At 69.5% G+C, this 57671-nt stretch carries 51 protein-coding genes (2 of these 51 running past the window's edge); 31 read left to right on the forward strand and 20 right to left on the reverse strand.

The features are described 5' to 3' along the window. The 9 genes from P3102_RS13680 to P3102_RS13720 all read left to right on the forward strand — a co-directional run. On the forward strand, positions 1-73 hold the 3' portion of the coding sequence (locus P3102_RS13680) for a type II toxin-antitoxin system prevent-host-death family antitoxin (RefSeq protein WP_276369453.1). Its footprint begins 194 nt before the window's first position; only the last 73 of its 267 coding nucleotides appear in the window; its start codon lies beyond the left edge, outside the window; its stop codon occupies positions 71-73. Beyond that, positions 63-479, forward strand: coding sequence for a type II toxin-antitoxin system VapC family toxin (locus P3102_RS13685; protein ID WP_276369454.1), 417 nt, complete (start codon positions 63-65; stop codon positions 477-479). The genes P3102_RS13680 and P3102_RS13685 overlap by 11 nt, the downstream gene beginning before the upstream one ends. Positions 480-788: 309 nt before the next feature. Beyond that, positions 789-1661 carry a hypothetical protein gene (locus tag P3102_RS13690; RefSeq protein WP_276369455.1) on the forward strand — a complete coding sequence of 291 codons (873 nt, stop codon included), beginning with the start codon at positions 789-791 and terminating at the stop codon, positions 1659-1661. A gap of 39 nt (positions 1662-1700) precedes the next feature. Further along, positions 1701-2888 (forward strand): winged helix DNA-binding domain-containing protein, encoded by a 1188-nt coding sequence (locus tag P3102_RS13695; protein WP_276369456.1) that lies wholly within the window; start codon positions 1701-1703, stop codon positions 2886-2888. 178 nt (positions 2889-3066) lie between these two features. Then, positions 3067-4071 (forward strand): type I glyceraldehyde-3-phosphate dehydrogenase, encoded by a 1005-nt coding sequence (gap, locus tag P3102_RS13700; RefSeq protein WP_276369457.1) that lies wholly within the window; start codon positions 3067-3069, stop codon positions 4069-4071. Between the two features lie 9 nt (positions 4072-4080). After that, positions 4081-5289 (forward strand): phosphoglycerate kinase, encoded by a 1209-nt coding sequence (locus tag P3102_RS13705; RefSeq protein WP_276371158.1) that lies wholly within the window; start codon positions 4081-4083, stop codon positions 5287-5289. Beyond that, a complete protein-coding gene (gene tpiA, locus P3102_RS13710) occupies positions 5289-6074 on the forward strand; it encodes a triose-phosphate isomerase (protein ID WP_276369458.1) in 786 nt (261 codons plus the stop codon). Before P3102_RS13705 ends, tpiA begins: the two co-directional genes overlap by 1 nt. Positions 6075-6229: 155 nt before the next feature. After that, complete coding sequence (gene secG / locus P3102_RS13715) at positions 6230-6460, forward strand: preprotein translocase subunit SecG (RefSeq protein WP_016333144.1); 231 nt, start codon at positions 6230-6232, stop codon at positions 6458-6460. Between the two features lie 65 nt (positions 6461-6525). After that, entirely contained in the window at positions 6526-6867 is a 342-nt protein-coding gene (locus P3102_RS13720; RefSeq protein ID WP_034311760.1) for an RNA polymerase-binding protein RbpA, read from the forward strand. 186 nt (positions 6868-7053) lie between these two features. Here P3102_RS13720 and P3102_RS13725 read toward each other — a convergent pair whose 3' ends face one another. The 7 genes from P3102_RS13725 to tkt form a co-directional block, all read right to left on the reverse strand. Then, positions 7054-8256, reverse strand: a complete 1203-nt coding sequence (locus P3102_RS13725; protein ID WP_276369459.1) for a histidine kinase — start codon at positions 8254-8256, stop codon at positions 7054-7056. A 498-nt stretch (positions 8257-8754) separates the two neighbouring features. Next, a complete protein-coding gene (gene pgl / locus P3102_RS13730) occupies positions 8755-9510 on the reverse strand; it encodes a 6-phosphogluconolactonase (protein WP_276369460.1) in 756 nt (251 codons plus the stop codon). After that, positions 9507-10520, reverse strand: a complete 1014-nt coding sequence (gene opcA / locus P3102_RS13735) for a glucose-6-phosphate dehydrogenase assembly protein OpcA (protein WP_276369461.1) — start codon at positions 10518-10520, stop codon at positions 9507-9509. The genes pgl and opcA overlap by 4 nt, the downstream gene beginning before the upstream one ends. Next, entirely contained in the window at positions 10517-12046 is a 1530-nt protein-coding gene (gene zwf / locus P3102_RS13740) for a glucose-6-phosphate dehydrogenase (RefSeq protein WP_276369462.1), read from the reverse strand. Before zwf ends, opcA begins: the two co-directional genes overlap by 4 nt. Continuing rightward, positions 12043-13662, reverse strand: a complete 1620-nt coding sequence (locus tag P3102_RS13745) for a glucose-6-phosphate isomerase (RefSeq protein ID WP_276369463.1) — start codon at positions 13660-13662, stop codon at positions 12043-12045. Before P3102_RS13745 ends, zwf begins: the two co-directional genes overlap by 4 nt. 9 nt (positions 13663-13671) lie before the next feature. After that, on the reverse strand, positions 13672-14784 hold the full coding sequence (gene tal / locus P3102_RS13750; protein WP_276369464.1) for a transaldolase: 1113 nt from the start codon (positions 14782-14784) through the stop codon (positions 13672-13674). Positions 14785-14855: 71 nt separating this feature from the next. Beyond that, positions 14856-16958, reverse strand: a complete 2103-nt coding sequence (gene tkt, locus P3102_RS13755) for a transketolase (protein ID WP_276369465.1) — start codon at positions 16956-16958, stop codon at positions 14856-14858. A gap of 300 nt (positions 16959-17258) precedes the next feature. Here tkt and P3102_RS13760 point away from each other — a divergent pair, with 300 nt between their 5' ends. From P3102_RS13760 to P3102_RS13770, 3 genes are all read left to right on the forward strand, one after another. Further along, on the forward strand, positions 17259-18272 hold the full coding sequence (locus tag P3102_RS13760) for a heme o synthase (RefSeq protein WP_276369466.1): 1014 nt from the start codon (positions 17259-17261) through the stop codon (positions 18270-18272). Between the two features lie 382 nt (positions 18273-18654). Continuing rightward, positions 18655-20910, forward strand: coding sequence for a UvrD-helicase domain-containing protein (locus P3102_RS13765; RefSeq protein WP_276371159.1), 2256 nt, complete (start codon positions 18655-18657; stop codon positions 20908-20910). Between the two features lie 10 nt (positions 20911-20920). After that, on the forward strand, positions 20921-21493 hold the full coding sequence (locus tag P3102_RS13770) for an FKBP-type peptidyl-prolyl cis-trans isomerase (RefSeq protein ID WP_276369467.1): 573 nt from the start codon (positions 20921-20923) through the stop codon (positions 21491-21493). Between the two features lie 139 nt (positions 21494-21632). Here P3102_RS13770 and P3102_RS13775 read toward each other — a convergent pair whose 3' ends face one another. Then, positions 21633-22169 (reverse strand): GNAT family N-acetyltransferase, encoded by a 537-nt coding sequence (locus P3102_RS13775; protein WP_276369468.1) that lies wholly within the window; start codon positions 22167-22169, stop codon positions 21633-21635. Next, positions 22166-23137, reverse strand: a complete 972-nt coding sequence (locus P3102_RS13780; protein ID WP_276369469.1) for a quinone oxidoreductase — start codon at positions 23135-23137, stop codon at positions 22166-22168. Before P3102_RS13780 ends, P3102_RS13775 begins: the two co-directional genes overlap by 4 nt. 95 nt (positions 23138-23232) lie before the next feature. Here P3102_RS13780 and P3102_RS13785 point away from each other — a divergent pair, with 95 nt between their 5' ends. Continuing rightward, positions 23233-23541: a hypothetical protein gene (locus P3102_RS13785; RefSeq protein WP_276369470.1), complete on the forward strand. Its 309-nt coding sequence runs from the start codon at positions 23233-23235 to the stop codon at positions 23539-23541. Then, positions 23538-24404 carry a hypothetical protein gene (locus P3102_RS13790; protein ID WP_276369471.1) on the forward strand — a complete coding sequence of 289 codons (867 nt, stop codon included), beginning with the start codon at positions 23538-23540 and terminating at the stop codon, positions 24402-24404. Before P3102_RS13785 ends, P3102_RS13790 begins: the two co-directional genes overlap by 4 nt. Positions 24405-24484: 80 nt before the next feature. Here the strand turns inward: P3102_RS13790 and P3102_RS13795 are convergent, their stop codons facing one another. The 5 genes from P3102_RS13795 to mptB all read right to left on the reverse strand — a co-directional run bounded on the left by P3102_RS13795 (position 24485) and on the right by mptB (position 29920). Next, positions 24485-25432 carry an acyl-CoA desaturase gene (locus tag P3102_RS13795; protein WP_276369472.1) on the reverse strand — a complete coding sequence of 316 codons (948 nt, stop codon included), beginning with the start codon at positions 25430-25432 and terminating at the stop codon, positions 24485-24487. A 115-nt stretch (positions 25433-25547) separates the two neighbouring features. Continuing rightward, complete coding sequence (locus P3102_RS13800) at positions 25548-26516, reverse strand: COX15/CtaA family protein (protein ID WP_276369473.1); 969 nt, start codon at positions 26514-26516, stop codon at positions 25548-25550. 65 nt (positions 26517-26581) lie between these two features. After that, positions 26582-27391 carry an ABC transporter permease gene (locus tag P3102_RS13805; RefSeq protein WP_276369475.1) on the reverse strand — a complete coding sequence of 270 codons (810 nt, stop codon included), beginning with the start codon at positions 27389-27391 and terminating at the stop codon, positions 26582-26584. Beyond that, positions 27388-28314 (reverse strand): ABC transporter ATP-binding protein, encoded by a 927-nt coding sequence (locus P3102_RS13810; protein ID WP_276369476.1) that lies wholly within the window; start codon positions 28312-28314, stop codon positions 27388-27390. Before P3102_RS13810 ends, P3102_RS13805 begins: the two co-directional genes overlap by 4 nt. Before the next feature lie 19 nt (positions 28315-28333). Further along, positions 28334-29920, reverse strand: a complete 1587-nt coding sequence (gene mptB, locus P3102_RS13815) for a polyprenol phosphomannose-dependent alpha 1,6 mannosyltransferase MptB (protein WP_276371161.1) — start codon at positions 29918-29920, stop codon at positions 28334-28336. A gap of 285 nt (positions 29921-30205) precedes the next feature. Between mptB and P3102_RS13820 the strand changes: the two genes are divergently transcribed. The 8 genes from P3102_RS13820 (at position 30206) to P3102_RS13855 (ending at position 37239) form a co-directional block, all read left to right on the forward strand. After that, entirely contained in the window at positions 30206-30967 is a 762-nt protein-coding gene (locus P3102_RS13820) for a winged helix-turn-helix transcriptional regulator (protein ID WP_276371163.1), read from the forward strand. Further along, on the forward strand, positions 30964-32412 hold the full coding sequence (sufB, locus tag P3102_RS13825; protein WP_276369478.1) for a Fe-S cluster assembly protein SufB: 1449 nt from the start codon (positions 30964-30966) through the stop codon (positions 32410-32412). The genes P3102_RS13820 and sufB overlap by 4 nt, the downstream gene beginning before the upstream one ends. Positions 32413-32414: 2 nt before the next feature. Next, the gene (gene sufD / locus P3102_RS13830) at positions 32415-33587 is read left to right on the forward strand and encodes a Fe-S cluster assembly protein SufD (RefSeq protein ID WP_276369480.1); all 1173 of its coding nucleotides are present in this window, start codon (positions 32415-32417) and stop codon (positions 33585-33587) included. Between the two features lie 35 nt (positions 33588-33622). Further along, positions 33623-34393 (forward strand): Fe-S cluster assembly ATPase SufC, encoded by a 771-nt coding sequence (gene sufC, locus P3102_RS13835; protein ID WP_276369482.1) that lies wholly within the window; start codon positions 33623-33625, stop codon positions 34391-34393. Between the two features lie 39 nt (positions 34394-34432). After that, positions 34433-35761 carry a cysteine desulfurase gene (locus P3102_RS13840; protein ID WP_276369484.1) on the forward strand — a complete coding sequence of 443 codons (1329 nt, stop codon included), beginning with the start codon at positions 34433-34435 and terminating at the stop codon, positions 35759-35761. Position 35762: 1 nt separating this feature from the next. Next, complete coding sequence (sufU, locus tag P3102_RS13845; protein ID WP_276369486.1) at positions 35763-36212, forward strand: Fe-S cluster assembly sulfur transfer protein SufU; 450 nt, start codon at positions 35763-35765, stop codon at positions 36210-36212. After that, positions 36209-36616 carry a metal-sulfur cluster assembly factor gene (locus P3102_RS13850; RefSeq protein ID WP_276369488.1) on the forward strand — a complete coding sequence of 136 codons (408 nt, stop codon included), beginning with the start codon at positions 36209-36211 and terminating at the stop codon, positions 36614-36616. Before sufU ends, P3102_RS13850 begins: the two co-directional genes overlap by 4 nt. 293 nt (positions 36617-36909) lie before the next feature. Further along, positions 36910-37239, forward strand: a complete 330-nt coding sequence (locus P3102_RS13855; RefSeq protein ID WP_276369490.1) for a YnfA family protein — start codon at positions 36910-36912, stop codon at positions 37237-37239. 34 nt (positions 37240-37273) lie between these two features. On the opposite strand, the gene P3102_RS13860 is transcribed toward P3102_RS13855, so the two are convergent. Both P3102_RS13860 and P3102_RS13865 read right to left on the reverse strand, forming a co-directional pair. Next, the gene (locus P3102_RS13860) at positions 37274-39238 is read right to left on the reverse strand and encodes an AarF/UbiB family protein (protein WP_276369491.1); all 1965 of its coding nucleotides are present in this window, start codon (positions 39236-39238) and stop codon (positions 37274-37276) included. A gap of 13 nt (positions 39239-39251) precedes the next feature. After that, a complete protein-coding gene (locus P3102_RS13865; protein ID WP_276369493.1) occupies positions 39252-40469 on the reverse strand; it encodes an MFS transporter in 1218 nt (405 codons plus the stop codon). 89 nt (positions 40470-40558) lie between these two features. Between P3102_RS13865 and P3102_RS13870 the strand changes: the two genes are divergently transcribed. The 3 genes from P3102_RS13870 to P3102_RS13880 are packed head-to-tail and all read left to right on the forward strand — an operon-like array spanning position 40559 to position 43017. After that, positions 40559-41128, forward strand: a complete 570-nt coding sequence (locus P3102_RS13870; RefSeq protein ID WP_276369494.1) for a TetR/AcrR family transcriptional regulator — start codon at positions 40559-40561, stop codon at positions 41126-41128. Positions 41129-41137: 9 nt separating this feature from the next. Next, positions 41138-42367: a histidine kinase gene (locus tag P3102_RS13875; protein WP_276369496.1), complete on the forward strand. Its 1230-nt coding sequence runs from the start codon at positions 41138-41140 to the stop codon at positions 42365-42367. Further along, entirely contained in the window at positions 42364-43017 is a 654-nt protein-coding gene (locus P3102_RS13880; protein WP_276371164.1) for a response regulator transcription factor, read from the forward strand. Before P3102_RS13875 ends, P3102_RS13880 begins: the two co-directional genes overlap by 4 nt. Positions 43018-43227: 210 nt before the next feature. Here P3102_RS13880 and P3102_RS13885 read toward each other — a convergent pair whose 3' ends face one another. After that, positions 43228-44910 carry a GGDEF domain-containing protein gene (locus tag P3102_RS13885; protein WP_276369498.1) on the reverse strand — a complete coding sequence of 561 codons (1683 nt, stop codon included), beginning with the start codon at positions 44908-44910 and terminating at the stop codon, positions 43228-43230. A 72-nt stretch (positions 44911-44982) separates the two neighbouring features. After that, positions 44983-46110 (reverse strand): lycopene cyclase family protein, encoded by a 1128-nt coding sequence (locus P3102_RS13890; RefSeq protein WP_276369500.1) that lies wholly within the window; start codon positions 46108-46110, stop codon positions 44983-44985. A gap of 41 nt (positions 46111-46151) precedes the next feature. On the opposite strand from P3102_RS13890, the gene dgt reads away from it, so the two are divergent. From dgt to P3102_RS13915, 5 genes are all read left to right on the forward strand, one after another. Further along, positions 46152-47714 carry a dGTP triphosphohydrolase gene (gene dgt, locus P3102_RS13895; RefSeq protein ID WP_276369502.1) on the forward strand — a complete coding sequence of 521 codons (1563 nt, stop codon included), beginning with the start codon at positions 46152-46154 and terminating at the stop codon, positions 47712-47714. Positions 47715-47927: 213 nt separating this feature from the next. Then, complete coding sequence (locus tag P3102_RS13900; protein ID WP_276371166.1) at positions 47928-50807, forward strand: S8 family serine peptidase; 2880 nt, start codon at positions 47928-47930, stop codon at positions 50805-50807. 241 nt (positions 50808-51048) lie between these two features. After that, entirely contained in the window at positions 51049-51717 is a 669-nt protein-coding gene (locus P3102_RS13905; RefSeq protein WP_276369504.1) for an acVLRF1 family peptidyl-tRNA hydrolase, read from the forward strand. 143 nt (positions 51718-51860) lie between these two features. Further along, positions 51861-53489: an ABC-F family ATP-binding cassette domain-containing protein gene (locus P3102_RS13910; RefSeq protein WP_276369506.1), complete on the forward strand. Its 1629-nt coding sequence runs from the start codon at positions 51861-51863 to the stop codon at positions 53487-53489. Between the two features lie 178 nt (positions 53490-53667). Then, positions 53668-53877, forward strand: a complete 210-nt coding sequence (locus P3102_RS13915; protein ID WP_003071237.1) for a helix-turn-helix domain-containing protein — start codon at positions 53668-53670, stop codon at positions 53875-53877. Here P3102_RS13915 and P3102_RS13920 read toward each other — a convergent pair whose 3' ends face one another. Then, the gene (locus tag P3102_RS13920) at positions 53878-55179 is read right to left on the reverse strand and encodes a glycosyltransferase 87 family protein (protein ID WP_276369508.1); all 1302 of its coding nucleotides are present in this window, start codon (positions 55177-55179) and stop codon (positions 53878-53880) included. A 146-nt stretch (positions 55180-55325) separates the two neighbouring features. Between P3102_RS13920 and P3102_RS13925 the strand changes: the two genes are divergently transcribed. Further along, a complete protein-coding gene (locus P3102_RS13925; RefSeq protein ID WP_276369510.1) occupies positions 55326-57191 on the forward strand; it encodes an ABC transporter ATP-binding protein in 1866 nt (621 codons plus the stop codon). A gap of 127 nt (positions 57192-57318) precedes the next feature. Here P3102_RS13925 and P3102_RS13930 read toward each other — a convergent pair whose 3' ends face one another. Beyond that, positions 57319-57671 carry the end of a sugar isomerase domain-containing protein gene (locus tag P3102_RS13930; protein WP_276369512.1) on the reverse strand. Its footprint extends 376 nt past the window's final position, so the window shows 353 of its 729 coding nt (coding positions 377-729); the start codon falls outside the window, past its right edge; its stop codon occupies positions 57319-57321.

Below are 57671 nucleotides of genomic sequence, written 5' to 3' on the forward strand. Positions count from 1 at the left end.
CGACGCGGACAGGTTCCACACGGACCTCGACGACGCTTTCGCGGGGGAGGCGGACGATCCCTATGGCCGCTGAGGTTCACGGCCTGCTCGACACGAACATCCTCATCCTCCGGCGCGCGATCGACCACGCCCAGCTGCCGGACTTGATGTCGATCAGCACGATCACGCTCGCCGAGCTCTCCGCGGGGCCGCATTACGCCGGCGACCCGGCCGAGCGGGCCCGGCGTACGGACCTGCTGCAGCGGGTGGAGTCCGAATTCGACCCGCTGCCCTTCGGTACCGAGGCGGCCCGGATCTTCGGCCGGGTGTCGGCTTCCGTGCTCGCGGTGAGCAGGACGCCCCGGCGCCGCGTGGCCGACCTGATGATCGCCAGCGTGGCCATCGCGCATCGAATGCCCCTGTACACCACCAACCCGCAGGATTTCGAGGGCCTGAAGGAACTTCTCGACGTCGTTCCGGTCACCCGGCCGGGAAACTGACACGCGTGCGCGGGGCGAAGCGGGGGTGAGACGTCGGTCGGATCCACTCGCCCGATCATGACCTCGCAAAGCCGATGGCTCCCTCCGCATCAGACGCGGCGAAGGGAGCCATCACCCCAGCGCCGGCCCCGTTCACGAACACGCCATCTTTCATCTGCCCCTCGATAGCCCTGTTCGCCACTCACGACCATCAGGGCAAGACCCGCCGGACCATTTCGGTGTTCGAGCTGGAACGGAGCTGAGCGGCGGCCGGCGGGGAGAGCGGCGAAACACGACCGAAGACGCCACGTTGTCTCTAGCATTCCCGCCATGCCTTCGGATTCGCCAAAAACCGGCTACGGGTTCCCCGACCTCACCCCGTTCACCCGCACAGCCGTCCGCCTGCATCCCCGAGCGGGGACACCGACCGCATACGACAGCCACATCGGCGGACCCTTGCTGTGGCCCGCGGACGAGCCCTGGCCGCACTGCCCCGACACCGCGCCGAACGCGGCGGCGCCGGGCGCGATCTACACGCCGACGGCCGGGCTGGAAGCGGCGCACGACTGCGAGAAGGCGATGCCGCTGGTGGGCGTGGCGCAGTTCTTCCGGCGAGACTTCCCGAAGCTGCCCTTCCCCGACGGCACCGATTTGTTGCAGGTGCTCTTCTGCCCGGACCCGCACGACGGCGGCGGCTACTGGGGGCCGGGTGTCCAGGTGGTCTGGCGGAATTCCGCCGGGGTGGCCGAGCTGCTCGCGAGCCCGCCCGAGCCGTTCCGGACCGAGGATTACGAGTATCTGCCGGCCCGGCCGTGTTCGTTCGCGCCGTGCGAGGTCGTCGACCATCCGCGCCCGTCGGAGCTGCCCGCCGAGCTCAAGGCGACGCTGAAGTTCCTCGACGAGCTCGGGAACTTCGTGGACGACGACGTCGAAGACGCCTGGCCCTCGCTGACCGTCGGCTCCAAGCTCGGCGGCCTGAACTTCTGGTGGACGTCCGGCCCTGAAGGCTTCCCGTTGTTCTGCCCGGACTGCGGTGGCGGGCTCGACCTCCTGCTGTCCTTCGAAAGCTCGGAAAGCCGGGACGACGATTGCCCCTGCGACCAGCCGGACGAGGGACCAGGCTGGGAGCTGGCTGCCTCGTCGGTCAACGTCCTCGTCTGCGCCGCCGACGCGACGCACGCGATCAGGCCGCACGCGGACTGATCGCGGTGTTCTGTCGGGGCCCGATGATAGAACCGACCCGTGACCTTCAGGATCGGCATCCGGCAGCGCCGCGCCCGCCTCGCGACCCGCCATCGCCTCACCACGCCCGCGGACTCGGTGCACGCCGCCGCGGACGCGGTCGTCGCGCTGCACGCCACCGATCCCGCGTCGGTGCACCTGTCGGCGTGGGCACGAGTGAAGGGTGACGGCGTCGCGGAGGTGGAAAAGGCGCTCTACGACGAGCGCACGCTGATCCGGATGCTCGGCATGCGCCGCACGGTCTTCGTCGTCGGGCACGAGAACGCGGCGCTGGTCCAGGCGGCGTGTTCGGCCGACATCGCCAAGAAGCAGCGCCGCCTGCTCGAACAGCACCTCGGCACGCAGGGGCACCCGGAGAACGTGCCCGATCCGCAACGCTGGCTCGCCGAGGTCGAAGACGCGACCGAGCGGGCGCTGAAGGCCCGCGGTTCTGCGACGGCACAGCAGCTGGCCGAGGACGAGCCCCGGCTGAGACAGCAACTCGTGATGTCGAAGGGCAAGCCGTACGAGGCGATCGCCAACGTCACCAGCCGCGTCCTGTTCCAGCTCGCGGTCGACGGCCGCATCGTGCGCGGCCGCCCGCGCGGCAGCTGGATCAGCAGCCAGTACTACTGGGCCCCGATGGCGGACTGGCTTCCCCAGGGCCTCGCGGGGTGGGACGCGGACGAGGCCAGAGCCGAACTCGCCCGCAGATGGCTCTACGCCTACGGCCCGGCCCCGATCGCGGACCTGCGGTGGTGGACGGGCTGGACGGTCGGGCAGACCAAGAAGGCGCTCGCGGCCGTTCAGCCGATCGAGGTCGACCTCGACGGCGTCCCCGGCGTACTGCTCGCCGACGATCTGGAGCCCGTCCCGGAGCCCGAACCCTGGGTCGCGCTGCTCCCGTCCCTCGACCCGACGTCGATGGGATGGCTCGAGCGCGACTGGTACCTGGGCCCGCACAAGGCGCCGCTGTTCGACGGCACCGGGAACATCGGGCCCACCGTCTGGGCCGACGGCCGGATCGTCGGAGGCTGGGCGCAACGTCTGGACGGCGAGGTCGTCCATCACCTTCTGGAAGACGTCGGCACGGACGTCGAACGGGCCGTCGAGGCGGAGGCGAACCACCTGGCCGAGTGGTTCGGAGAGGTGCGAGTCACGCCAAGAATGCGCACCCCGTTGGAGCGACGGCTAGCACAGCGAAGCTGAGAGTTTTCCCAAGACGTCCTGGTCGAGCTGGTCTTAATCGATTCTTGACCTGACCCATCGAGTGGTGGAAGTCTCGTCAGGGCAAAGAGGGTCGCCCGAGCACGCACGCTAGGGTTGCGCCCGAGTAAAGGACATCTTTCCGGGGCGATCCCGGACGAGTCTCAAGGGAGTGGCAGCAGTGACGGTTCGCGTAGGTGTCAACGGCTTCGGCCGCATCGGCCGCAACTTCTTCCGGGCCGTGCAGGCCGCCGGTCACGACATCGAGGTGGTCGCGTTCAACGACCTCGGCGACGTCGCCACCATGGCCCACCTGCTGAAGTACGACTCCATCCTCGGCCGCTTCCCGGGCGAGGTCAGCGTCAGCGACGAGGGCATCGTCGTCGACGGCAAGACGATCAAGGCCCTCGCCGAGCGCGACCCGGCCAACCTGCCCTGGGGCGACCTGGGCGTGGACGTCGTCGTCGAGTCGACCGGTTTCTTCACCACCGGTGACGCCGCCAAGGCGCACCTCGCCGGCGGGGCCAAGAAGGTCATCATCTCCGCGCCCGCCAAGGGCGAGGACCTGACCGTGGTGCTCGGCGTCAACGACGACAAGTACGACGGTTCGCAGAACATCATCTCGAACGCGTCCTGCACCACCAACTGCCTCGGCCCGCTGGCCAAGGTGCTGAACGACGCCTTCGGTGTCGAGCAGGGTCTGATGACCACGATCCACGCGTACACGCAGGACCAGAACCTGCAGGACGCGCCGCACAAGGACCTGCGCCGCGCCCGTGCCGCCGCGCTGTCCATGGTCCCGACCTCGACCGGTGCCGCCAAGGCCATCGGCCTGGTCCTGCCGGAGCTCAACGGCAAGCTCGACGGCTACGCGGTCCGCGTCCCGGTCCCGACCGGTTCGGCCACCGACCTCACCGTCACGCTGACCAAGAGCGCGACCCTCGAGGAGATCAACGCCGCGTACAAGGCCGCCGCCGAGGGCCCCCTGGCCGGCATCCTGCGCTACAGCGACGACCCGATCGTCTCGGCCGACATCGTCACCGACCCGGCGTCCTGCATCTACGACGCGCCGCTGACCAAGGTCATCGGCAACCAGGTCAAGGTCGTCGGCTGGTACGACAACGAGTGGGGCTACTCGAACCGCCTCGCCGACCTCGTCAAGCTCGTCGGCACCAAGCTTTCCTGAGTCATGGCGCTGAAGAACCTCGAAGACCTGCTGGGCGAGGACGTCTCCGGCCGGTTCGTGCTCGTGCGATCCGACCTGAACGTCCCGCTCGACGGGAACAAGATCACCGACGACGGCCGCGTCCGCGCGGCCCTGCCGACCCTCAAGCGGCTCGCCGAGGCGGGCGCGAAGGTGGTCGTCACGGCGCACCTCGGCCGTCCCAAGGGCGAACCGGACCCGAAGTTCTCGCTCGCACCCGTCGCCGTGAAGCTCACCGAGCTGCTCGGCGTCGACGTCCCGCTGGCCGGTGACCTGGTCGGTGAGTCCGCCAAGGCCACCGTCGCGGGCCTGACCGACGGTCAGGTGGCCCTGCTGGAGAACGTGCGCTTCGACGCGCGTGAGACCAGCAAGGTCGAGTCGGAACGTCAGGAGCTGGCCGCCGAGCTGGCCGCGCTGGTCCCGGGCGGCGCGTTCGTCTCCGACGGCTTCGGTGTCGTGCACCGCAAGCAGGCTTCGGTCCACGAGATCGCGCGGGCGCTTCCGGCGTACGCCGGCGGTCTGGTGCTGGCCGAGGTCGACGTCCTCAAGAAGCTCACCGAGGACTTGGCTCGGCCGTACGTCGTCGTCCTCGGCGGCGCGAAGGTGTCGGACAAGCTGGGTGTCATCGCCAACCTGCTGACCAAGGTCGACAGGCTGCTCATCGGCGGCGGCATGGCGTACACCTTCCTCAAGGCACAGGGCCACGAGGTGGGGAACTCGCTGCTGCAGGAGGACCAGCTGGAGCAGGTCCGCGGTTTCCTCGCCGAGGCGGAGAAACGCGGTGTCGAGCTGATCCTGCCGGTGGACGTCCTCGCCGCGACGGGCTTCGCGGCCGACGCGGAGTTCGACGTCGTCGACGCGAAGGCCATCCCGGCCGACCGCATGGGTCTCGACATCGGCCCGAAGTCACGCGAACTGTTCGCCGGCAAGCTGGCCGACGCGGCGACCGTGTTCTGGAACGGCCCGATGGGCGTGTTCGAGTTCGAGTCCTTCGCGGGCGGCACCCGTGCCGTGGCCGAAGCACTGGTCGAGAGCGATGCCTTCACCGTGGTCGGCGGGGGCGACTCCGCCGCGGCCGTGCGGCGGCTCGGCTTGCCCGAGGACGGCTTCTCGCACATCTCGACCGGCGGCGGCGCGTCGCTGGAGTACCTGGAGGGCAAGGAACTGCCCGGAGTCGCTGTGCTGGGAGAGAACGACTAGTGGTGCGCAAACCGCTCATCGCCGGCAACTGGAAGATGAACCAGAACCACCTCGAAGCCATCGCGCTGGTTCAGAAGATCGCCTTCGCCCTGCCGGAGAAGTACTACGCGAAGGTCGACGTCGCGGTCCTGCCGCCGTTCACCGACATCCGCAGCGTCCAGACGCTGACCGACGGCGACAAGCTGCCGCTCACCTACGGCGCCCAGGACCTGTCGCCGCACGACTCCGGGGCCTACACCGGCGACGTGTCGGGCCCGATGCTGGCGAAGCTGGGATGCAGCTTCGTCACCGTCGGGCACTCGGAGCGGCGTGAATACCACGGCGAGTCCGACGAACTGGTGAACAAGAAGGTCAAGGCCGCGCTCAAGCACGGCATCAAGCCGATCCTGTGCGTGGGGGAGAAGCTCGAGGTTCGCGAGGCGGGCGAGCACATCGCCCACACCACGACCCAGCTGGTGGAGGGCCTCAAGGGGCTCAAGGCGGAGCAGGTCAAGGACGTCGTCGTCGCCTACGAGCCGGTCTGGGCCATCGGCACCGGCAAGGTCGCGACCCCGCAGGACGCCGAGCAGGTGTGCGGAGCCATCCGCGCCACCCTCGCCGAGAAGTACGGTGCCGAGGTCGCGTCCTCGGTTCGCGTGCTCTACGGGGGTTCGGCCAAGGCCAACAACATCAGTGACCTCGTCGCCTGCGAGAACATCGATGGCGCGCTCGTCGGTGGTGCCAGCCTGGATGGTGACGAATTCACCAAACTCTGCGCACTCGCCGCGGGCGGGCCCCTGCCCTGATCGGGGCACCTACGGGGTAACCTGGGTATCCGGTCCGTCACACAGCAGTGGACGAGTCCAGGAGTACGGTGTGTTCCGGTGGAAAGTGTTCCGATAACGCTGCGCCGCCGGTGGCACACCGTTTTCCTGCATTCTCCAAGAGCGCAGAGGATGACATGAAGCTGTTCCTGCAAATCCTGTTGATCGCCTCCAGCGTGCTGCTGGTGGTCGCCGTGTTGCTGCACCGCGGTCGTGGTGGCGGTCTGTCTTCGCTGTTCGGTGGCGGCATGCAGTCGAGCCTCTCCGGCTCGAGCGTGGCCGAGAAGAACCTCGACCGGATCACGCTGCTGCTGGGCGCGGTGTGGCTGATCAGCATCATCGGCCTCGGGCTCCTGCTCAAGGTCTGATCGATCCAGGTGTTTCGGCGTGCCTATGGGGGGCGCGCCGCCGATCCCTATAGGTGTGAGGATTCATGGTTGGCGGTAACGCGATTCGGGGCACCCGTGTGGGTGCCGGTCCTTCGGGCGAATCGGAGCGGGGTGAGTCGGCGCCACGGCGCCGCATTTCCTACTGGTGCGCCAACGGGCACGAGGCACAGCCCTCGTTCTCGATGGACGCCGAAATTCCCGACGAGTGGGACTGCCCGCGCTGCGGGCTGCCCGGTGGGCAGGACGAGAAGAACCCTCCTGCCGCGCCGCGGACCGAGCCTTACAAGACTCACCTCGCGTACGTGAAGGAACGGCGTTCCGACGCCGACGGCGAGGCCATTCTCGCCGAGGCGCTGGAGCGGTTGCGCCAGCGCCGGGAGATCTAGGACCCGGTGGCGCGGGGCTGAGAGCCCGCGTCCGCGCTCCCGTTGCCGGGGCGCGCCCGTTCGCCGACGCCAAGTTGGCGGGGCGCGCCCTGTCGTCGTGCCAACGCCACGATGGCGCGGCTCGTCCTGCCCTCGATAACGGACCCTCGGCCAGGCGAGTTCAGCGCGGCTCCGCCATCCGGCCGATCACCGGTCGAGCGGGTACCGGGCACGCACCCGGAACCCGCCGTCCTCGGTGTCGGCGGTCTCGAAGCTCCCGCCCAGCAGCCGAGCCCGTTCGGCCAGTCCGGTCAGCCCGTGCCCTCCCGAGGGCAGGGCCGCGCCGGACGTCCGGGCGCGCTCGTTGCGTATTTCGACCTTGAGGGAACCGTGCTCACCCTGGATCCGGATGGTCGCGGTGGCGCCGGGGGCGTGCTTGTGCACGTTGGTCAGGCATTCCTGCACGGTCCGGTAAGCCGCCGCCGAAACCTGGTTGGGCAGGAGGTCGGGGATCCGCTCGACGGTGAGGTGCACCGGGACGTCCGAGCCGCGGATCAGCCGGTCGAGTTCGTTGATCCCGGGGCGCGGTCCGTCGTCTTCGGAGCCCGAGCGCAGCACACTCACGAGTGAGCGCAGTTCTTCGAGCGTCTTGGTACTCAGTTTCCGGATCACCTGCGCGGTTTCGAGCGAACGGGCGTCGGAGGTCTGCGCCTGTAGCGCGCCGGCCTGCATGGCGATCAACGTGATCTGGTGCGAGACGACGTCGTGCATCTCCCGCGCGAGCCGCGCGCGTTCCTCCGCGCGGACGGCGTCGGCGTGGAAGCGGCGTTCGCGGTCGCGGCTGGCGGCGAGTTCGGAGAGCTTCTGCGAGATCTCGGTCCGCGCTCCGATGAGCAGGCCGATGGCCACCGGCATCCCGGCGACGATGACGCCGTAGATCCCGTCCAGAACGTGTTCGCGCCAGCTCAGCTCGACGAAGTCGGCCAGCGGCCATTGGACGAACCGGCAGGTGAAGACGAGCGCGAATCCGGTCCAGGTCTGCCAGTGCATCTGCTTGCGGGTGGCGAGGAAGCCCAGCGCGATCATCGCGGCCAGCTGGGACCAGCCCGCCAGGAACCCGGGGACGGTGACGATCACCGCGAGGAACGGCAGCTTGCGGCGGAAGGCGAGGCCGAGGCAGGCGGCGCCGGAGAGGTAGATGGAGTACGGCTGGGCCTTCTCCGGGATCACCAGCCAGACGTCGAGCGCGGCCAGGAAGATCGCGAGCGTGTCGACGCCCAGCGCGACCAGTGCCGGGCGTTTGATCTTGGCGAACGACATGACCCCGGCGGCACGGCGCATCCGGTCGGCGGCGTCCGCTCCGGAGCCGCCCACCGAGATACCTGGCATCGAGAGACCCTCTGTGCTCATCGCTGGCGACCTCACTCGTCTTGTGGACTTGAATGGTGAGACGTGTTCTTCGCCCGATCGGGACGCGCAGGAACGAACAAATGTGCGGATGCTAACGGGTGGATCTGCGAGGACGGTAAGTTTCCCCCAGTCGGGCTAGCGACTGTCCGGTCACTTTCCGTTCCGCGAACAGGTGCCTGAACGTTCGGTCGGTCGAGGCGCTGACCGGACCACCCGGGCCCGGTGGTCCGTTGATCGTTCCGGCGCGCGGTCGAACCTTCTCTGCCGCCGAAACCGGCAGGACTCGATCTTGGTCACTTTCCGCCCCCAGACGGTCACAGAAGGCGTGATGCCATAAATGCCTTCTTCACTACCTTCAGGTTAGGCAAGGAAATCGTCATGGACTTCCGCCATGGGGGTGTCACCCGCCGCGTACGTCTCCCCGCAGCCTTCCACCCCCAGAAGCGCGTGAAGCCCCCTTCCCTCGGCCGAGGGAAGGGGGCTTCACGCGCGAAAGCATCAGCCCGCAGGCGTTTGATACACCTTCGTCAGCTTCGAGGCGGAACCCCGGTCCAGCAGCCAGAGCGTGCGACGGCTGCCGCGTGCTCCCGCCACCGGGAGCTGGACCTCGCCCACCCCGGCCAGCGCCTGCGCGACGGCGTCCGCCTTGGCGTCGCCGCCGGTGACCAGCCAGATGTCCTGCGCGCGACGGATCGCGGGCAGGGTCAGCGAGATCCGGGTCGGCGGCGGCTTCGGGCAGTCCCGCACCGCGACGACCGAGCGTTCCTTCTCGTGGACCGCCGGGCTCTCGGGAAAGATCGAGGCGGTGTGCCCCTCGCCGCCGAGGCCCAGCAACATGATGTCGAACGCCGCGTCGTCGGCCGCCAGAACCTCCGCGTAGGCCGCGGCCGCCGCGTCGACGTCGTCGCCGAACTCGCCGTCCGAGGGTGCCATGGCGTGCACCCGCTTCGGGTCGAGCGGGACGTGGTCGAGCAGCGCCTCGCGGGCCTGCTTCTCGTTGCGGTCGTCCGAGTCCGCCGGGACGAAGCGCTCGTCGCCCCAGTAGAGGTCCAGACGCGACCAGTCGATGGCGTCACGGGCACTGGAGTCGCGCAGTTCACGCAGGATCGCGATCCCGGTGCCGCCGCCGGTGAGCACCACCGAAGCGGAACCCTTGGCGGCCTGGACGTCGACGATCCGGGTGACCAGCCTGGCCGCCGCGGCGGCGGCCAGGAGGTCCGGGTTCTCGTAGACGACGACCTCGGTCTTGCTCATGAGGTGCTCTTCGTGGTCGTGGCCTTGGTGTCCCTGGCAGGGGCGGTCTTCACCGGAGCCGCCTTCTTCACCGGAACGGCCTTGACCGCGGTGCCCGACGAGATCTTGCCGAGCCCGTGGAGCGAAGCCTCGTAGACCTCGTCCGGGTCGAGCCGCCGCAGCTCCTCGATCAGGCAGTCCTTGTTGTTCCGCCGCTGCAGGGCGATGCGGCGCGTCGGCTGGCCCGGCTGGGTCAGCATGCCGACCCGTCCGTCCGGCCGGTGCAGTTCCACCGGGCCGGACCGCCGGTCCAGCGTCACCGAGATGATGCCCGCGGCACCGTTGCTCTTGACTCGCTTCACCGGCACCTTGAGGTACTCGGCCAGCCAGCCGGCGAGCAGTTCGGTCGACGGCGAGTCGGCCTCACCGGTCACCGTCGCGCCGGTGACCTTCTCATGCGGTGGAAGGTCCAAAGCGGACACCAGCTGCGCGCGCCAGCTGGTCAGCCGCGTCCACGCCAGGTCGGTGTCACCCTCCACATAGGCCTTCGCCCGGGTGGTGAGTGCTCTTATGGGCGCCTTCTCCGCCGCCGAGTCGGTGATCCGGCGTTGCGCCAGCTCGCCGAGCGGGTCCTGGGCCGGAGCCTTCGGACCGGTGCCCGGCCACCAGGTGACGATCGGCGCGTCGGGCAGCAGCAGCGGCACGACCGCGCTCTGGCCCTGCGAGGCCAGCGGACCGTAGAGCCGCAGGACGATGACCTCGCTCGCGCCGGCGTCGCCGCCGACCCGGATCTGGCCGTCGATCCGCGGCGCGGCGGTCCGCGCGCCCTTGGCCACCACGATCACCCGCGAGGGGTGTTCCCGGCTGGCTTCGTTGGCGGCTTCGATCGCCTCTTCGAGCTTGTCGTCGTCGTCCGCCACGATGACCAGCGTCAGCACGCGGCCGAGCGCCACCTGACCGCCCTGTTCGCGGATCTCGACGAGCTTCTTGTTCAGCTGCGACGTCGTGGTCGACGGCAGGTCGATGATCACGGACGCCTCCAGTTCCGGCCGGTACGTTCCAGCATTTCGTCCGCGGACGGCGGTCCCCACGAACCGGGCGGGTACGCCTCGGGTGCGCCCTTCTTGGCCCAGTGGTCGAGGATCGGGTCCAGGATCTCCCAGGACAGTTCGACCTCTTCGTTCACCGGGAACAGCGACGGTTCGCCGAGCAGCACGTCCAGGATGAGCCGTTCGTAAGCCTCCGGCGAGGACTCCGTGAACGCGTGCCCGTAGCCGAAGTCCATGGTGACGTCGCGGACCTCCATCGTGGTCCCCGGTACCTTCGACCCGAACCGCAGCGTGATGCCCTCGTCCGGCTGCACCCGGATCACCAGCGCGTTCTGGCCCAGTTCCTCGGTCGAGGTGGAGTCGAACGGCAGATGCGGTGCCCGCTTGAACACCACGGCGATCTCGGTGACCCGGCGGCCCAGCCGCTTGCCGGTGCGCAGGTAGAACGGCACCCCGGCCCAGCGGCGGTTCTGCACCTCCAGCGTCACCGCGGCGTAGGTCTCGGTCGTCGAGTCCTTCGCGAAACCGCCTTCCTGCAGCAGGCCCGGCACCTTCATACCGCCCTGCCAGCCGCCCGCGTACTGCCCGCGCGCGGTGGTCTCGTCGAACGGCTCCAGCGGCTTGGTCGCCGAGAGCACCTTGACCTTCTCCGCGCGCAGAGTGCGCGGGGCGAACGAAACCGGCTCCTCCATCGCGGTCAGCGCGAGGAGCTGCAACAGGTGGTTCTGGATGACGTCGCGTGCGGCGCCGATGCCGTCGTAGTACCCCGCGCGGCCGCCGAGGCCGATGTCCTCGGCCATGGTGATCTGCACGTGGTCGACGTAGTTGGCGTTCCAGATCGGCTCGAACAGCTGGTTCGCGAACCGCAGCGCCAGCAGGTTCTGCACCGTCTCCTTGCCGAGGTAGTGGTCGATGCGGAACACCGACTCCTCGGGGAAGACGTCGTTCACGATCCCGTTGAGCTCCTTGGCGCTCTTGAGGTCGCGGCCGAAGGGCTTCTCGATGACGACACGGCGCCAGGTGTCCTCGCTCGCCTCGGCGAGGCCGGAGCGGGCGAGCTGCTTGGTCACCACCGGGAACGCGCTCGGCGGGATCGAAAGGTAGAACGCGGTGTTGCCCCCGGTACCGCGTTCGGCGTCGAGGTCCTTGACCGTCTGCGCGAGCCGGTCGAAGGCGTTGTCGTCGTCGAAGGTGCCCTGGACGAACCGGATGCCTTCGGCGAGCCGGTTCCACACCGACTCCTTGAACGGCGTCCGCGCGTGCTCCTTGACCGAGTCGTGCACGAGTTCGCCGAAGTCCTGGTGTTCCCAGTCCCGGCGGGCGAAACCGACCAGCGAAAACCCGGCGGGCAGCAGCCCTCGGTGGGCGAGGTCGTAGATCGCCGGCATCAGCTTCTTGCGGGCGAGGTCGCCGGTGACCCCGAAGATCACCAGGCTGGAGGGCCCGGCGATCCTCGGCAGCCGCTTGTCGCGCGGATCGCGCAGCGGGTTGTTCCAGGCACGTGTCACTCGCCGGCCTCCTGTACCGCGCGAACCAGTTCGGCCAGGCCGGCGGCCCGGTCGGTGAGGTGCAGGCGCAGCACCGGGCGGCCGTGCTCCGCGAGCACCTGGCCGTCGCCGAGTGCCTGCGCGTGCTGGAGCACGCCGAGCGTGTACGGCCGGTCCGGGACGTCGAGATCGTCTTCGACGGCGCCGGTGATCTGCAGGAAGACACCGTTCTGGTGCCCGCCCTTGTGGTACTGCCCGGTCGAGTGCAGGAACCGCGGCCCCCACCCGAAGGTGGTCTGACGGCCGGTGCGCTTGGCGATCTCGCCGCGCAGGACCGCGGTCGACGCGTCATCGAGCCGGTCGAGATACGCCTGCACCGCGATATAGCCGTTTTCGGGGGCGGAAGCGAAGAAAGCCCGCAGGATGTCCGCGAGCTTCCCGTCCGTGGCGACGCCTGCCGAGCCGAAAACCTCGACCGCGCCGTCCACAGTGGACGGCTGCTCGCCGCCCTCGAGCGCGTCCGGGTTGTCCAGCAGGGAGCGTGCGGCCTTCTTCGCGGCCTCGACGTCGGGCTGGTCGAACGGGTTGATCCCGAGCAGCCGTCCGGCGAGCGCGGTGGCGAACTCCCACAGCAGGAACTGCGCGCCGAGCGAGCCGGTCACGGAGATCTTCGCGGCGCCTTCCGCCGGTCCGACCGCCACCGGGGTGGCATCGGCCTTGGCGTCGGCGAATCCGGGAGCGCTCGGGCCCTCGACGGCGACGGGCAGGAGCCCGGTGCCCTGCTTGCCGGTGGACTCGGCGATCAGCTGCTCCGCCCAGTCGGCGAAGCCCTTGACCCCGGAACCCGTGTCGCCGATGACGACCTTCTCGGCTCCCTTCTCATGCGCCGCCACCCACGCCGCCGCGAGTGCGACCGCGGGGTTGTCCACGGAGTCGGCGGCCAGCTCGTCGGCCACCGAAGCGGCCTGGTCGAGCAGGCGGGCGACGTCCGCGCCGGCGAGCCCGGCCGGGACGAGCCCGAACGCGGTCAGCGCCGAGTAGCGGCCGCCGACGTTCGGGTCGGCGAGGAAGACCTTGCGGTAGCCCTCCTTCGCGGACAGGTCCGCGAACGGCGAGCCGGGGTCGGTGACGACCACGATCCGCCGGGCCGCGTCGATGCCCGCGTCGGCGAAGGCCTTCGCGAAGATCCGCCGGTGGCTGTCGGTCTCGACGGTGCCACCGGACTTCGACGACACGACGATGACCGTGCGCTCCAGGTCACCGGCGAGCGCGTCGGCGACCTGACCCGGATCGGTGGTGTCGAGGACCGTCAGCGCGACACCCTCGGTCGCTACGATGACCTCGGGGGCCAGCGACGAACCGCCCATGCCCGCGAGGACGACGCGGTCGACGCCCTCGGAGCGCAGGTCGGTCCGCAGTGCCTCGATCTCGCCGATCAACGGCCGCGAGGACTTGTGCAGCGTCGTCCACGAGAGACGGATCGACGCTTCGGACTCGGCTTCGGGACCCCACAGTGTGGCGTCCTGGGACGCCAGTTTCGATGCGACCTGGTCGGCGACGAGCCGCTCCGCGAACGGAGCGGCTTCGCCGGCCAGGGCGGCGTCGACGATTTCGACGCCGGTCGTTTCCCCTGCCATGGTCGGTGATCAGTCCTTTGCTTTTTCGAGCTGCCCGGTGACGGTCTCGAGAAGCTCGGTCCACGACTTCTCGAACTTCTCGACGCCCTCGTTCTCCAGCGTCAGGAAGACGTCGGTGATGTCGATGCCGACAGCGCTCAGCTTGTCGAAGACGGCTTGCGCGTCGGCGCCCTTGCCGGTCACCGTGTCACCGGTGACTTCGGCGTGGTCCGCGGCCGCGTCGAGGGTCTTCTCCGGCATCGTGTTGACCGTGTCCTTGACGACGAGCTGGTCCACGTAGCGGGTGTCGGAGTACTGCGGGTCCTTCACGCCGGTGGAGGCCCACAGCGGACGCTGCGCGTTCGCGCCCGCCTCCGCGAGTGCCTTCCAGCGGTCCGAAGCGAACAGCTCCTCGAACGCCGCGTACGCCAGGCGCGCGTTGGCGATGGCGGCCTCGCCGCGCAGCGCGGTGGCCGCCTCGGTGCCGATCGCGTCGAGCCGCTTGTCGATCTCGGTGTCCACCCGGGACACGAAGAACGACGCGACCGAGTGGATGCCCTTGAGGTCGTGGCCGTTGGCCTTGGCCTGCTCGAGCCCGGCGAAGTAGGCCTCGATGACCGCCCGGTACCGCTCGACGGAGAAGATCAGCGTGACGTTGACGCTGATGCCCTCGGCCAGGGTCTTGGTGATCGCCGGGAGGCCCTCTTCGGTGGCCGGGATCTTGATCAGCACGTTCGGCCGGTCCACGGTCTTCCACAGGTCCTGCGCCTCGGCCGCCGTCTTGTCGGAGTCCTTGGCCAGCCGCGGGTCCACTTCGATGGACACCCGGCCGTCGACCCCGTTCGTGGCGGCGTAGACGTCGCGGAACAGGTCCGCGGCGTTGCGCACGTCGGTGGTGGTCAGTTCGCGAATGCTGGCCTCGACGTCGGCGCCGCGGGCCGCGAGCTCGCGGGTCTGCTCGTCGTACGCCTCGCCCTTCGACATCGCGTTGGCGAAGATCGTCGGGTTGGTGGTCACGCCCACGACGTGCTTGTCGCGGATCAGGTCGGCGAGGTTGCCGGTGTTCAGGCGTTCACGGGACAGGTCGTCGAGCCAGATCGAAACGCCTGCCTCGGACAGCCGCGCGAGCTTGTCGTTGCTCATCTGAGTCCTCTCAGTGGCGCGAAGCGCCTCAGTTAAGGGTGGGTGGTGGGGATGAGGTGGCAGCATCCCCTTCAGTTCTTGGTGTTGGCGATCGAGCGACGGGCGGCGTCGACGACGGCTTCCGCGGTGAACCCGAACTCGCGGAACAGCGTGGCGGCGTCGGCCGAAGCACCGAAGTGCTCGATCGAAACGTTTTCCCCGGCGTCACCGGTGAAGCGGTGCCACGACTGGGCGACACCGGCTTCGACGGAGACGCGTGCCTTGACCGACGGCGGGAGGACGGAGTCCTTGTACGACTGGTCCTGCGCGTCGAACCACTCGACACACGGCATCGAGACGACGCTCGCCGGGATGCCGTCGGCTTCGAGGGTCTTGCGGGCCTCGACGGCCAGCTGGACCTCGGAGCCGGTCGCGATCAGCACGACCTCGGGACTGCCGTTGGACGCCTCGGCGAGGACGTAACCGCCTCGCTGGACGCCCTCGGCGCTGGTGCCCTCCAGCACCGGCACGTTCTGCCGGGTCAGCGCGAGGCCCGACGGGTGGTGGACGTCCTCCAGGACGGCCTTCCACGCGTACGCGGTCTCGTTGGCGTCCGCCGGGCGGACGACGTTGAGACCGGGGATGGCGCGCAGGGCGGAGAGCTGCTCGATCGGCTGGTGGGTGGGGCCGTCCTCGCCCAGGCCGATCGAGTCGTGCGTCCACACGTAGGTGACCGGCGCCTTCATCAGCGCGGCCAGCCGCACGGGCGGGCGCATGTAGTCGGAGAAGATCAGGAACGTCGCACCGTAGGGCCGGGTGCCGCCGTGCAGCGCGATGCCGTTGAGGATCGAGCCCATCGCGTGCTCGCGGATGCCGAAGTGCAGCGTCCGGCCGTAGGGGCTGGTCTTCCACATCTCGGTGGAAGCCTTCTCCGGGCCGAACGAGTCGGCCCCCTTCATGGTGGTGTTGTTGCTCTCCGCGAGGTCCGCGGAACCGCCCCACAGCTCGGGAAGCGGCTCGGCGAGCGCGTTGAGCACCTCGCCGGAGGCCTTGCGGGTCGCGATGCCCTTGGCGTCCGGCTCCCACTTCGGCAGGTTGTCCGCGAAGCCTTCGGGCAGCGTGCGGGTCGACATCCGGTCCGCGATCTTCTTGCGCTCCGGGTTGGCGGCGCCCCACGCCTCGAACTTCTCCTGCCATGCGGCGCGCGCGGTCTTGCCGCGATCGACGGCCCGGCGGGTGTGCGCGATGACCTCGTCGTCGACCTGGAAGGTCCGCTCCGGGTCGAAACCGAGGATCTCCTTCACCGCGGCGACCTCTTCGGCGCCGAGCGCGGCACCGTGGGCCTTGCCGGTGCCCATCTTCTTCGGCGCCGGGTAGCCGATGACGGTCTTCAGCGCGATGAACGACGGGCGCTCGGTCTCGGCCTTCGCGGCCTTGATGGCCTCTTCGATCGCGACGACGTTCTCGCCACCCTCGACGACCTGGGTGTGCCACCCGTAGGCCTCGTAGCGCTTCACGACGTCCTCGGACAGCGCGATCTTGGTGTCGTCCTCGATCGAGATCTCGTTGTCGTCCCAGAAGACGATGAGGTTGCCCAGCTCCTGGCGGCCGGCGATCGAGGAGGCCTCGGCGGTGACGCCCTCTTCGATGTCACCGTCGGAAGCGACGACGTAGACGTAGTGGTCGAAGATGCTCTCGCCCTGCGGGGCGTCCGGGTCCAGCAGGCCACGCTCGCGACGGGCCGCCATCGCCATGCCGACCCCGTTGGCCAGACCCTGGCCGAGCGGGCCGGTGGTGGTCTCGATGCCCTTGGTGTGGCGGTACTCCGGGTGACCCGGGGTCTTCGAGTCCCACGTGCGCAGCCGCTTCAGGTCTTCCAGCTCCAGGCCGAACCCGGCGAGGTACAGCTGGATGTAGAGAGTGAGGCTCGAGTGACCGGCGGAGAGGATGAAGCGGTCACGGGCGGGCCACTCGGGGTCCGCCGGGTCATGACGCAGCGTCCGCTGGAAGAGCGTGTACGCGAGCGGCGCCAGGCTCATCGCGGTACCGGGGTGACCGCTGCCGCAGTTCTCGACCGCGTCCGCGGCGAGCACCCGCACGGTGTCGACGGCCCGCGTGTCGAGGTCGGTCCAGTCGGCGGGCACGTTACGCCGGAGGAGTGGGTTCTTCTCGCTGGTAGAGGCGGTTTCGGACACTGAACTCGAACTCCCCGTCATCAGGTTGTGGCTTCTCTTCCCTCATGGGTAACCCATGTGTACCGCTACTAATCTCAATCGATCCGGAAGGGACGATATTCCTGGTCCGGGCCGTTCGCAGGGGCACGCCGCGAGCTACCGCGGCCAGCCTAATGGTTCGGCCGGTCGAGGACCCGCGATCACCCTGTGGAAACAGCACGTCTAACATCGGGGAAGGGTTCAGAACACTCCGGATCCGGGGCCGCCACATCACCCGGAAGCCTGGTGGGCCCCGCCCCGAAAACTGACGCAGGGAGTGAAATGTCGTTGGTGAACGCTGCGCACGGACGCAGTGACAGCACCAGCGCCGTACATCCGACCGGTGGGCGAGGGTCGCTTGCGGACCCGAGCCACGGGGACGGAGCGCACGGTGGCCGGCGAACGATCCGCCAGGTCGTCGGCGCGTACGCCGCCCTCGCGAAGCCCAGGGTGATCGAGCTACTCCTGGTCACCACGATTCCCGCGATGTTCCTGGCGGGCCGCGAAATCCCCTCGCCGTGGCTGGTGCTCGCGACCCTCGTGGGCGGCACCATGGCCGCCGGCAGCGCCAACGCGTTGAACTGTGTCATCGACGCGGACATCGACAAGGTGATGAACCGCACCAAGCGCCGCCCGCTGGTGAAGGAATCGGTGCCTAGGCGCGGCGCGCTCGTCTTCGGCCTCGTACTCGGTGTCCTGTCGTTCGTCGTGCTCTATTTCACGGTGAACCTGCTTTCGGCGATCCTCGCGATCGTGACGATTCTCTTCTACATCTTCGTCTACACGCTGGTGCTGAAGCGGCGTACGTCACAGAACGTGGTCTGGGGCGGCGCGGCGGGCTGCATGCCGGTCGTCATCGGCTGGGCCGCCGTCACCGGAACCGTCGAGTGGCCGGCGTTCGTGATGTTCGGCGTCATCTTCTTCTGGACCCCGCCGCACACCTGGGCGCTGGGCATGAAGTACCGCGACGACTACGAGCGCGCCGGCGTGCCGATGCTGCCGGTGGTCGCCACCCCGCAGCACGTGGCGCGGCAGATCGTCATCTACTCGTGGGTGATGGTCGCCTGGACGCTGCTGCTGGTCCCAGTGACGAGCTGGATCTACACGACGTTCGCGATCCTGGCGGGCGGCTGGTTCCTCTTCTACGCGCACAGCCTGAACGCGGCGGTGCGGCGCGGTGAGGAGACCAAGCCGATGTCGCTGTTCCACCGGTCGAACACGTACCTGATGATCCTGTTCGTCGCGCTGGCCGTCGACTCTGCCATCGGCCTGCCCGTCATCGGCCTGCCTTTCTGATCTTGTACGCGTGAAGGCCCCCTTCCCCGGCTCAGCCGAGGGAAGGGGGCCTTCACGCGTGTCGGAGGAAGGCGGCGGCGAGGGTTCGCTCCAGGGGGTCGAACCTGTCCGGTCGCAGGGCTGTGGTCGCTCTGTGTAGGCGGTTTGAAGTCCGTGAAGGCCTCCTTGAGGGACCCAGAGTCCCTCAAGGAGGCCTTCACGGACTTGCCACCCCCACGACACCTGTGCCGCGCTGCTTCACGAGAACGTCGTATGGGCACGGGTCTGCCCCTTGCGGCCTTCCTCCCGGTCCGGGTGACCGCGAGGGAATGCGATGATGGCGGGCGCCGTTGTACTCCGATCGGCCCCTGTCCCACCTCTCGAAAGCAGGCTGCTTTTGTCCGTGTCCCCGGACCGGGAACTCGACGCGCTCGAGCGGGACGTCGCGCTCGAGCAGCAGTACGTCACCACCCTTTACCGCAAGCTCGACGTCGAACGCGCCGACGCCCAGCGCAGGCTCGACCGGACGCTGCGCCAGACCGGCGGCACCCCGCAGGCACGCACCGAACGCGACGTCGCCACGACGCTGTACACCGACAGGCTCGCCCAGCTGAGCTCCGTCGAGCAGGGCCTGTGCTTCGGCCGCCTCGACTTCCTCCCCGAGCACGCGGAGGAGACCACCTACATCGGGCGGCTCGGGCTCTTCGACGAGGACGACGACTACCGCCCGCTGCTCGTCGACTGGCGCGCGCCGGTCGCGCGGCCGTTCTACCTGGCGACCGCCGCTTCACCCGAAGGTGTCCGCCGCAGGCGGCACATCCGGTCGCTGAGCCGGAAAGTCGTCGGCGTCGACGACGAGATCCTCGATCTTTCCGCCGCGGACCAGGGCCAGGACCTCGGTCTCGCGGGGGAGGCGGCGCTGCTGGCCGCGCTCGAACGCCGTCGCACCGGTGAGATGAGCGACATCGTCGCCACCATCCAGGCCGAGCAGGACCGCATCATCCGCGCGACGCCCAACGGCGTTCTCGTGGTCCAGGGCGGGCCGGGCACCGGCAAGACCGCGGTCGCGCTGCACCGTGCCGCGTATCTGCTCTACACGCACCGGCAGCAGCTCACCACACGCGGCGTGCTCGTGGTCGGGCCGAACAGCACCTTCCTCCGCTACATCGGGCAGGTCTTGCCGTCACTCGGCGAGACCGGTGTGCTGCTGGCCACGATCGGGCAGCTGTACCCGGGCCTGGACGCCACCGGTCCGGTCACGCGTGCGGCCGCCGAGGTCAAGGGCCGCGCGGTGCTGGCCGACGTGCTGGCCAACGCCGTCCGCGACCGTCAGCGCGTGCCGGAACCGGTGCTGGAGATCGAGTTCGAGCGCGAGATCCTGATGCTCGACCGCAAGACCTGCACCGAGGCGCGGACGCGGGCCCGCCGCTCGCGCCGTCCGCACAACCTCGCCCGGCGGATCTTCGTCTCCGACCTCCTCGACGCGCTGACCCGGCAGGCCGCCCGGAAACTGGGAGAGGACCTGCTCGACGCGCGCGACGTCCAGGACATCCGGGCGGAGGTCGCCGCCGACAGGAACGTGGCCGCCGCGATCGACGGCCTGTGGCCGACGCTCACCCCCGAGGTCGTGCTCGACGAGCTGTTCGCCGACCGCGAACGGTTGCGCAGCGCGGCCGGGAAGGCCTTGTCCGAAACCGACCGCGAGCATCTCTACAGCCCGACGGACGCGAAGTGGAGCCCGTCGGACGTCCCGTTGCTCGACGAACTCGCCGAACTGCTCGGCGAGGACGACACCGAAGCCCGCGCCGAGCGCGCCCGCCGCGAACGGGAAGACCGCGCCTACGCGGAAGGCGTACTCGACATCCTCGAACAGGACGAGGAGATCGTCGACGAGGAGCTGCTGCGCGTGGGCGACGTGCTCGACGCCGAACTGTTCGCCGAACGCCAGCAGCGCCGCAGCGAGATGACCGCGGCGCAACGGGCCGCGCAGGACCGGACCTGGACCTTCGGGCACGTGATCGTCGACGAGGCGCAGGAACTGACCGCCATGGACTGGCGGTTGCTGATGCGCCGGTCCCCGAACCGGTCGATGACGCTGGTCGGCGACGTCGCGCAGACCGGTGCTTCCGGCGGTGCGCGATCGTGGGGTGAAGTGCTTGCGCCCTATGTCGCCGACCGCTGGCGGCTCGAAGAGCTGACGGTGAACTACCGGACCCCGGCCGAGATCATGGCCGTCGCGTCCCGGGTGCTCGCCGACGTCAATCCGGAACTGGAAGCGCCGGTTTCCGTGCGGGAGACGGGTTTCGAGCCTTGGCTGCGTTCCGTGGAGCCGGCTGCGCTCGGCGCCGAACTGCCGGCGATCGTCGAGGCCGAACTGTCCGCCGTGGACAGTGGGACGGTCGCCGTGCTGTGCCCGGCCTCCCGGGTCGCGCCCGTCTCCGAGACGCTCGGTGAGGTGGGGGAGCGGGTGTCGGTGATGGCGGTGGACCGGGCGAAGGGCCTGGAGTTCGACTCCGTGGTGCTGATCGCGCCGGACGAGGTCGTCGCCGAATCGCCACGCGGGCTCAACGATCTTTATGTGGCCCTGACCAGGGCGACCCGTCGGATGGGCGTAGTGCAGACCGGTGACCTTGTTCCGGCGCTGAAGGGTCTTGGCTAAGGTCGGCCGCATGCGCACATTCGGCAAGATCGTGGTCATCGGCGCGGGCGTCCTCGCCCTGGCGGCCTGTGGCGAGAAGCAGAACACCGCAGGTTCCGCCCAGTCGTCCTCCGGCGCGGCCCCCGCGTCGGCGTCGTCTTCGGCCCCGGCCGCCCCGAAGGGCAAGGAATGCACGGCGGAGGACGTCAAGACCACCGGGAAGTTCGGGGAGGCGCCGACCATCACCATCCCGGACGACTGCGACCCGCCGAAGAAGCTCATCACCAAGGATCTCGAGCCGGGCACCGGTGAGGGCGCCAAGGCGGGCGCCAAGCTCAAGATGAACTATTCGCTGGTCACCTGGTCCAACAAGCAGAAGCTGGACAGCTCGTTCGACCGCGGCGAGCCGTTCGACCTTGCCCTCGGCGCCGGTGACGTCATCAAGGGCTGGGACCAGGGCCTCGAAGGGATCAAGCAGGGCGCGCGGCGGCTGCTGATCATCCCGCCGGACCTCGGCTACGGCCAGGGTGGCAACGGCATCGCGCCGAACGAGACCCTGGTGTTCGTCACCGACGCGGTGAGCGTCCCGACCGACAAGGGCTGATCGGGGCTTCCGACGGACCGCTCGTGGCTGGTGATGTCTCCCGCCCGCCCGAGTACATGAAGGCCCCCTTCCTTGCGCCTAGGTACAGGAAGGGGGCCTTCATGTACCTAGGCAAGGTGATTGGGCGGCACAGGGGAAGCTATCCGGCGTACTCCCAGGTGAGCAGGATGACCTCGACCCCCTTCTCGACCTCGACCTTGGGCGGCGAGTCGGTGGGGACGTAGCCCGCGCGGCGGGCGACGGCCTCGCTCGCCGCGTTCCGGGCGTCGATCCGCAGCCGGAGCGGGCTGAGCCCGAGCTGCAGCGCGTACGCGGTGAGCACCCGGAGAGCCCGCGCCGCGAGATCGCGGCCGCGGTGGGCGCGCCCGACCATGTAGCCGAGTTCGACCGGGTCCGAGTGTTCTCCCGGAAGCATCAGCACCACCTCGCCGAGTGGCGTCCCGCCGTCGGCCGTGATGGCGAGCCGGAGTCCCTTGCCTTCCGCTCGGCGGGTGACGCACTTCGCGTAATGGGCCTTCGCCGCCACCTCGTCGAAAGGCGAGGCCAGAGGGGTGAACCGCGCGACGGCGGGGTCGTCGAACAGTGCGGGCATTCCCGCGACGTCGTCTTCGGTCCACTCCCGCAGGACGAGCCCTTCGCCTTCGAGCCGGACCTGTTCCGGCCAGAGCACCGTCACGGGATCAGCAGCAGCTTGCCGGTGGTGCGCCGCCCCTGGAGGTCTTCGTGCGCCTGACGGGCGTCTCCCAGCGGGTAGCGGCCGCCGATCCGGATGGTCAGCGAGCCGTCTCGAACGGCGGCGAACAGTTCGTTCACCCGCCACTCCAGTTCCTCGCGGGTGAGCACGTAATGCGCGGAGGTGGGACGGGTGAGGTACACCGAGCCGCTGCGGTTGAGCAATTGCGGGTCGATCGGCGGCACCGGACCGCTGGCCGCGCCGTAGAGGGCCAGCAGCCCCCGGATCTTCAGGCTCGCCAGGCTGCCGTCCACCGTGGACTTGCCGACGCCGTCGTAGACCACCTCGACGCCCTTGCCGCCGGTGAGGTCACGGGTGACCTTCGCGAAGTCGACCTGGTCGTAGCGGATGACGTCGTCCGCGCCCGCCTGCTTGGCGAGTTCGGCCTTCTCGTCGGTGGAGACGGTGCCGATCACCCGGGCCCCGCGCGCCTTGGCCAGCTGGACGAGCAGCAGGCCCATCCCGCCCGCGGCGGCGTGGATCAGCACGTCGTCACCGGCCTTGACCTCGTAGGCCGAGGCGATCAGGGCGTGCGCGGTGACGCCCTGGAGCATCGTGGCGGCGGCGGTCTCCTCGGTCACGCCGTCGGGGATCTTCACCGCGATCGCGGCGGGAAGCAGCCGGCGCTGGGCGTAGCTGCCGAGCGAACCCTGCCAGGCGACCCGATCGCCGACGGTGAAGCCGGTGACGTCCGCGCCGACCGCGGCCACCGTGCCCGCGCCTTCCATGCCCGGCACGAACGGCGTGTCGACCGGGTAGATGCCCTCGCGGTGGTAGGTGTCGATGTAGTTGACGCCCGCCGCCGCGACGTCCACGAGCAGTTCCCCGGCTCCGGGTTCGCCGACCTCGACTTGCGCCGGCTCGAGGACTTCGGGACCGCCGGTTCGCCGGATCTGCACTGCCGTGGGCATACTTCCTCCTCGTTCAAGGTCGTTCCGACCGGCACAACTATGGCCGACGCCACGGTTATTCCGCGTCACGGGCCTTTCGCGGTTAAGCTCTGGCCGTGGCTGAGACCGAAGAGAAGACCGAGACCGCCGCCCCCACGTCGCGCCAGATCGCGGCCGCCCGTGACTTCGTGAAGCGGCACGGAAAGCCGTCACGCGCGGTGGTGGAGAACATCGGCCGGATCGGCGCCAGGGTCGTGCTCGTGGGCGCCGACGGCGCGCTCGGCGACGTCGTCGTCGGCTCCGTGGAGGCAGGCGAGGCGCTGGTCGAGGCCGTCGAAGACCTCGAGCCCGCCGAATGGGACAGCGAGACCGTGAAGGCCACCAAGATCGGCGCCGAGCACCGCCGCCGGATGGCGGGGAAGTGAGCGGATCCGCGCTCTTCGTCGCCTGCTCCGCGCTGCCGGAAGGCGACGGCGACGAGCACGCCGTTCCCGACGCGCTGGCCGACCTCGGCTTCAAGACTCGCTGGGCCGCTTGGGACGACACGACCGTCGACTTCGGCGCGGCCGACATCGTCGTGCTGCGCGCGACGTGGGATTACGCCGAGCGCCGCGACGAGTTCCTGTCCTGGACCGAAGCCGTGCCCACGCTGGCCAACGCGGCCCAAGTCGTGCGGTGGAACACCGACAAGTCCTACCTCGCCGAACTGGGTGACGCCGGGGTCGCGGTCGTGCCGACTACCCTGATCGCGCCCGATGACCAGGCCCCGCGCTGGCCCAAGGCCGAGTTCGTGCTGAAGCCCGCCGTCGGTGCCGGCTCACGAGGAACCGGCCGGTTCACGGACGGCGACGCGGCCGCCGCTCATCTCGCCGGACTGCAAGCCGACGGGCACACCGTGCTGCTCCAGCCGTATCAGTCCAGTGTGGACAGTGAGGGCGAGACCGCGCTGGTGTTCTTCGGCGGTGTGTACTCGCACGCGTTCTCGAAGGCCGCGATGCTGGGCCGGGAACTCGACGAATCCGGCCTGTACGTGACGGAGAAGCTCGCGCCCGTGCAACCCACCGCGGCCTTCCGTGCGCTGGCCGAAGACGCTCTGGACGCGACAGCGGCGCTGCTGGGCATCCTGCGCGCCGAACTGCTCTATGCCCGCGTGGATCTCGTCGCCGGGCCGGACGGCAGGCCGTCGCTACTGGAACTGGAGCTCGTCGAGCCTTCGCTCGGCTTCCGGCAGACCGACCCCGCGGCCGCCTGGCGGTTCGCCTCCGCCGTCCGCCAGCAACTCGCCTGACGCGCCCCCGCGATTCGGCACCTGCTGGCGATGCTCGCAACGCGCAAGGATCGCCAGCAGGTGCCGGATCGCGGAAGGGGTCAGGCGGGTTTGGCGAGTTTGGCGGCCACGCGCTCGGGCTTCGGCCACCGCACGTCCCGCGCCCAGCCGAACTTCTCGAACAGCCAGATCACCCGTGCCGACACGTCGACCTGCCCGCGCAGGACACCGTGCCGTGCGCAGGTGGGGTCGGCGTGGTGGGAGTTGTGCCACGACTCGCCCATGGACAGGATCGCCAGCGGCCAGAAGTTCGCCGCCTTGTCGCGGCTGGCGAACGGGCGTTCGCCGACCATGTGACAGATCGAGTTCACCGACCAGGTGACGTGGTGCAGGAACGCGATCCGGACCAGCCCGGCCCAGAAGAACCCGGTCACCGCACCCCACCACGACCAGCTGATCAGCCCGCCGAGCACCGCGGGCAGCGCGAGACTCAGCGTGATCCACAGCCAGAAGTAGCGGTTCACCACGCGCAGGTCCTTGTCGGCGACCAGATCCGGCGCGAAACGGTCGTAGTTGGTCACTTCACGGCTGAACATCCAGCCCATGTGCGCGTGCCAGAAGCCGCGCAGCAGCGCCGACGGCGACGTTCCGAACAGCCAGGGGGAGTGCGGGTCGCCTTCTCGGTCGGCGAAGGCGTGGTGGCGACGGTGGCTGGCCACCCAGAAGATGACCGAACCCTGCACCGCGAAACTCCCGGCGATGGCGAGCGCGATCCGGAGCGGCCGCCCGGCCTTGAAGGCGCCGTGGGTGAAGTAGCGGTGGTATCCGACGGTCACCCCGAGCGTCCCGACGGTGTAGAACACGACCGCCAGTGCGAGATCGACCCAGGTCATGCCCCAGCCCCACACGATCGGCACCGCGGCGATCAGCGCGACGAAGGGGACCAGCAGAAAGGTCTTGAGGATCAGCATCTCCCCGGAGCCTCGCCGGTGGGAGATCAGGGGTTTGGACGGACTGGCCGGTGCGTCCGGCTCGGTGCTGGCGGTCATACGACACCTCGTGCCTCGACTCGGTGGTGACCCCCGTGCGGGGCACCGAAACGCAGCGTAAGGGCAGCGTCTGGCGAGCACGCCGCCCGGGGGTTACGTCCGGTTTGCCAAGGGGTCAGTTCGAAATGGCGAGTTCCCGTTCAGCGGCATGGGAAACGGGCGTCGGGCCTCGATCACGTGAGCCGCACCACAGTGCCGCCGTCGAAATGATCACCAGTGCGGCGCCGAGGACGTGGGACGCCACCAGCGCCTCCGGTACGCCAAGGGCGTATTGCACCGAGCCCAGGACGCCCTGGGCGAGCGCGATCACCCAGACGAAGGCGTAGCGCCGCCACAACTGCTTCGGCGTTTCACCCCGCATCAACTGGAGCCCGAAGACGGCCAGCACGACCAGGTAGACCACCAGCAGTCCGCCGTGCACCTGGGTGAGCGTCTCGATCGGGGCCTGGAGCCGGTGGGTGCCGGGGTCGCCGCCGTGCGGGCCCGCGCCGGTCACGGTGGTGCCCGCCACGAGGACCGCCCACATCGACACGATGAGCGCGATCAGGGTCTTGCGGCCCGCGTCCGGGATCAGCCAGCGGGCGGGCTCGTCACCCTCCTTGAACGCCCGCAGCAGCAGCACCGCGAGCCAGACCAGGGGAGTGGAGGCCAGGAAGTGGAGCGCGACGGTCCACCATTCGAGTTTGGCGAGCACGGTGATCCCGCCGACGATGGCCTGCAGGATCACCCCGGCGGGCATCGTCCAGGCCAGCTTCACCAGACGACGACGGCTCGGGTGCTCGATCCGCACCCGCCAGGCGGTGATCACGCACAGCGCGGCGACCAGGATGACCACCCCGAACAGCATCCGGTTGCCGAACTCGATCCACTGGTTGAGCGCGTCGAATTCGGGATGCGCGACGGGCACGATGCTGCCTTCGACACACTGGGGCCAGGTCGGGCAACCGAGACCCGATCCCGTGACGCGGACGACCGAGCCGGTGACACCGATTCCGGCCTGGGCGATCACCGCCGCCATCGCGACCGCTCGCTGGACCGTGAACGAGGGATACGGCAGACGCGCTACAAGACTCTGGAACGGCACGCCTCCGATGCTAGAACGCCGTTCCTGAGAGCCTTCCACCGGCCGGACCCGCTGTGTCGGGCGCCTCAGGTGAGTTTCGTGGTCTTGCTCGCCAGCGCACCCGCGACGACGCCCCAGCCGATGAGCACCGCGAACGGGCCCCAGCCGAACGAACCGTCCAGCAGCACCGACCGCAGTCCTTCGGCGAGCGCGCCAGAGGGCAGCAGTTCGACGATCCAGCCGACGCCGGACGGCATCGTCGACGGTGCCAGCAGGATGCCGCCCGCGAGCAGCAGCACGAACCAGACGATGTTCGCCAGCGCCAGCACGGCCTCCGCGCGCAGCGCCCCGCCGAGCAGCAGGCCCAGCGCGCCGAACGCCAGGGTGCCGACGAGCAGGAACGGGAGCGCGCCGAGAAGCCCGCCCAGTGACGGCGACCAGCCCAGCAACGCGGCCACGGCACCGAGGATCACCGCCTGGAGCGCGACCACGACCAGCGCGGCGGCGACCCGGCCGGCGATGAGCAGCCAGCGGGGCAGCGCGGTGGCGGAAAGCCGTTTGAGGACGCCGTAACGGCGGTCGAAGCCCAGTGCGATGGCCTGCCCGGTGAACGCGGACGACAGCACCGCGAGCGCCAGGATCCTCGGCGTGATCCAGTCCACTTGGGACGAATCGCCGAGTTGCGACGACGGCAGGATGTCCAGCAGCGACAAACCGATCAGCAAGGCGAGCGGAATGAGCAGGGTCAGCAGGATCTGCTCGCCGTGGCGCAGCGTCAGGCTCGCTTCGACCTTCGCGTGCGTGCGCAGCATCTTGCCGAGCGAACCGCGTCCGGGGGCCGGGGTGAACGTGCCCGCGGCGAACCGGGGGGCGGGCGGTGTGGGCAGGGTGGTCATGCGCGCAGTTCCCGTCCGGTCAGCTCCAGGAAGACCTCTTCCAGTGTGCGCCTGCCGACCTGCAGTTCCTCCGGCATGACGCCCTGCTGGGCGCACCACGCCGTCACCGTCGACACCACCTGCGGGTCGATCGTGCCCTCGACGAGGTACGTCCCCGGCGCCGACTCGTGGACGAGATGCCCCTCGGGCAGTGCCGCGGTCAGCAGGGCGGTATCGAGTCGCGTCCGGGCCTTGAAGCGAAGCTGCGCGGTCTCACCGGACTCGACGGTCAGCGCCTGCGGAGAGCCTTCGACGACGACCTTGCCGTGGTCCACGATCACCACGGTGTCGGCCAGCGTTTCGGCCTCCTCCATCAGATGCGTGGTGAGCAGCACGCTGACGCCGTCGGCGCGCAGTGCGCCGAGCAGATCCCAGACCAGACGGCGGGCCTGCGGGTCCATACCCGCCGTCGGCTCGTCGAGGAACAGCAGTTCCGGGCGGCCGACGAGCGCGCATGCGAGCGAAAGCCGTTGCTGCTGCCCGCCGGAGAGCCGTTTGAACGGCGTCTTCCTCGCTCCCGCGAGACCGAGGACATCCAGCAGCCAGGCGGGTTCGAGCGGGTTCGCCGCGCACGCGGCGACCAGTCCGAGCATCTCGTCGGCGCGGACGCCGGGATAGGCGCCGCCGCCCTGGGGCATCACCCCGATCCGCGGCCGCAGTGCCGAGCCCTCCCGCGCCGGGTTCATCCCCAGCACGCGGACTTCGCCTTCGTCAGGCCGCAGGAAGCCTTCGCAGATCTCGACGGTGGTGGTCTTGCCGGCCCCGTTCGGGCCGAGCAGCGCGAGCAACGAGCCACGTTCCATCCGCAGGTCGAGTCCATCGACGGCGGTGGTGGATCCGTAGCGTTTCACCAGCCCGGTGATCTCGACGGCGGGGGTGTTCACGACAGGTCACGATACGGCCTCACGCCGGGACCGAATGCTCCGGGGACGGTCTGGACAGCAGTAGCGGGGAAAGGCGATGGACGAGGAACAGCCCCAGTAGCGTGACGACCCCGGCGGCGGCCCACGCGAACGGCAGGACGAAGCCGCGGCCCTCGAAGGTGCTTCCCGTCGTCGGCAGCAGGAACGGCAGGACCGCGGTGACGATCGTCGCCGCCATGCGGAACCGTGAGGTGCCGGCAGCCGCGGCGAGCGGGATGATCGCCCACAGCAGGTACCAGGGCTGGAGCGCGACGTGCAGCACCATCACCGCGCCCAGCGAGACACCGAGGCCGATGATCGGCCGGTAGCGCCATTTGAAGCTGTCCCAGAGGAACTTGACCGTCACCGCGCCCGCGACGACATAGCCGAGCGCGCCGAGGATCGGCACCATCGCGTTGGTGTGGTTGCCGAGGCCGAGGGCGATGCCGAGGACACCGCCGAGCGCGGCGAGTTCCGACGTCGGCGAGATCCACGAGCGGACCAGTCCCGGCGTCTCGAGCGCGCCGACCCAACCGAAACCGAGGCCGGTGCCGTAGCAGACCGCCACCAGCACCACCCCGAACAGCAACGCCATCGGCACCGCGGCGGTGACCAGGTCCTTGATCCGGCCGTGCCGTCGTCTGGCCACCATCACGGTGAAGAACGGCAGCGCGAGGATCGCGTTGATCTTCACCGCGACGCCGAGGGTGATGAGCACCACCCCGAATCCGATGTAGAGCAGTTCGCCCTTGGCCAGCGGGGGAGGCGCGTCGTGTTTGAACCGCACCGGCATCCGCTGGAGACCGACCTCCAGCCCGGCCACCATGAGCCCGATCGCCAGCGCGTCGTTGTGGGCGCCCGCGACGAAGTGGAAGATCAGCAGCGGATTCGCCGCGCCGAGCCACAGCGCGGTCGCGGGCTGGACCCCGAACCGCCGGGCCAGCCGGGGCAGCGCCCAGATGATCAGGACGACGCCGATCAGCGCGAGCCCGCGCTGCAGCAGCACCCCGGTCACGATGTTGCCGCTGCTCAGCGGAGCCAGCCAGCCGCCGAGGCGCAGCAGCAGCGGGCCGTAGGGCGCCGGGGTCTCGCGCCACATGTTGGAGACGCCCGAGGTCAGCGGGTCGGAGACGCCGAGCGCTTCGGCGGGTCCGAGGGAGTACGGGTCCATCCCGCGGGCGACGATCTCGCTCTGCGCGAGATAGCTGTAGACGTCGCGGGAGAACAGCGGCGGGATGACCAGCAGCGGTGCGCACCAGAGCGCGATGGTGCGGGCGAGCTGGCCCTGGGTGGCGAGGCGGCGGCGCGCGGGCTGCGCGAACCGGCCGAGCAGCAGCCAGCTCAGCACGATGATCGCCATCCCGGCCAGGCCCATCGCGAGCGAGACCATCGGGATGCGGGTGAACAGCCGCAGGACCGGGATCTCCTGCACCGGGTTGATCACCGGCGCGGCGCCCGCGCCGAGCGAGCCGAGGGCGAGGAACAGGGAGCCGACCGCGCCGAACCGGCGGACCACGTTCAGGCCGCGCAGTTCCTCGTCGTTCAGCGGCTCCGCTTCGTGCGGGTGCCCGGGAGTGAGAGTCGCCACCGGCCCCGCCGCCGCGTCCTCCGGCTCTGACCCGTCCGTGTCCCGCTGCGCCGGGTGATCGCCCACTGCCACGCACGAAGGGTAGCGATGCGGGGAACAACGCAACTCGGCACCTGGTTGCGGTGGTTGCGCGGGCAAGGATCGCAACCCGCCATCTCATTGCGCCGGAAGGGCAGAAAGTGACCCACGACACTCCGTGAGGCACCCCTCTTTGCCGTCTTCCCGGAAATACGTCACACTTGTGTTGTGAAAAAGACGGGGACGCGGGACGAGGCCGGTGGCGACATGCCCCGCGCCGAGGTCCAGCCTGTCCCCGTACAGGTCGGCCCCGAGGGTCGGACCAGGCACGAAGTGGCCCGCTTGCTGCTGGAACAGGGTCCGATGACCGCTGTCGTGGTGGCCGAGCAGCTGGGGATCAGCGCCGCCGCCGTCCGCCGTCATCTCGACGCGCTGCTCGCCGACGGTGAAGCCGAAACCCGGGACGCGCCCCGCCGCGGTCCCCGCGGGCGAGGACGTCCCGCCAAGAACTTCCTGCTGACCGAAGCCGGCCGGGCCCGGTTCGGGCACGCCTACGACGACCTCGCGTCCTCGGCCATCCGCTTCCTCGCCGAGCACGCCGGGGAAGACGCGGTGAAGGCCTTCGCGGAGGCGCGGGTCGCCTCGCTGGTCGGCCCGCATCAGGACGCGATCACCCAGCACGCGGATCCCGCCGCTCGCGCCGAGGCCCTCGCTGCGGCGTTGACCAGGGAAGGTTACGCTGCGTCGACCCGTCAGGTCGGTGTCGGTGAACAGCTCTGCCAGCACCATTGCCCGGTCGCCCACGTCGCCGCCGAGTTCCCTCAGTTGTGCGAAGCCGAGACAGAGGCTTTCGCGGAACTTCTGGGTACCCACGTCCAGCGACTGGCGACCATCGCACGCGGTGACAACGCGTGCACCACCCACGTACCCGTCGTCTCGACGGGTCACCCGGCCAAACCAGGGCCGGGAAGCACGGCGCCCTCTCCAGGGCGCACAGCACGGATCCCGAATGGAGGGAAACCCGCATGACTGCCGCTGCCGAGCAGCGCACTCCCACCACCGCGCCCATGAGCCAAGAAGAGACCATCGAGTCCCTTGGCAAGTACGCGTTCGGCTGGGCGGACTCCGACGAGGCGGGCTCAACGGCCCGTCGAGGACTCAACGAGGACGTCGTCACCGACATCTCCTCGAAGAAGTCCGAGCCGGAGTGGATGCGCGAAGCGCGACTCAAGGCGCTCAAGCTTTTCGACTTGAAGCCGATGCCCAACTGGGGTGCGGACCTCTCCGGGATCGACTTCGACAACATCAAGTACTTCGTGCGGTCCAGTGAGAAGCAGGCCACTTCCTGGGAAGACCTGCCCGAGGACATCAAGAACACCTACGACCGGCTGGGCATCCCCGAGGCGGAGAAGCAGCGCCTCGTCGCCGGTGTCGCCGCGCAGTACGAGTCCGAGGTCGTCTACCACTCGATCCGCGAGGACCTGGAGGCCCAGGGCGTCCTGTTCCTGGACACCGACACCGCGCTCAAGGAGCACCCGGAGCTCTTCAAGGAGTACTTCGGTTCCGTGATCCCGGCCGGGGACAACAAGTTCTCCGCGCTGAACACCGCGGTGTGGTCGGGTGGTTCGTTCATCTACGTGCCCAAGGGCGTCAAGGTGGACATCCCGCTGCAGGCCTACTTCCGGATCAACACCGAGAACATGGGCCAGTTCGAGCGGACCCTGATCATCGTCGACGAAGACGCCTACGTGCACTACGTCGAGGGTTGCACCGCGCCGATCTACCAGTCCGACTCGCTGCACTCGGCGGTCGTGGAGATCATCGTGAAGAAGGGCGCCCGCTGCCGCTACACGACCATCCAGAACTGGTCGAACAACGTCTACAACCTGGTCACCAAGCGCGCCAAGTGCGAAGAGGGCGCGACCATGGAGTGGATCGACGGCAACATCGGTTCCAAGGTCACGATGAAGTACCCGTCCGTGTTCCTCATGGGCGAGCACGCCAAGGGCGAGGTCCTCTCGGTCGCGTTCGCGGGCGAAGGCCAGCACCAGGACGCCGGCGCGAAGATGGAGCACCTGGCGCCGCACACCTCCTCGACCATCGTGTCGAAGTCGGTGGCGCGCGGCGGTGGCCGCACCTCCTACCGCGGCCTGGTCAAGGTCGCGAAGCGGGCGCACCACTCGCGGTCCAGTGTCGTCTGCGACGCGCTGCTCGTCGACACGATCTCGCGGTCGGACACCTATCCGTACGTCGACATCCGCAACGACGAGGTCTCCATGGGCCACGAGGCGACCGTCTCGAAGGTCAGCGAAGACCAGATGTTCTACCTCATGTCGCGCGGTCTCGACGAGGCCGAGGCCATGGCGATGATCGTGCGCGGGTTCGTCGAGCCCATCGCGCGTGAGCTGCCGATGGAGTACGCGCTCGAGCTGAACCGCCTGATCGAGCTTCAGATGGAAGGGTCCGTCGGCTAGTCATGTCGGTTACCGAGAACAACGTTTCCGAAGCGATGCGCGAGGGCGTGGTCATCCCGGCCACGTCCCGCGCGGAGCGCTTCACCTCCTACGACGTCGAGGCCTTCGAGGTCCCGGGCGGTCGTGAGGAGAACTGGCGGTTCACCCCGATGAAGCGGCTGCGAGGCCTGCACGACGGGTCCGCCGCCGCTTCGGGTTCGGCCACGGTGAACGCCGACGCCGCGCCCGAACTGAAGATCGAGCAGGTCGGCCGGGACGACGAGCGCCTCGGCGCCGCGGGTGTCCCGAGCGACCGGATCGCCGCGCAGGCGTACTCCTCGTTCACCGAGGCCACCGTCATCACGGTGCCCAAGGAGACGAAGACGTCGAAGCCGTCGACGGTGAAGATCACCGGCCCCGGCGAGGGCAAGGTCGCCTACGGGCACGTGCAGGTGCGCGCCGAACAGTTCTCCGAGGCCGTCATCGTCCTCGACCACGTCGGCTCCGGCACCTACGCCGACAACGTCGAGTTCGTGATCGGCGATTCGGCGAACGTGACCGTGGTCAGCGTCCAGGACTGGGCCGACGACGCGGTGCACGTCTCCGAGCAGCACCTCGAGCTCGGCCGCGACGCCACGCTCAAGCACATCGTCATCACCCTGGGCGGTGACCTCGTCCGCGTCTCGCCGACGGCGACCTTCGCCGACAAGGGCGGCGACGTCGAGATGCTCGGCCTGTACTTCGCGGACGAAGGTCAGCACCAGGAGCACCGTCTCTTCGTCGACCACGCGGTGCCGAACTGCAAGTCGCGGGTGATGTACAAGGGCGCGCTGCAGGGCGACGGCGCGCACACCGTGTGGGTCGGCGACGTGCTGATCCGGGCGGCCGCCGAGGCCACCGACACCTACGAGCTCAACCGCAACCTGGTGCTGACGCCGGGCGCGCGGGCGGACTCGATCCCGAACCTGGAGATCGAGACCGGCGAGATCGAAGGCGCCGGCCACGCGAGCGCCACGGGAAGGTTCGACGACGAGCAGTTGTTCTACCTTCAGTCGCGCGGAATCGGCGAAGACGCCGCGCGCCGCCTGGTCGTACGCGGGTTCTTCCACGAGATCCTGGTCAAGATCGGTGTTCCCGAGGTGCGCGAGCGTCTCGAGGCCGCGATCGAAGCCGAACTCGAAGCCGTGGGCGTCTAAGCCCTCGTCCGTCCACATCAGACTTTAGGAAAGAAATGCCTACGCTGGAAATCAAGGATCTGCACGCCTCGGTCACGACCGAGGAGGGCCCCAAGGAGATTCTCAAGGGCGTCAACCTGACCATTTCCTCGGGCGAGACCCACGCGATCATGGGCCCCAACGGGTCGGGCAAGTCCACGCTGTCCTACGCCATCGCCGGTCACCCCAAGTACGAAGTCACCTCCGGGCAGGTTCTGCTCGACGGTGAGGACGTGCTGGAGATGAGTGTCGACGAGCGCGCCCGCGCGGGCCTGTTCCTCGCCATGCAGTACCCGGTCGAGGTACCGGGCGTGTCCATGTCCAACTTCCTCCGCACCGCGGCCACCGCGGTCCGTGGCGAGGCTCCCAAGCTGCGCCACTGGGTCAAGGAGGTCAAGGAGGAGATGGGCAAGCTGGACATCTCGTCCGAGTTCGCCGAGCGTTCGGTGAACGAGGGCTTTTCCGGCGGCGAGAAGAAGCGCCACGAGATCCTGCAGCTGGCGCTGCTCAAGCCCAAGATCGCCATCCTCGACGAGACCGACTCCGGCCTCGACGTCGACGCGCTGCGCGTCGTGTCCGAAGGCGTCAACGAGTTCAAGTCGAACAACGACGCCGGCGTCATGCTGATCACGCACTACACGCGGATCCTGCGGCACATCACGCCCGACTTCGTGCACGTCTTCGCGGGCGGCAGGATCGTCGAGTCCGGTGGCCGTGAACTCGCGGACGAGCTCGAGGAGAACGGGTACGTCAAGTACACCGGCTCCGCCGAGACCGCCGCCGTCTGATCACTGAACTTCACGACTACACCGAGAGGAGTTGGCCCGATGACCACCACCACGGCTAACTCTCCTGATGGACCCTCCGCTGGAACAAGTACGCCGGGCCGGGCCGCACCGCTGGACGTAGCGACCATCAGGGCCGACTTCCCGATCCTGACCCGCACGGTGCGGGACGGGAAACCCTTGGTGTATCTGGATTCCGGTGCGACGTCCCAGAAACCGGTGCAGGTGCTCGAAGCCGAGCGCCGGTTCCTGGAGACCTCGAACGCCGCGGTGCACCGCGGCGCGCACCAGCTCGCCGAAGAGGCGACCGACGCCTACGAATCCGCCCGCGTGCGGATCGCGGAGTTCGTCGGCGCCTCCCCGCACGAGCTGGTGTTCACCAAGAACGCCACCGAGGGCATCAACCTCGTCGCCTACGCGATGAGCAACGCCGCCACGGCCGGTTCGGGGGCCGAGCGGTTCAAGATCGGCCCCGGCGACGAGATCGTCGTCACCGAGATGGAGCACCACGCGAACCTGGTGCCGTGGCAGCAGCTCTGCCAGCGCACCGGCGCGACGCTGAAGTGGTTCTCCGTCACCGCGGACGGCAGGCTCGATCTGTCCAAGGTGGACGAGTTGATCACCGCGCGGACCAAGGTGCTGGCGTTCACGCACCAGTCCAATGTCCTCGGCACGATCAACCCGGTCGAGTTCCTGGTGAAAAAGGCCCGCAAGGTCGGCGCGCTGGTCGTGCTGGACGCCTGCCAGTCGGTGCCACACTTCCCGGTCGATCTCCACGCGCTGGACGTCGACTTCGCCGCCTTCGCCGGGCACAAGATGGTCGGCCCGTACGGCATCGGTGTCCTTTACGGCCGTCGCGAGCTGCTCGAAGCGATGCCGCCGTTCCTGACCGGCGGCTCGATGATCGAGCTGGTCCACATGGAGCAGACCACCTTCGCCGCGCCGCCGCAGCGGTTCGAGGCGGGCACCCCGATGACGTCGCAGGCCGTCGGCCTCGGCGCGGCCGCCGACTACCTGTCGGCGATCGGCATGGAGCGGGTCGCCGCGCACGAGCACCTCCTCACCGAGGCCGCGCTGGCGGGGCTCGGCGAGATTCCTGGCGTGCGGATCATCGGTCCCACCGACATGGCCGACCGCGGTGGACTGGTGTCGTTCGTCATCGACGGCGTCCACCCGCACGACTCGGGTCAGGTGCTGGACAGTCTCGGTATCGCCGTCCGCGTCGGGCACCACTGCGCGTGGCCGCTGCACCGGGCCTGCTCGGTCCCGGCGACCGTGCGCGCGTCGTTCTACGTCTACAACACCCTGGCCGAAGTGGACGCGCTGGTGAACGGTGTGCGTGAGGCGCAGAAGTTCTTCGGGGTGGCGTGACATGAACCTGGAGAGCATGTACCAGGAGATCATCCTGGACCACTACAAGAACCCGCACGGCCGCGGTCTGCGCGATCCGTTCGACGCCGAATCGTTCCAGGTCAACCCGACCTGCGGCGACGAGGTGACGCTGCGGGTGAAGGTCGACGACGGGAAGGTCGCCGACGTCTCCTACGAGGGGCAGGGCTGTTCGATCAGCCAGGCTTCCACGTCGGTCTTGACGGATCTCGTCGTCGGGCACACCGTGGAGGAGGCGTTCACCACCATGGACGCCTTCGTCGAGCTGATGCAGGGCAGAGGGCAGATCGAACCGGACGAGGAAGTGCTGGAGGACGGCATCGCCTTCGCCGGCGTGGCCAAGTACCCGGCCCGCGTCAAATGCGCCCTGCTCGGGTGGATGGCGTTCAAGGACGCCGTCGCCCGCACGACCAACGGAGTTGAGACGGCATGACCGAACAGCAGACCGAAACCCGCGAGGGGCGCACGGCCGCCGACCTCGACGCCGAGACCGCCGCCGTCCCGGACAGCGCCGACCTGGCGAAGGTCGAAGACGTCGAAGAGGCGATGCGTGACGTCGTCGACCCCGAACTCGGCATCAACGTCGTCGACCTCGGGCTGGTCTACGGCATCCATGTCGAGGCGGACAACACCGCCACCATCGACATGACCCTGACCTCGGCGGCCTGCCCGCTGACCGACGTCATCGAGGACCAGACCGGAGCCGCCCTCGTCGGCGGCGGAACCGGGCTGGTCAAGGACTTCCGGATCAACTGGGTCTGGATGCCGCCGTGGGGCCCGGAGAAGATCACCGACGACGGCCGCGAACAGCTGCGTGCCCTGGGCTTCACCGTCTGACGCACTTCGCGTTTCCCGCGCTATGAACGGTCCTTTCCTGGCGAATTCCGCCAGGAAAGGACCGTTCGTTGTTTTGGCGGTGGGGTCGGGACGTTGAGCCGTATAACGACCTATACCGATTCGCGTCGTGAGTGGCGATTCGGGTTGTTGAGGGATGAGGCGGAAGTATCGTTTCGTGAGCTCTGCCGAAGTCCGTGAAGGCCTCCTTGAGGGACTCTGGATCCCTCAAGGAGGCGCCTTCACGGACAGATACACCTTCGCCGAACCGCGTCGCGCCGCAATAGGCTGCCAGGATGATCGCCCGGTCCATCGCGCTCTTCGCTCTCGCCGCCCTGCTGGAGATCGGTGGCGCCTGGCTGATCTGGCAAGGCGTCCGTGAGCATCGCGGCTACCTCTGGATCGGCGCGGGCGTAGTGGCGCTCGGCCTCTACGGTTTCGTCGCGACGCTCCAGCCCGACGCGAACTTCGGCCGCATCCTCGCCGCGTACGGCGGAGTGTTCGTCGCGGGTTCGCTGGCGTGGGGGATGGTCGCCGACGGCTACCGGCCGGATCGCTACGACGTCGTCGGCGCGTTGATCTGCCTGGCCGGAGTCGGCGTCATCATGTACGCGCCCCGAGGGTGATCTCTCACCGGAGGTTTCCCTCGGCGGGGGTGCTTCATCGGGACGATCGTGAGCGTTGTCCGGTCCGCCGGAAAACGACGAAGAGCAGCCGCAATCCCACCAGTGCGCTGACCACCAGCAGGTTGTAGCCGAACATCTGGTGCAGCGTGACCCCTGGCAGCATTTCCGGGCCGGTCGCGCTGCCCAGCAGCAGTACGGCCATCAGCCCGGTGGCCGCGCCGACGAACGCCAGCAGGACTTCGTGCACCAGTCCGGTGACCACGTCGCGGTCGCGTTCGTCGGAGAACAGCCGGACGTTGACCGAAAGCCTGCCCTGTTCCAGCGCGTTGCCGATCCGGTCGACGCGGCGGGGCAGCCGCCGCAGCACCGGCAGGAGCGCCATCAGTTCGTTGGTGGCCGTGGAGCGCAACGACTCCGGCCGCAGTCCGGCACCGACCTGTTCGGCGGCGTAGGCGCGGGATTCGACGACGATGTCGAACCCCGGAGCCAGCGCGGCCAGCGTTCCCTCCAGCGTGGCCAGTGCGCGGAACACCGCGGCGATCGGCGGGGGCACGCTGAGCCGGAAGTCGGCGATCACCCGGAACAGGTCGGTGAACATGTCCAGATCCGGGGCTTGGCCGTGGTTGAAATGCTTGGCCACCAACGCTCCCAGTGCCCGCTCCAGCCGTCGTTCTTCGATCTCGTCCGGCCGGTCGACGATCTCCAGCAGTCCGTCCCGCAACGCGGCGGGGTCGCCGCGGTCGAGGGCGAGGATGAGGTTCTGCAATCCGGCCCGCAGGCCCGAGTCGAGCCGTCCGACGGAGCCGAAGTCGAGCAAGCCCAGCCTGCCGTCGGTGAGCAGCAGGACGTTGCCGGGATGCGGGTCGGCGTGGAAGACGCCACTGCCCATCACCTGGCCGAGCACGCAACGCAGCATCGACCGCGCGAGCTGGGCCCGTTCCGCGGCCGGGACCTGTTCCCTGGCGGCGGCCAGCGGTCTGCCGTCGAGCCGCCGCATCACCAGGACACGTTCGGTGGACAGTTCCTTGTGGACGGTCGGAAGGACGACTTCGGTGCCGGGGGAGGCCGCGGCGACCGCTTCGATGTTCCTTGCCTCCGTGCGGAAATCGAGTTCTTCGAGCAGTGCGTCGGCGAATCCTTCAGCGAGGTCGACCACGCCGAGCGAACGTGCCCAGCCCGCGCGCCGGTCCAGCGCGGCCGCCACCCGGCGGACGATGTCGAGATCCCGGTCGACCAGCGCCTGCACGCCGGGCCGCTGCACCTTGACCACCACGTCCTGCCCGCCGCGCAGTTTCGCGCGGTAGACCTGCGCGATCGACGCGGCCGCGATCGGTTCCGGGTCGAATGCGGCGAAGATCTCGTGCGGGTCGCCGCCCAGTTCCTCCCGCAGCACCGTCGCGACCTCGTCGGCGTCGGCGAACGCGACCTGGTCCTGGAGTTTGGCGAGTTCGTCGATGAACACCGGCGGCAGCAGATCGGAGCGCGTCGACAGCAGTTGGCCGAGCTTCACGAACGTCACGCCGCCCTCTTCCAGCGCCCGCCGCAGGGAGCGCGCGAGTTTGGCGTGCCGGACCTGCGCGAGGCCGGGTTCACGGCGGCCGGTGAGGTACCGGCCGAGACCGTGTTTGATCGCGATCCGGGTGATCTGCGAGTAGCGCCGCGTCCGGGCCGCACGGCGGCGCACCGACCGGATCCGGCCGATCAGCCCGAGCCCCGAACCCGCGGGAACGACGAACTCCGCGACGAACAGGAAGATCAGCGTCGCCAGGAACGCGCCACCCGCCACCGGGACGACCAGCCCGGCGAAGGCGCCACCCGCGTACATCGGGGTGGGGAACGCGCTGACGATGCCGCCCGCGACGAGCCAGCCGAAGCCGGCGGCGCAGAACGCGCGGACCACGCCGATCCGCACACCCAGCACGCGGCGGGCGGCGACCACGAGCGGCCACAGCATCAGCGCGTAGACGGGCAGGGTGAGCAGACCGAGCACCAGGTTCATGCCGAAGAGCACATCACGCGCGGTCCGCGTGCAATTCCCGCTCCGGCGGGACGGTACTCACCCTTGAGAGGGAGCGGAGCCCGAAGTTGTACGTCGTGGTCGCCTCCCGCGGCGCGAACAGGACGCCGAGAACGGCGATCGCCGCCGCCGCGAGGAAGCCGGCACGGAGGTCGACGAGATCGCCGAGGAGGCCGATGAGCGGTGCGCCGGCCGCCTGGCCGAGCGCCAGCATCAGGAAGGCCACGCCGACACCGAACGCGGGCGCTGTCGGATAGGCCCTTGTGCCCCACAGGATCAACACGCCGGTCAGTCCGATGTAGACGGCACCGAAGAGCGCGGCCGCGACGACGAGCGCCGGGAGAGATCGGGTGGCGAGCGCGAAGAGCGCGGTGGCGACGGCGAACAGGACCATTCCCGCCGACCAGGCCCGGCGCAGTCCCGCCCGCGACGTCAGCTCGGCGGTGAACGCGCCTGCCAGGCCGACCGCCCCGAGCACGATCCACACCACCGTGGAGGCGGTCTCGCCGAGCCCGCCGACGCTGACGGCGATGTCGCGGCCGAAGGTCCAGATCGCCGCGCTGGCCAGGCCGAGCGTGGCGGCGGCGGGCAGCAGCCGTCCGGTGGCGGGCGGCAACAGCGGCGACGGCAGGCCACGGGCACGGTCGTCCTTGACCGGCGGCACCACCCGGGCGATCCACAAGGTCACCAGCGCCGAGGCCGCGGCGAAGGCCCACCAGGCCATTCGCCAGTCGCCGATGGCCAGCAACGAGACCGGACCGGAGATCAGCACGCCGAGCCCGGTCCCCGCGTTCACCACGGATTGGGCGCGGTCGCGGCGGGTCACCCGGACGACGCGTGCGACCGCGTCGGCGAGCGAGGGGGAGGCCAGGCCGGTGCTGGCCCCGGCGAGAACGACGCCGAGCGCGAGGATGGCGGCGTTCGGCGCGGACGCGATCAGGGCGGTCCCGGCGGTGGCGGCCGTCCCGGCGGCGAGCGCGCCCGCCCGCGCCCCCCAACGGGTGGTCACGGCGGTCGAGGCGACGACGGCGAGGCAGTACGCGACATAACTCCCCGCCGCGATGGCGCCGAGTGTGCCGCCGTCGAGGCCGAACTCCGTCCGGAGGGTCGGCGCGAAGAGGCCGTAGGCGTACCTCGCGAGGCCGTAGGAGACCGCGATCAGCGACAACCCGGCCGCGGTCAGGGTCAGCTCGCGTTTGTGCGAAGAAACCATCAGCTCTCCTCCAGAGGTATACCGATCGGTATACCTCTGGAGTGTTCCCGCATTTCGCGCCCAGGTCAACCGATCGGTATAGTCGCGGCATGCTGACTCCGGCAGGCGAGCGTGTGCTGAGTGCCGCGACCGAGCTCTTCTATCGGGAGGGCCTGAACGCGGTGGGTGTCGCGGCCGTGGCCGAGGCGGCCGGCGTCACGAAGAAGACGCTGTACGCGTGCTTCGGGTCGAAGACGGAGCTCACGGTCGCGTACCTGCGGCGTCGGCACGACGTCTGGTGGGCGTACCTCGAAGAGCGGCTGGCCGCGGCCGATCGTCCTCGGGCACTGACCGTCTTCGATGCCTACGTCGATCACCCCAAGCTCGGCAGCGACCGCGGTTGCGCGTTCCTCAACGCGGCGGCCGAACTGCCCGCCGGTCATCCCGGGTTCGACGTGATCCGGCGGCACAAGGCCGCCGTACGGGCGAAGTTCGCCGAACTCATCCGTGAGGACGCACCGGAGGCGGACGATCCGGAGAGGCTCGCGGAGCAGCTTTTCCTTCTCGTCGAGGGCGCTGTCGCGCACACCGCGATCGACGGGGACGCGCATCGGGTCACCCTCGCGAGGGAGATCGCGGAGATACTGATGCGGGATCCGGCCGCGGCCGGCACGCGCTAGAAAGAGCGCATGCGACTTTTCGGCCCGCTCGTGGACCGGGCGACCTACCGCAGGTGGGTCTACTTCATCCTCGGTGGCGCCCTGAGCGTGCCGTATCTGCTCTTCGCCGCCATCGTGGTGCCGTCGCTGCTGCCTCTCGTCGTGACGGCGGAGCGCGGGCTCGTCATCGCGGCGATCACCCTCGTCCTGGTGATCGTCGCGTCGTCGTTCATCCCCGCCGTCCGGGTGCTGGAGGGCGCGGCCGTCCGGGAGCTGCTGGACGATCCCGTGCCGGGAGTGACGTTCGGGCCCGCGGGGAACTGGCCCGTCCGGCTGCGGTCGACGGCGATGTACCTGCTGCACGTGGGCACCGGTTGCGCCGTCAGCCTGGCGAGCCTGTTCGTCCCGGTCGGTTTCGGGTTCACGATCGCGGCCCCGTTCACCGGCCGGATCGCACTGTCCACAGCGGATCCGATCGTGGTGCCGAAGGGCTGGGCGGGCGCGTGGATCCCGGTGGCGTTCCTGCTCGGCGTCGTGGCGCTGGCCTACGTGGTGTGGGGAGCGGGCGCGGTACTGACCCGCTGCGCCAAGAGCCTGCTGGGGATCTCCGCCGCGGAACGGATCGCGCAGCTGGAAAAGCGCACCGAACAGCTCGCCGAACGCAACCGGCTGGCGCGGGAACTGCACGACTCGGTCGGACACGCGCTCAGTGTCGTGACCATCCAGGCCGGGGCGGCGCGCCGGACCCTGCGGACCGATCCCGGCTTCACCGAACAGGCGCTCACCGCGATCGAGGACTCGGCACGGGCCGCGCTGGACGATCTCGACCACGTGCTCGGACTGCTGCGCGACGAGGCGTCGTCACGGGCGCCGCAAGCAGGGCTGGCGGAGTTGCCCGCGCTGGTCGAGGCCACGCGGCTGGCGGGCGCCGAAGTGACCGCGGAGGTGCGGGGCGAACCGGCCTCGGTGCCGCCTGTCGTCTCGCGCGAGGCGTACCGGATCTTGCAGGAATGCCTGACGAACGCGCTGCGGCACGCCGGTAAGGTGCCGGTGACGGTCCTCGTCGACGCCGGAGCGGAGCTCTTGCGGTTGCGGGTGGCCAACCCGCTCGGCACCGCGGCGCCGTCGCGGGACGGGGGCGGCCGAGGGCTACGGGGAATGACGGAACGCGTGGAAGTGCTCGGGGGCACGATCACCGCGGGGCGCGCGGACGAATACTGGAGGGTCGAGGTGGCGGTGCCATGGGGGAAGCGGCGATGAGCATCGGGGTGCTGCTGGTCGACGACGAGCAGCTCATCCGGGCGGGGCTGCGGGCGATCGTCGCCTCCGAGCCGGACCTGGAGGTCGTGGGCGAAGCGGCTGACGGGGCCGAGGTGCCGGGACTGGTCTCGCGGTTCCGGCCGGACGTCGTGCTGATGGACGTCCGGATGCCTTCGGTCGACGGGATCCGCGCGACCGCGCATCTCCTGTCCACCATGGACAACCCGCCGAAGGTGATCGTGGTGACCACCTTCGAGAACGACGACTACGTCTACGACGCCCTGCTCGCCGGTGCCAGCGGGTTCTTGCTCAAGCGGGCCCGGCCCGAGGAGATCGTCACGGCGATCCGGACGGTGGCGGCGGGGGAGTCGCTGCTGTTCCCGGCCGCGATCCGGCGGCTGGCCGCGCAGCGGGCGAACCGGGGGCCGCAGGACGGTCTCGCCCGTGCCGGGCTCACCGAACGCGAACGCGAGGTGCTGCGGCTGATGGCGGGCGGACTGTCCAATGTGGAGATCGCGGGCGAGCTGTACCTCGGCGTGCAGACGGTGAAGACACACGTCGGGAACGTGCTCGCGAAACTCGGCGCGAGGGATCGGACGCAGGCCGTGATCAAGGCCTACGACACCGGCTTCGTCACACCGGCGGGCTGAACGCGGCAGGGCTCCCGGTGGGATATCGACGGCACTCGTCTCCTGCTGGGGTCGGGCACGTCGGAACGGCGCGGGGCGCCGCCGGCGAGGTCGACGAACGCTTCTCGGCCTACCACGCCGCCTACGCCCTCTGTCTCTCCCGCAATTCGTCATCTCCTTGCGATGATCCCCGCGCGGACCATCGCAAGGAGATGACGAATCGCGACGGGGTCAGAAGCCGGCGGCACGTTGCGCGGGAAGGCCGCGCGTCGGGATCCCGCGCAACACCTCGACGCGGTCCGAACCCGGCCGTCCGAGCACCCAGCTCGACCCGGGAACCTCCTTGGCGCGTTTCTTCAGCGGCGCCAAGAGCCGGGAAGCGTCCTTGTAGGACCCGATCGCGCCGTGCCCGCACACCAGGGTCGCCAGGGAAACCGTCACCGGCAGCCCGTCGGCCGACCACGGCGTGTCCAGCAGTGCCGCGGCCACCGTGCCGATCTCGTCGACGTCGCAGGCGATCAGGAAGTCGTCCCCGCCGACGTGGCTGACGCGCATCCGGCGCAGCCGGGCCTCGAGATCGGTGAGGGTCCGGCCGAGCGTGCGGATCAGGTCGTCGCCCGCGGCGAACCCGGCGGTGTCGTTGACCGTCTTGAACGAGTCGACGTCCAGCCACGCCGCGACGAACGGCTCCCGCGCGTTGATCCGGCGATCGACGTCCCTGGCGACGGCGTCGCTGCCGGGCAGCCGGGTCAGCGGGCTCAACGAGACCGCCTCCTCGACCTTCGCCTCCGCGACCCCGCGGACGACCTCGTTCACCAGCACCACACCGACACACCGGCCGCGGTCGTCGACCACCACGACGTCGTCACCGGTCCGGCCCCAGTCCGCGTCGGTGACCAGTTCGAGGAATTCGAGCGCGCTCGCGTCGGCGTGGATCGTGTGCGGCCGGTCGGCGAGCCGCGACGCCTGCCGTTTGGCGTGCAGGGCGTGGCCGTACAACCCGGTGACCGCGAGCAGGAACCGCGTCCGGTCGATCGACCACTGTGGACGGTGCCGGTCGTCGATGCCGACGATGCCGCTCGGCCCGTCGGCGGCGGCCAGCACCTCGCGCACGTCGTCACAGGTCGCGTCCTCCGGCAGCGTGGTCGCGGGCCGGAGGAAGTCACCGACGCGGCGGGCGCGGGCGGTGCCGGGGACCAGCGGACCGGGCGCGTCCGGCGCGGGCAGCGGCGCGTGGTCGCCGTCCGGCGGGGCGAGCAGGTTGCCCTGCGCGATGCGCACGCCGAGCCGCCGGGCGGACTCCAGCTGGTCGGTGGTCTCGAGCCCGGTCGCGACCAGGCGGTTGTCGGTGCGGGACGCGAAATGCAGCACCGCTTCGACCACCGCGACGGCGGCCGGGTCGTGCGGCAGGCCGCGCAGCACGCTGCGGTCCAGTTTCACCAGGTCCACCGGCGCCGAAGCGAGCAGGGTGAGCGGGAGGTCGCCGCGGCCGAGGCCGTCGAGCGCGAGCCGGAACCCGAGGTCGGTGAGCCGCCGCATACCGGTGAGCAGCAGGTCGGCGGGGATCTGCGTGAACGGCGGCCCGATCTCCAGCACGACGTCCCTGGTCCGGCGGCCCGCCAGGCCGAGCGCCTCGGTCAGCGGGTCGAAGTGGGCAGGCGGTGCGGCCACCGTCCGTGCGGACAGGTTCAGGTGCAGGGGGAGGGCGGCCTGCGGCTCGCGCAGCTGCCGGACGGCCTCGGCGGCCAGCCCGACGTCGACCTCGGCCAGCCTGCCGCTGCGCCGGGCGTCGGCGAGCAGTTCGTGGGCGGTGCCGCGGCCCGGCCGTGCCAAGGCCTCGAACGCGACGACGCCACCGGTGTGCAGGCTGTACAACGGCTGGTAAGCGAAGCGGACAGCGATCTGCAACGTCACAAGCGCATGTTCGCGGGTGCCGGAAGGAAACGAAATACGTGTCGACTGATGTTCATCGTGCAGGCACCCGGGTTACCTAGAACGGCGTAACGCACGCCACCCGATCAGGTGTTTTCTCACTTGCCATGGTGACAATCGGAAAAATGCCGACATCGCTTCGACGGTACCCGGAAGATCTTCACGACCGCTGGTGAAGGCCCGCTGGAGCGGGGTGGGCAACGTGAAGAACAGATCGAAGAACACCGGTACCGATTCGGACGGCATCCCGCACAGCGCGCGCAACCCGTGTCGCCGCAACCCGTGCACGGTACGCGCCGAGGACGGCCACAGCGCCCGGTGCGCCGCCGTCGCGACCGCGGCGGGCCCTCGGTCCCAGGCCAGGGCGACGGCGTCGGCCACCGGCTCCGCGAGCCGCACCGACGTCGCGACGCTGTACCCGGTCGCCGGGTGCACCAGCCCGGCGGCGGCACCGAAGGGCACCGTCCGGCCGCGCCGGGGCACCGGCACGTCGAGCACGATCCGCACGCGCTCCTCGCGCCCGCGTGACGTCAGCCCCACGGCCTCGAGCCGGGCGCGCAACCGTGCCGCCAGTACTTCCAGCGGCAGACCGGGTTTGCGGGCCAGCGAGGTCTCTTCGACCAGGACGGAGCCGTCACCGAGCGGCAGCACGTACAGGAATCCGGACTCGGTCTCCCGCCAGTCCATGAACACGGCGGTGTCCGGGCCGTCGACCAGCCGCAGCGCGTCCTCGGCCGCGAGGACGGCACCGAACGCCGTCTGTTCGTACCGGTTGCCCCGCGGCCGGGCACCGGAGGCGTCGACATAGAGACCTGTCGCGAGGACCCTGCCGCCATCGAGGCGCACTGTCGACCCCCGAGCGCCGTGGTCCACACCGGACACGGTCCCGGTGACGACGTCGTAGCCACCGTCCAGCCACGTGCGCAGGCCGGCGTTGTCCAGCACCAGGTACTGCCGATCGAGCACATGCGGCCGGGTCCCGAAGGCCAAGGTGGCCGAAGGCGCACAGGCGACGGCGCTTTCCGGCAGCGCGGGCAGCTCGTCGGCCCACAGGCCGTAGGTCGCCCGCCAGCGCCTGCCCGGCGCCGGGTCGATCAGGGTCGTCTCCAGGCCACGCCGGGCACAGGCACGTGCGAGCGCTCGCCCGGCCGGGCCCCCGCCCGCGATCACTACGTCCGCCACCTGGGCAGTGTCTCAAAGCCGCGCCGGATACGGTGTGCCGCATGGAACAGACGGACCCGAGGGCATGGCGGCGCGACCCGGAGAACGCGAACGCCGGGTTCAGCGATCTCGCCACGAGCCCGTTCCGGATCGACCGGGACCGGATCGCCGCCTCGCCGTTCTTCGCCCGGCTCGGCGGCGTGACCCAGGTCGTCAGCGCCGGGGGCGCCGGGTTGCTGCACAACCGGCTCACGCACAGCCTCAAGGTCGCCCAGGTCGCGCGCGCCATCGCCGAGCGGATCAACGCGAGCGGCGATTCCGCCGAACTCGCCGCGAAGCTGGGTGGCTGCGATCCGGACGTCGCCGAGGCCGCCGCGCTCGCGCACGACCTGGGGCATCCGCCGTTCGGCCATCTCGGCGAGCAGACCCTGGACCGGATCGCCCGCCACCGCTTCGGTCTCGCGGACGGCTTCGAAGGCAACGCGCAGTCGTTCCGCATCATCACCACCACCGACGTGCGCGGCCCGTCGGCTTCCGGGCTCGATCTCACCACGGCGGTGCGCGCCGCGGTGCTGAAGTACCCGTGGGCGCGGTTGCACGTGCCCGATCCGCATCCGACCTCGATGCCCGTCCAGCCGCGCGGCGCGGCCGAACCGGCCGACGCCCCCGGCACCGGCGCGAGCAAGTTTTCCGCCTACAGCACCGAACTCGACGACTTCACGCAGGCGCGGGCCCCGTTCGACGGCCGCATCGAACCGTGGCAGCAGACCGTCGAAGCGTCCGTGATGGACACCGCGGACGACATCGCCTATGCCATCCACGACCTCCAGGACTTCCACCGGATCGGTGTACTGCAGCACGCGCCGGTCGCGGCCGAGTTCGCCGGTTGGGTCGACCACGCGCTGGAACTGGCCGGATTGGACGACGCGACCTTGACCGCCGAACGGCGGCTTCCCGGCCGTTCGCTGGAACGGCTGCGCCGCCGGATGCACGCCAAGGACGGCTGGATCGTCGACGACGACGCCTTCACCAGCGCCGTGGCCCGTGTCCGCGCCGAACTCGTCGACGGCCTGCTGGCCACCGGGTTCGACGGTTCCATCGAGGCGGAGCAGGCCACCGCCGCCTTCTCCGCGAAGTGGACCGCGCGGCTCGTCGACGGGGTGCAGGTGGTCGCGTCGCCTTCGGCCCGCACGGGGCACCTCACCCTGCGGCCCGCGCAGTGGCACGAGGTGCAGGTGCTGAAGTTCGTGCACCGGCAATTCGTGTTGCTACGCCCGGAATTGGCGCTGCACCAGCGCGGGCAGGCGAGCCTGGTGACCACCCTGGTCGACGCGCTCGACGCCTGGCTGCTCGACCGGGACGAGTTCTACCGGCTACCGCGACGGTTGCACGACTTGGTCGAGTTGGCGCGGTCCGAGTTCTCCACACTGGCGCGGACGTCGCCGGAACTGCTCATCGGGGCGACCGGGGAACCGGTCACCGGTGCCGACGCCGTGCGCGGTCTGGCACGAGGACGGGCGGTCGTGGACTTCGTGGCATCGCTGACGGACAAGCAGGCGGTGACCCTTTTGGACGGCTTGTCCGGCCGTGCTTCGCAGCCCTGGTCGGATTCGTTCGTCCTGTAGCGACGCGATTACCCTGAACGGCCCACGGCCCGCGCCCGAATCCGGAGAATCTCCCGCCGACGTCACCCGAACGGCTCCTGCCGCCGGCGCACGCTCGGTACTTAGGTTGATCGAGCCGGTGATCGCCGGCGTCGGTCAGCGTGAGTCGGGGCACGCGCCCAGGAATCGGAGGCGCACGTGCGTCCAACCCGTTCTAGCAGGAGAAGAAGAACGATCCTGACCGCGGGCACCGCTGCCCTCGTCACCGCGCTGGGCCTGGTGAGCCCGCCCGTCGCGGTGGCGGAAAGCGGCTCGTCCCCGGACGCGTTCTCGGCGAACACCGTCCGGCAGATCGAGGCCCTGCAGTCGATCAAGAAGAGCCAGCACATCGGTGAGTCCAAAGTGGACAGCCGATTGCTCGTCGAACAGAAACTCCGCGCTCAGCGGATGCCGGCTTCCGCGGTTCCCGCACTGGGGTCTGGGGCGAACGTCTCCGCGGCCGGCACCGTACTCGTGGACATCCGGGGCCAGGTCTCGGAAGAACTCCTCAAGGGACTGCGTGAATCCGGTGCGGGAATTCGCGCGGTGTCGCAGCGCTACGGCAGTGTGCGTGCCGAGGTTCCGCTGAACGCGGTCCCGGCGATCGCGGGCCGCGCCGACGTCAAGAAGGTCGAGACCGCCAACGAGGCGTTCACCGCCCGGCAGCTCGCCGAGCCCGCCACCGCGGGCAAACGGGAGGGCAAGGAACAGAAGGCCGTCCGGATCGCCGACGAGCTGAAGAAAGCCCTCGACGCCAAGGGACGGCCCGGCATCGCGGCAGGACCGCTCACCAGCGAGGGCGACCGCGCGCACAACGCCGACACCGCCCGACAGCAGTTCGGCGTCACCGGGGTGGGCACCAAGATCTGCGCGCTGTCCGACGGCATCGACTCGCTCGCGACGTCACAAGCGCGCGGCGAACTCCCGGCGGGCGTCGATGTGATCCCCGGCCAGGAAGGTGACGGCGACGAGGGCACCGCGATGCTCGAGATCATCCACGATCTCGCGCCGAACGCGTCGCTCGGTTTCGCCAGCGCGTTCAACTCCGACGCCGGTTTCGCCGACAACATCCGCAAGCTGCGGTTCGACGCGGGGTGCGACGTCATCGTCGACGACGTCCTGTACTTCAAGGAATCGCCGTTCCAGGACTGGATCATCGCCCAGGCCGTGAACGACGTGACCGCCGATGGTGCGCTCTACTTCTCCTCCGCGGGTAACGAGGGCAACGTCGCCGACGGCACCTCGGGCCACTGGGAAGGCGACTTCGTCGACTCCGGCAAGGGCGTCGGCAAGTTCGCCGGTACCGCGCACGATTTCGCCGGTGCCGCGGGCAACCAGATCTTCGAGCCGATTTCGGACGCCTCCTCGGCGCGGATTCCGGTCACGCTGTTCTGGTCGGACCCGCTGGGCGCCTCGAACAACGACTACGACCTGTACCTGCTGAACGCGGCGGGCGACGTCGTGGACTTCAGCCAGGACAACCAGACCGGCACCCAGGACGCCTACGAGCGGGTGGACACGCCCGCCGCCGGCGGCATCGGGCTCCGGCTGGCCATCGTCAAGTTCTCCGGTGAAGGCCGTTACCTTTCGCTTTCCGCTCTGCGGGGCCGTTTCTCCGACTCGGCCGATGGTCTCAAGGCCTACACCAGCCCTGGCGTGACCGTGGGCCACTCGGCCGCGCGGGACGCGTTCAGCGTCGCGGCGGCCCCGGCGGCCAAGGCGTTCCCGCGTGCGCTCGAACCGGGCGACCCGGCCAACCCGGCGGGCCCGTTCCCCGGTGCCTTCGGCGCCGCCACGAAGGTCGAACGGTTCACTTCGGACGGTCCGCGGCGAATGTTCTACCAGGCCGACGGCACGCCGATCACCCCGGGCAACGTGTCCGGGACCGGTGGTGAGGTCCGCGCCAAGCCGGACATCACCGCGGCCGACGGCGTCTCCACCAGCGTCACCGGCTTCACCACCTTCTACGGTACGTCGGCCGCCGCCCCGCACGCCGCCGCGATCGCGGGCCTGGTGCTTTCGGGCAATCCGGGGCTGCCCCCGGCCGACGTACGCGAGGCGCTCGTCAACACCGCCGTCGACATCCTGACCCCGGGCCGCGACAACTCCAGCGGCGCGGGCGTCATCCTCGCCGACAAGGTGCTCGCCTACACCGGTGCCAGCCCGCAACCGCTCGCGTCTGCGGGCCGGCCGACGGTCACCCCGGCCGACGGCGGCTCCGCGCTCGACCCGGGCGACACCGCCAAGGTGACCCTGCCGGTGACCAACCGCGGCGACGGCACCGCGACGTCCACCAGTGTCGTGCTCTCCAGCCCGACCCCCGGTGTCACGGTGGCGCCGCGGTCGAAGTCGTACGGCACGATCAGCCCCGGCCAGACCGGCGTGAACGACTTCACCATCACCGTTCCCGCCACGCAGGAACTCGGGGTGCCGGTGGTGCTGAACGCGCGCGTGACCTTCGCGGGTTCGTACTCGCCGACGACCTCCACGTTCTCGCTGCCCGTCGGCACCCCGTCGCCGGTGTCGCGCGACTTCGCCTACACCGGTGCCGCCCTGGCGATCCCGGACAGCGACCCGACCGGCGTGACCGTGCCGATCGAGGTGAGCGGGGTCGGGCGCGCGTCGAAGCTGACGTTCTCGGTGGACGGGGCGGTCTGCAACGCCGACCAGGCCTCGACGACGGTGGGCATCGACCACTCGTATGCCGGCGACCTGGTCGGCACGCTGACGTCACCCTCGGGTGCCAAGGCGACCGTGTTCCAGCGCAGCGGCGGCTCGGGCAACAACCTGTGCCAGGTCGTCTTCGCCGACAACGCGGCCACCGCGTTCAGCTCGGTGAGCGCGGCGAACGCGCCGTTCACCGGCACCTACAAGCCGGCGCAGCCGCTCGGGGGCCTGGCCGCCGGTACGGCCGACGGCATTTGGAAGTTCACCGCGGTGGACGTCGCCGGTGGCGACACCGGGTCGATCCGCTCGATCTCCTTGCACATCAACGGTTTCGTCCAGCCCGCCGCGGTTGAACGGCCCGCGGGCGTGGGGAGGTCGGTCGGACGTGGTCCGGTGAAGCCGGTCTAGTCCTTTTGTGTGAAGGCCCTCTTCCCTGGCTCAGCCGAGGGAAGGGGGCGTTCACGCGCGTTGGGCGCCACCGGCGCGAAGGCGTAACTCGCGTGCTTGAACGTGACACTCGCGTGCTTGGAGACGTAACTCGCGAGTTACGTCTCCAAGCACGCGAATGTCGTCTCCAAGCACGCGAGTTACGTCTCTGAGCACGTGAGTGCGGGGTTGCTGATCCGCTCGGGGCCCGTACGTTGGATCCATGGCGAAGGAGCGGCAGGTGGCGGGCGGGGGCCGGGCGGTCGAGGTCGCCCCGGACCGCCTCGAAGGCTGGTACGCCCGCTTCGCCGTCCGCAACGACGGCGTTCGCTCGACGGAACTCGCGGCGGACACCGTCACGGTCACCGCGGACAACGGCGTCGTCGCCGTCGCGAGCGTTCCGTTCGAACCGCTGAACGCCGAAGGAACCGTGCCAGGTCTCGCCGTCGGCCCGCTCATCGGGCACGCACTCCTCTCCCGACGGATCGCGCTCCTGCTGGTGCGCCGCGGCGGGCACAGTGTCGGGATCGCGCGCGGGGGAGTGGTCGTCCAGTCCAGGACGGACCGGCATCGGGTCCAAGGCCGGTCCGCGGCGGGTGGCTGGTCGCAGCAGCGATTCGCGCGGCGCAGGGAAGGACAAGCACGCACAGCGCTTCGGTCCGCCGCGGAGGACGCTTTCGACGTGCTCGTCCCGCAACTGTCCCGAGTGGACGCTGTGGTCCTCGGCGGCGACCGGCGGGCGCTGGAAACGCTCCGCGAGGACAGGCGGCTGGCACCGTTGTTCCAGCGTGCCGAACGCCGTGTGCTCGACATCGCCGAACCGCGCCGCACGGTGCTCGAAGACGCGGCCGAACGGGCGGTCGCGGTGGAGATCACCCTCTCCGGACCGTGACGTCGGGCACGGTGCGATAAAACCGTTCGACACCGGCCCGTACACTGATCGCGTGGACATCCTCTTGGAGTGAGCTCCTCGTCTGCCCGACGGCAGGCGAGTCGAAGCTGTCCGCTCATCCACCCCTTTCACCGGGAGTTCCCGTGATCACGGCCTCTGGCCTGCAGCTGCGTGCGGGTTCGCGCATTCTGCTCGACGACACCAACGTCCGCATCCAGCAGGGCGACCGCATCGGCCTGGTCGGCCGCAACGGCGCCGGCAAGACCACCTCGCTCAAGGTGCTGGCGGGGGAGGGCGAGCCGTATGCCGGGGAGGTCCGCCGCAGCGGCGAGCTCGGCTACCTGCCGCAGGACCCCCGCGAGGGTGACCTGTCCGTCACCGCGAAGGACCGCGTGCTCTCCGCGCGCGGCCTCGACGCCCTGCTGCGCAACATGGAAAAAGCGCAGACCGCGATGTCGGAGCTGGCGGACGAGAAGGAACGCGACAAGGCGGTCAACCGCTACAGTCGGCTCGAAGAGCGTTTCGCGTCCCTCGGTGGCTACGCCGCCGAGAGCGAGGCCGCGCGGATCTGTTCCAACCTCGGCCTCGCCGACAGGGTGCTGGAGCAGACGCTGCAGACGCTGTCGGGTGGTCAGCGCCGACGCGTGGAGCTCGCCCGGATCCTGTTCGCCGCCGCCGAAGCGGGCGCGGGCGGCAAATCCGAGACGATCCTGCTGCTCGACGAGCCCACCAACCACCTCGACGCCGACTCCGTCAACTGGCTCCGCGGCTTCCTGAAGCAGCACGACGGCGGCCTCGTGGTGATCAGCCACGATGTCGAACTGCTCGCGGACGTGGTCAACAAGGTGTGGTTCCTCGACGCGACCCGCGGCGAACTCGACCTGTACAACATGGGCTGGCAGCGCTACCTCGACGCGCGCGCCACCGACGAGAAGCGTCGCCGCCGTGAGCGCGCGAACGCCGAGAAGAAGGCGTCCGCGCTGCAGCAGCAGGCCGCGAAACTGGGTGCCAAGGCGACGAAGGCCGTGGCCGCCAAGAACATGGCCCGCCGCGCCGAGCAGATGCTGTCCGCGCTCGACGAGACCCGCCAAGCCGACAAGGTCGCCCGGATCAAGTTCCCCGAACCCGCGCCGTGCGGCCGGACCCCGCTCACCGCGGAGGGCCTTTCGAAGTCCTACGGTTCGCTCGAGATCTTCACCGGAGTCGACCTCGCCATCGATCGCGGCTCGAAGGTCGTCGTACTCGGATTGAACGGCGCGGGAAAGACGACTTTGCTCCGGCTGCTCGGCGGAATGGAAACTCCGGATACCGGGGAGACCATTCCAGGTCACGGATTGCGTTTGGGCTATTACGCACAGGAACACGAAACGCTCGACCATGACGCGTCCGTGTGGGAAAATATCCGGCACCTCGCCCCGGATACGGGTGCGCAAGAGTTGCGGAACCTTCTCGGGTCGTTCCTCTTCACCGGTGAGCAACTCGATCAGCCCGCCGGCACCCTCTCCGGCGGTGAGAAGACGAGGCTCGCGCTCGCCGGTCTGGTGTCCAGCGCTGCCAACGTTTTGCTGCTCGACGAGCCGACGAACAACCTCGACCCGGCCAGCCGTGCCCAGGTCCTCGACGCTTTGCGCAGCTTCGCCGGCGCCGTCGTCCTGGTGACGCACGACCCGGGCGCCGTCGAGGCACTGGAGCCGGAACGCGTGATCCTGCTGCCGGACGGAACCGAGGACCATTGGTCGGCGGATTATCTGGAACTTGTCCAGCTTGCGTGACGCCTGCGTCCGTTCGGGTGCTTGATCGATGCCATCCGGCCACTGAAATGGCCCAATGTGATCGCGGTTTCGCCAGTTTTGCGCTCGTCGTCTGGCATTCCGGCGCTCAGTGTTCGATCATTGCGGCGACAGGGGCCGTTATGTGGCCCAGAACACTCTCGGCGGGAAGGCGATCGACGTGGCTGATCTCAAGAAAGGCGCGCGGATCACCGGCAACACGCGTGACAAGCTGGCCGCTGACCTGAAGAAGAAATACGAGAAGGGCTCGAGCATCCGCGCCCTCGCGGAGTCCACGGGTCGCTCGTACGGGTTCGTGCACCGGGTTCTCTCGGAGTCCGGCGTCCAGCTGCGCGGCCGTGGCGGTGCCACCAGGGTCAAGAAGAAGTAGTCACGAGGAAGTAGCGGACTGCTGCGCGGGGGGCGCAGTTCCCTTTCCGGGGACCGCTGGTTCACGGCTTTCCGCGGCCAGGAAGGCCAGCCTGGCGCCGAGCAAAACCAGCGGATAAACCAGGTACCCGTACCTGGTCGCCGGAGTGAGCATGATGAGCGCGACGAGCCCGACGGCCATGCGCAGCAGCGCGTCCGAGCCGGTCGCGGGAGGACGGCGCAGCAGCCAGATCAGGATGGCGACGGCCGCGATCCCGAGCAGGGCGAAGGAAACCGCCGTGCCCACCGGGCCGAGCGAGGCGATGAGATGACCGGGCAACGGGCTCGCCGCCGGTGACTCGAGCACGCCGATTCCCAGCGGGAACCGGAAGACGTGCTCGACGAACGCCCGGGGGTCGACCAGGTAGACGGGTACGTGCAGGGCCAGGGTCGTCACCACGAGCGCCGCGGCGAATCCGGTCAGCGCGCGAGGACCACGCCGGGTGATCACCAGGACACCCAGCACCACGATCGCGGGCGCGACGATGAGTTTCGCGCTGATCACCAGTGCCAGCACCAGACCCGACAGCACCGCCCGGCCGGTCGTGGCCAGCGCGAAGGACAGCACCAGCAGGCCGGCGATGGCCAGATCCGGGCCGGCGACGGCCCAGGTCAGCGCCGTCAGCGGGCAGGCGAGCGCGAGTTGCGCCGCACTGACCGGTATTTTCGGCCACTTCAGCAGCCGCAGCGTCAGCAATACGCACGTGACGGCCGCCAGCGCGAACATCCAGCGCGCGTCGGTGAGGGCGTTCGCGATCGGTCCGCCGCCGAAAAAGGCGCGCGGCAGGCCGAAGACGGTCATCACCGGACCGTATGGCGTGTAATCGTTTACTTCCACCGCGCGACCGAGCGCGGTGACGTCGACGTACGGGGTTCCGTTCTCCAGAAGGAGTTTCGCCGACCGTTCGATCACCCAGACCTCGGGCTGGGCGGCCCACGAATTCGGCGTGACAAGCCAGTCCACTCCGGTCAGACGGCGAATGACGAGCATTCCCAACGGAAGGATCATCGCGAACAGGCCGATCGCCCCGATACCGAGCCACCGCGAACCGAGCGCGCCGGGCAGGCGTTCGCCGCGCCGGGCGGCGACCAGCAGCCAGCCGGAGTGGACTACGGCGAGACCGTAACCTGCTACAGCGAAATTTGCCCACACGCGATAGCCGTAGAATTCCGCGACGACCGTGTTCAGGACGGCGAAGACAAGGCAGCCCGTGTAGAACACCAGGTCCGTGGTCAGTCGTCGCCGGTCGGGGTCCATGGTCACCGGTTCAGGCTACCGACGCTGCCACGTCCGCCGGAAAGAGGACGCGGGAACCGGGAAGCATCCGGTGTACTCCGGTGTTGGTCATGCTTATATCCGGGAAAACTCTCGACTAATATCGAGGTTCTGGGGGCGAGGAGAGGGTTCTCATGGACAACACTTGGTCGCTGATGAACTCGGCGATGAAGTCGGCCGACGTTCCGAAGGGACTGCACAAGGGCACGCTGCGCCGCGTCGCGCGGTTCGCCAGGCCGCATTGGCGGAGACTGCTGGTGTTCCTGGTGCTCACCGTCGTCTCGGCGGTGCTGGCGGTGAGCACGCCGGTGCTGGCCGGGAAGGTGGTCGACGCGATCGTCGGCGGGCACGAGGTCTCGCTGGTGGTCTGGCTGGCCGTGGTGATCGCCGCGCTGGCGCTGATCGATGCCGGACTCGGGCTGGCGGAACGGGCGCAGTCGTCGAGGATCGGCGAGGGGATCATCCTCGACCTGAGGCTCGCGGTGTACCGGCACGTGCAGCGGATGCCGGTCGCGTTCTTCACGCGCACCCGCACCGGTGCGCTGGTGAGCAGGCTCAACAACGATGTCATCGGCGCGCAGCGCACGTTCACCGCGACCCTGTCCGGGTTGGTCACCAACGTGATCCAGCTCGTGCTTTCGCTGGTGGTCATGATGACGCTGTCCTGGCAGGTCACGCTGCTGGCGCTGGTGCTGCTGCCGGTGTTCATCCTGCCGACGCGGCGGCTCGGACGGCGGATGGCCGCGCTGCAGCGGGAAGCCGGCCAGCTCAACGCGTCGATGACCACGCAGATGACCGAACGGTTCTCCGCGCCGGGAGCGACACTGGTGAAGCTGTTCGGCGACCCGGAGCGCGAGGCGGGTGACTTCGGCGCGCGGGCCGGGCGGGTGCGCGACATCGGGGTGCGGACGGCGATGCTGACGCGCTGGTTCCTGACCAGCCTGACCACGGTCTTCGCGCTCGCGCAGGCCCTGGTCTACGGGCTGGGCGGCTACCTCGCCTTGACCGGGGCGCTCGCGCCGGGCACCGTCGTGGCGCTGGCGTTGCTGCTGACCAGGCTGTACTCGCCGCTCACCGCGCTGGCGAACGTCCGGGTGGACGTGATGACGGCGCTGGTGTCGTTCGAGCGGGTCTTCGAGGTGCTCGACCTCAAGCCGATGATCGAAGAGAAGCCGGAGCCGCGCCGCGTTCCCGAAGGACCGGTTTCGGTGGAGTTCTCGGACGTCCGGTTCGGTTATCCCGCGGCGGACCGGTACTCGCTGGCGTCACTGGAAGACGTGTCCACTTTGGATCACCGGGGCGGGGAAGAGGTGTTGCACGGCATCAGCTTCCGCGCCGAACCGGGACAGATGGTGGCATTGGTCGGTTCGTCCGGGGCGGGTAAGTCGACGATCGCCTCGCTGCTGCCGCGGCTCTACGACGTCGACGCCGGATCGGTCCGGTTGTCCGATGTGGACGTTCGGGACCTGGGTTTCGCCGCCCTGCGGGAAACCGTCGGCGTGGTGACCCAGGACGGGCATCTCTTCCACGACACGATCCGGGCGAACCTCGAATACGCGCGGCCCGGCGTCGCCGACGCCGAGATCTGGTCGGCCTTGGAGAAGGCGCGCCTGGCCGAGCTGATCCGGGAGCTGCCCGACGGGCTGGAGACCGTGGTGGGGGAGCGGGGTTACCGGCTCTCCGGCGGGGAACGGCAGCGGCTGACCATCGCGCGGCTCCTGCTGGCGCAGCCGAGGGTCGTCGTCCTCGACGAGGCGACCGCGCATCTGGACTCGCAGTCCGAGGCCGCCGTGGGCGAGGCGCTGACCGACGCGCTCGACGGGCGGACCGCGCTGGTCATCGCGCACCGGTTGTCGACGGTGCGGGCGGCGGACCAGATCCTGGTGATCGAGCACGGGGAGATCGTCGAGCGGGGAACGCACGACGAGCTCCTCGCGCGGGAAGGGCGCTACGCGGCGCTGTACCTGACGCAGTTCTCGGAGGAGCCCGCGGCCGCCTGACCCTCGGGTCGGGCTCATGAGCGGCGGTGGCCGGTGAAGGCCTCCTTGCCCGCCCTGACGGCAGGGAAGGAGGCCTTCACCGCACGATGTCCCGGATCTCGGTCACGGCACGGACGAGCCGGGCAGCTCACCGGAGGGCGGGGACCCGCTCACCGTATTTGGCCAGCAGCGCGGCGTTGGCCTCGTCGCCGCCGTCCACGTTGGAACTGCGCCACAGCGGGACGTCGACGCCCTGCGCCGCGCCGAGGTCCACGACCTCGGCCAGGACCAGGTTCCACAGGAACGCGTTGATCACGGTGGACAGTGGCGCGGTCCGCGGCGCGTCCGGCGGGTAACTCGAGTCGCCGGGGCGGACGTGGGAGTCGAGCACGATGCTCGCCTCTTCGATCAGCGTCGTCGCCGCGCGTCTGGGCGCCGCGGCCACGGACGCGGCCGAACTCACCGCGATGACCGACGCCCCGCGCTTCCGCGCCCCGGCGG

Origin of the sequence: Amycolatopsis sp. QT-25 (assembly GCF_029369745.1) — a bacterium.
In the GTDB taxonomy this organism is placed as follows: domain Bacteria; phylum Actinomycetota; class Actinomycetes; order Mycobacteriales; family Pseudonocardiaceae; genus Amycolatopsis.

What these genes read in the sequence shown, in the direction of transcription:
- P3102_RS13770 (WP_276369467.1), top strand. Translation starts at nt 20,921, where the DNA reads ATGCGCACATTCGGCAAGATCGTGGTCATCGGCGCGGGCGTCCTCGCC.
- P3102_RS13690 (WP_276369455.1), top strand. Translation starts at nt 789, where the DNA reads ATGCCTTCGGATTCGCCAAAAACCGGCTACGGGTTCCCCGACCTCACC.
- P3102_RS13855 (WP_276369490.1), top strand. Translation starts at nt 36,910, where the DNA reads ATGATCGCCCGGTCCATCGCGCTCTTCGCTCTCGCCGCCCTGCTGGAG.
- pgl (WP_276369460.1), bottom strand. Translation starts at nt 9,510, where the DNA reads ATGAGCAAGACCGAGGTCGTCGTCTACGAGAACCCGGACCTCCTGGCC.
- tal (WP_276369464.1), bottom strand. Translation starts at nt 14,784, where the DNA reads ATGAGCAACGACAAGCTCGCGCGGCTGTCCGAGGCAGGCGTTTCGATC.
- P3102_RS13860 (WP_276369491.1), bottom strand. Translation starts at nt 39,238, where the DNA reads ATGAACCTGGTGCTCGGTCTGCTCACCCTGCCCGTCTACGCGCTGATG.
- P3102_RS13865 (WP_276369493.1), bottom strand. Translation starts at nt 40,469, where the DNA reads ATGGTTTCTTCGCACAAACGCGAGCTGACCCTGACCGCGGCCGGGTTG.
- P3102_RS13880 (WP_276371164.1), top strand. Translation starts at nt 42,364, where the DNA reads ATGAGCATCGGGGTGCTGCTGGTCGACGACGAGCAGCTCATCCGGGCG.
- P3102_RS13685 (WP_276369454.1), top strand. Translation starts at nt 63, where the DNA reads ATGGCCGCTGAGGTTCACGGCCTGCTCGACACGAACATCCTCATCCTC.
- sufU (WP_276369486.1), top strand. Translation starts at nt 35,763, where the DNA reads ATGAACCTGGAGAGCATGTACCAGGAGATCATCCTGGACCACTACAAG.
- secG (WP_016333144.1), top strand. Translation starts at nt 6,230, where the DNA reads ATGAAGCTGTTCCTGCAAATCCTGTTGATCGCCTCCAGCGTGCTGCTG.
- P3102_RS13745 (WP_276369463.1), bottom strand. Translation starts at nt 13,662, where the DNA reads ATGGCAGGGGAAACGACCGGCGTCGAAATCGTCGACGCCGCCCTGGCC.
- P3102_RS13780 (WP_276369469.1), bottom strand. Translation starts at nt 23,137, where the DNA reads ATGCCCACGGCAGTGCAGATCCGGCGAACCGGCGGTCCCGAAGTCCTC.
- P3102_RS13925 (WP_276369510.1), top strand. Translation starts at nt 55,326, where the DNA reads ATGGACAACACTTGGTCGCTGATGAACTCGGCGATGAAGTCGGCCGAC.
- P3102_RS13870 (WP_276369494.1), top strand. Translation starts at nt 40,559, where the DNA reads ATGCTGACTCCGGCAGGCGAGCGTGTGCTGAGTGCCGCGACCGAGCTC.
- P3102_RS13850 (WP_276369488.1), top strand. Translation starts at nt 36,209, where the DNA reads ATGACCGAACAGCAGACCGAAACCCGCGAGGGGCGCACGGCCGCCGAC.
- P3102_RS13805 (WP_276369475.1), bottom strand. Translation starts at nt 27,391, where the DNA reads ATGACCACCCTGCCCACACCGCCCGCCCCCCGGTTCGCCGCGGGCACG.
- P3102_RS13725 (WP_276369459.1), bottom strand. Translation starts at nt 8,256, where the DNA reads ATGAGCACAGAGGGTCTCTCGATGCCAGGTATCTCGGTGGGCGGCTCC.
- sufB (WP_276369478.1), top strand. Translation starts at nt 30,964, where the DNA reads ATGACTGCCGCTGCCGAGCAGCGCACTCCCACCACCGCGCCCATGAGC.
- P3102_RS13720 (WP_034311760.1), top strand. Translation starts at nt 6,526, where the DNA reads ATGGTTGGCGGTAACGCGATTCGGGGCACCCGTGTGGGTGCCGGTCCT.
- P3102_RS13795 (WP_276369472.1), bottom strand. Translation starts at nt 25,432, where the DNA reads ATGACCGCCAGCACCGAGCCGGACGCACCGGCCAGTCCGTCCAAACCC.
- P3102_RS13760 (WP_276369466.1), top strand. Translation starts at nt 17,259, where the DNA reads ATGTCGTTGGTGAACGCTGCGCACGGACGCAGTGACAGCACCAGCGCC.
- P3102_RS13905 (WP_276369504.1), top strand. Translation starts at nt 51,049, where the DNA reads ATGGCGAAGGAGCGGCAGGTGGCGGGCGGGGGCCGGGCGGTCGAGGTC.
- dgt (WP_276369502.1), top strand. Translation starts at nt 46,152, where the DNA reads ATGGAACAGACGGACCCGAGGGCATGGCGGCGCGACCCGGAGAACGCG.
- P3102_RS13820 (WP_276371163.1), top strand. Translation starts at nt 30,206, where the DNA reads ATGCCCCGCGCCGAGGTCCAGCCTGTCCCCGTACAGGTCGGCCCCGAG.
- sufD (WP_276369480.1), top strand. Translation starts at nt 32,415, where the DNA reads ATGTCGGTTACCGAGAACAACGTTTCCGAAGCGATGCGCGAGGGCGTG.
- P3102_RS13875 (WP_276369496.1), top strand. Translation starts at nt 41,138, where the DNA reads ATGCGACTTTTCGGCCCGCTCGTGGACCGGGCGACCTACCGCAGGTGG.
- P3102_RS13840 (WP_276369484.1), top strand. Translation starts at nt 34,433, where the DNA reads ATGACCACCACCACGGCTAACTCTCCTGATGGACCCTCCGCTGGAACA.
- sufC (WP_276369482.1), top strand. Translation starts at nt 33,623, where the DNA reads ATGCCTACGCTGGAAATCAAGGATCTGCACGCCTCGGTCACGACCGAG.